This window comes from Kitasatospora sp. NPDC058170, assembly GCF_042883905.1.
Lineage (GTDB): Bacteria > Actinomycetota > Actinomycetes > Streptomycetales > Streptomycetaceae > Kitasatospora.
The window spans coordinates 283605-339486 of sequence record NZ_JBHVUV010000003.1 but is presented as its reverse complement, the minus strand read 5'-3'; the positions used below and the strand labels follow the sequence as shown (position 1 = coordinate 339486).

49 protein-coding genes, 2 tRNA genes and 1 pseudogene (2 of these 52 only partly in view) are annotated in these 55882 nt (G+C 72.9%); 23 read left to right on the top strand and 29 right to left on the bottom strand.

The features are described 5' to 3' along the window. Both ACFVVX_RS06045 and ACFVVX_RS06040 read right to left on the bottom strand, forming a co-directional pair. Window positions 1-241, bottom strand: the beginning of a protein-coding gene (locus ACFVVX_RS06045) for a cellulase family glycosylhydrolase (protein ID WP_387941875.1). Its footprint begins 1214 nt before the window's first position; 241 of the gene's 1455 nt are visible here — the first part of the coding sequence; its start codon is at window positions 239-241; its stop codon lies beyond the left edge, outside the window. A gap of 74 nt (window positions 242-315) precedes the next feature. Then, window positions 316-966, bottom strand: a complete 651-nt coding sequence (locus ACFVVX_RS06040; protein WP_387941873.1) for a TetR family transcriptional regulator — start codon at window positions 964-966, stop codon at window positions 316-318. Window positions 967-1120: 154 nt separating this feature from the next. On the opposite strand from ACFVVX_RS06040, the gene ACFVVX_RS06035 reads away from it, so the two are divergent. Next, window positions 1121-2344, top strand: a complete 1224-nt coding sequence (locus tag ACFVVX_RS06035) for an acyl-CoA dehydrogenase family protein (protein ID WP_387941871.1) — start codon at window positions 1121-1123, stop codon at window positions 2342-2344. A gap of 25 nt (window positions 2345-2369) precedes the next feature. Here the strand turns inward: ACFVVX_RS06035 and ACFVVX_RS06030 are convergent, their stop codons facing one another. The 4 genes from ACFVVX_RS06030 to ACFVVX_RS06015 form a co-directional block, all read right to left on the bottom strand. Then, complete coding sequence (locus ACFVVX_RS06030) at window positions 2370-3068, bottom strand: hypothetical protein (protein ID WP_387941869.1); 699 nt, start codon at window positions 3066-3068, stop codon at window positions 2370-2372. A gap of 67 nt (window positions 3069-3135) precedes the next feature. Further along, the gene (locus tag ACFVVX_RS06025; RefSeq protein WP_387941867.1) at window positions 3136-3945 is read right to left on the bottom strand and encodes an enoyl-CoA hydratase/isomerase family protein; all 810 of its coding nucleotides are present in this window, start codon (window positions 3943-3945) and stop codon (window positions 3136-3138) included. A 36-nt stretch (window positions 3946-3981) separates the two neighbouring features. After that, window positions 3982-4164, bottom strand: a complete 183-nt coding sequence (locus tag ACFVVX_RS06020; protein WP_387941865.1) for a hypothetical protein — start codon at window positions 4162-4164, stop codon at window positions 3982-3984. Between the two features lie 176 nt (window positions 4165-4340). Continuing rightward, on the bottom strand, window positions 4341-4892 hold the full coding sequence (locus tag ACFVVX_RS06015; RefSeq protein ID WP_387941863.1) for a GNAT family N-acetyltransferase: 552 nt from the start codon (window positions 4890-4892) through the stop codon (window positions 4341-4343). An 85-nt stretch (window positions 4893-4977) separates the two neighbouring features. Here ACFVVX_RS06015 and ACFVVX_RS06010 point away from each other — a divergent pair, with 85 nt between their 5' ends. Next, window positions 4978-5613 carry a TetR/AcrR family transcriptional regulator gene (locus tag ACFVVX_RS06010; RefSeq protein ID WP_387941861.1) on the top strand — a complete coding sequence of 212 codons (636 nt, stop codon included), beginning with the start codon at window positions 4978-4980 and terminating at the stop codon, window positions 5611-5613. Window positions 5614-5923: 310 nt separating this feature from the next. On the opposite strand, the gene ACFVVX_RS06005 is transcribed toward ACFVVX_RS06010, so the two are convergent. Then, a tRNA-Arg gene (locus ACFVVX_RS06005) sits at window positions 5924-5999 on the bottom strand. A 635-nt stretch (window positions 6000-6634) separates the two neighbouring features. Between ACFVVX_RS06005 and ACFVVX_RS06000 the strand changes: the two genes are divergently transcribed. The 5 genes from ACFVVX_RS06000 (at window position 6635) to ACFVVX_RS05980 (ending at window position 12356) form a co-directional block, all read left to right on the top strand. Further along, window positions 6635-7222 (top strand): single-stranded DNA-binding protein, encoded by a 588-nt coding sequence (locus ACFVVX_RS06000; protein WP_387941859.1) that lies wholly within the window; start codon window positions 6635-6637, stop codon window positions 7220-7222. Window positions 7223-7570: 348 nt separating this feature from the next. Then, a complete protein-coding gene (locus ACFVVX_RS05995; RefSeq protein ID WP_387941857.1) occupies window positions 7571-9040 on the top strand; it encodes a Cys-Gln thioester bond-forming surface protein in 1470 nt (489 codons plus the stop codon). 325 nt (window positions 9041-9365) lie between these two features. After that, on the top strand, window positions 9366-11030 hold the full coding sequence (gene ettA, locus ACFVVX_RS05990; RefSeq protein WP_387941855.1) for an energy-dependent translational throttle protein EttA: 1665 nt from the start codon (window positions 9366-9368) through the stop codon (window positions 11028-11030). Window positions 11031-11166: 136 nt separating this feature from the next. Further along, a complete protein-coding gene (locus ACFVVX_RS05985) occupies window positions 11167-11625 on the top strand; it encodes an acyl-CoA thioesterase (RefSeq protein WP_387941853.1) in 459 nt (152 codons plus the stop codon). A gap of 38 nt (window positions 11626-11663) precedes the next feature. Continuing rightward, window positions 11664-12356: a hypothetical protein gene (locus ACFVVX_RS05980; RefSeq protein ID WP_387941851.1), complete on the top strand. Its 693-nt coding sequence runs from the start codon at window positions 11664-11666 to the stop codon at window positions 12354-12356. Between the two features lie 46 nt (window positions 12357-12402). Here the strand turns inward: ACFVVX_RS05980 and ACFVVX_RS05975 are convergent, their stop codons facing one another. The 10 genes from ACFVVX_RS05975 to ACFVVX_RS05930 all read right to left on the bottom strand — a co-directional run bounded on the left by ACFVVX_RS05975 (window position 12403) and on the right by ACFVVX_RS05930 (window position 25932). Further along, the gene (locus ACFVVX_RS05975) at window positions 12403-12807 is read right to left on the bottom strand and encodes a globin (protein WP_387941849.1); all 405 of its coding nucleotides are present in this window, start codon (window positions 12805-12807) and stop codon (window positions 12403-12405) included. A 141-nt stretch (window positions 12808-12948) separates the two neighbouring features. Next, window positions 12949-14112 carry an ABC transporter permease gene (locus tag ACFVVX_RS05970; protein WP_387941847.1) on the bottom strand — a complete coding sequence of 388 codons (1164 nt, stop codon included), beginning with the start codon at window positions 14110-14112 and terminating at the stop codon, window positions 12949-12951. Then, the gene (locus tag ACFVVX_RS05965; RefSeq protein WP_387941845.1) at window positions 14109-15026 is read right to left on the bottom strand and encodes an ABC transporter ATP-binding protein; all 918 of its coding nucleotides are present in this window, start codon (window positions 15024-15026) and stop codon (window positions 14109-14111) included. The genes ACFVVX_RS05970 and ACFVVX_RS05965 overlap by 4 nt, the downstream gene beginning before the upstream one ends. A gap of 140 nt (window positions 15027-15166) precedes the next feature. Further along, window positions 15167-16438, bottom strand: coding sequence for an FHA domain-containing protein (locus tag ACFVVX_RS05960; RefSeq protein ID WP_387941843.1), 1272 nt, complete (start codon window positions 16436-16438; stop codon window positions 15167-15169). A 70-nt stretch (window positions 16439-16508) separates the two neighbouring features. Continuing rightward, entirely contained in the window at window positions 16509-17864 is a 1356-nt protein-coding gene (locus ACFVVX_RS05955) for a VWA domain-containing protein (protein ID WP_387941841.1), read from the bottom strand. A gap of 154 nt (window positions 17865-18018) precedes the next feature. Beyond that, complete coding sequence (locus ACFVVX_RS05950) at window positions 18019-19365, bottom strand: PP2C family protein-serine/threonine phosphatase (protein ID WP_387941839.1); 1347 nt, start codon at window positions 19363-19365, stop codon at window positions 18019-18021. A 2-nt stretch (window positions 19366-19367) separates the two neighbouring features. Beyond that, complete coding sequence (locus tag ACFVVX_RS05945; RefSeq protein WP_387941837.1) at window positions 19368-21968, bottom strand: tetratricopeptide repeat protein; 2601 nt, start codon at window positions 21966-21968, stop codon at window positions 19368-19370. Window positions 21969-21973: 5 nt separating this feature from the next. Continuing rightward, complete coding sequence (locus ACFVVX_RS05940; RefSeq protein WP_387941835.1) at window positions 21974-23329, bottom strand: hypothetical protein; 1356 nt, start codon at window positions 23327-23329, stop codon at window positions 21974-21976. Window positions 23330-23543: 214 nt separating this feature from the next. After that, window positions 23544-24497: a glutamate ABC transporter substrate-binding protein gene (locus ACFVVX_RS05935; protein ID WP_387941833.1), complete on the bottom strand. Its 954-nt coding sequence runs from the start codon at window positions 24495-24497 to the stop codon at window positions 23544-23546. 13 nt (window positions 24498-24510) lie between these two features. Then, entirely contained in the window at window positions 24511-25932 is a 1422-nt protein-coding gene (locus tag ACFVVX_RS05930) for a hypothetical protein (RefSeq protein WP_387941831.1), read from the bottom strand. A gap of 433 nt (window positions 25933-26365) precedes the next feature. On the opposite strand from ACFVVX_RS05930, the gene ACFVVX_RS05925 reads away from it, so the two are divergent. The 4 genes from ACFVVX_RS05925 (at window position 26366) to ACFVVX_RS05910 (ending at window position 29943) form a co-directional block, all read left to right on the top strand. Beyond that, a complete protein-coding gene (locus tag ACFVVX_RS05925; protein ID WP_387941829.1) occupies window positions 26366-26941 on the top strand; it encodes a nucleosidase in 576 nt (191 codons plus the stop codon). 127 nt (window positions 26942-27068) lie between these two features. Then, window positions 27069-27587, top strand: a complete 519-nt coding sequence (locus ACFVVX_RS05920; protein WP_387941827.1) for a DinB family protein — start codon at window positions 27069-27071, stop codon at window positions 27585-27587. Between the two features lie 109 nt (window positions 27588-27696). Further along, window positions 27697-29091 (top strand): hypothetical protein, encoded by a 1395-nt coding sequence (locus ACFVVX_RS05915; RefSeq protein WP_387941825.1) that lies wholly within the window; start codon window positions 27697-27699, stop codon window positions 29089-29091. A gap of 252 nt (window positions 29092-29343) precedes the next feature. Further along, window positions 29344-29943 carry a TetR/AcrR family transcriptional regulator gene (locus tag ACFVVX_RS05910; protein WP_387941823.1) on the top strand — a complete coding sequence of 200 codons (600 nt, stop codon included), beginning with the start codon at window positions 29344-29346 and terminating at the stop codon, window positions 29941-29943. A gap of 50 nt (window positions 29944-29993) precedes the next feature. On the opposite strand, the gene ACFVVX_RS05905 is transcribed toward ACFVVX_RS05910, so the two are convergent. Continuing rightward, window positions 29994-30617 carry a cysteine hydrolase family protein gene (locus ACFVVX_RS05905; protein ID WP_387941821.1) on the bottom strand — a complete coding sequence of 208 codons (624 nt, stop codon included), beginning with the start codon at window positions 30615-30617 and terminating at the stop codon, window positions 29994-29996. 71 nt (window positions 30618-30688) lie between these two features. On the opposite strand from ACFVVX_RS05905, the gene ACFVVX_RS05900 reads away from it, so the two are divergent. Further along, window positions 30689-31657 (top strand): GlxA family transcriptional regulator, encoded by a 969-nt coding sequence (locus ACFVVX_RS05900; protein ID WP_387941819.1) that lies wholly within the window; start codon window positions 30689-30691, stop codon window positions 31655-31657. 14 nt (window positions 31658-31671) lie between these two features. Here ACFVVX_RS05900 and ACFVVX_RS05895 read toward each other — a convergent pair. Beyond that, window positions 31672-33146 (bottom strand): annotated as a pseudogene (locus tag ACFVVX_RS05895) (dolichyl-phosphate-mannose--protein mannosyltransferase). Window positions 33147-33345: 199 nt separating this feature from the next. On the opposite strand from ACFVVX_RS05895, the gene ACFVVX_RS05890 reads away from it, so the two are divergent. Further along, window positions 33346-34299: a hypothetical protein gene (locus tag ACFVVX_RS05890; RefSeq protein ID WP_387941817.1), complete on the top strand. Its 954-nt coding sequence runs from the start codon at window positions 33346-33348 to the stop codon at window positions 34297-34299. A gap of 114 nt (window positions 34300-34413) precedes the next feature. Here ACFVVX_RS05890 and ACFVVX_RS05885 read toward each other — a convergent pair whose 3' ends face one another. The 3 genes from ACFVVX_RS05885 to ACFVVX_RS05875 form a co-directional block, all read right to left on the bottom strand. Then, window positions 34414-34920 (bottom strand): hypothetical protein, encoded by a 507-nt coding sequence (locus ACFVVX_RS05885; RefSeq protein WP_387941815.1) that lies wholly within the window; start codon window positions 34918-34920, stop codon window positions 34414-34416. A 113-nt stretch (window positions 34921-35033) separates the two neighbouring features. Continuing rightward, complete coding sequence (locus tag ACFVVX_RS05880; RefSeq protein WP_387941813.1) at window positions 35034-36821, bottom strand: amidohydrolase; 1788 nt, start codon at window positions 36819-36821, stop codon at window positions 35034-35036. Between the two features lie 141 nt (window positions 36822-36962). Then, entirely contained in the window at window positions 36963-37481 is a 519-nt protein-coding gene (locus ACFVVX_RS05875; protein WP_387941811.1) for an ATP-binding protein, read from the bottom strand. A gap of 179 nt (window positions 37482-37660) precedes the next feature. Here ACFVVX_RS05875 and ACFVVX_RS05870 point away from each other — a divergent pair, with 179 nt between their 5' ends. The 4 genes from ACFVVX_RS05870 to ACFVVX_RS05855 all read left to right on the top strand — a co-directional run bounded on the left by ACFVVX_RS05870 (window position 37661) and on the right by ACFVVX_RS05855 (window position 40337). Next, window positions 37661-38611: a Scr1 family TA system antitoxin-like transcriptional regulator gene (locus tag ACFVVX_RS05870; RefSeq protein ID WP_387941809.1), complete on the top strand. Its 951-nt coding sequence runs from the start codon at window positions 37661-37663 to the stop codon at window positions 38609-38611. Further along, on the top strand, window positions 38574-38705 hold the full coding sequence (locus ACFVVX_RS05865; RefSeq protein WP_387941807.1) for a DUF397 domain-containing protein: 132 nt from the start codon (window positions 38574-38576) through the stop codon (window positions 38703-38705). Before ACFVVX_RS05870 ends, ACFVVX_RS05865 begins: the two co-directional genes overlap by 38 nt. A gap of 147 nt (window positions 38706-38852) precedes the next feature. After that, window positions 38853-40181, top strand: a complete 1329-nt coding sequence (locus ACFVVX_RS05860; RefSeq protein WP_387941805.1) for a hypothetical protein — start codon at window positions 38853-38855, stop codon at window positions 40179-40181. 72 nt (window positions 40182-40253) lie between these two features. Beyond that, window positions 40254-40337: transfer RNA gene (locus ACFVVX_RS05855), tRNA-Leu, on the top strand. A gap of 105 nt (window positions 40338-40442) precedes the next feature. On the opposite strand, the gene ACFVVX_RS05850 is transcribed toward ACFVVX_RS05855, so the two are convergent. Beyond that, on the bottom strand, window positions 40443-41489 hold the full coding sequence (locus tag ACFVVX_RS05850; RefSeq protein WP_387941803.1) for an SGNH/GDSL hydrolase family protein: 1047 nt from the start codon (window positions 41487-41489) through the stop codon (window positions 40443-40445). A gap of 170 nt (window positions 41490-41659) precedes the next feature. Then, window positions 41660-42109, bottom strand: coding sequence for an anthrone oxygenase family protein (locus ACFVVX_RS05845; RefSeq protein ID WP_387941801.1), 450 nt, complete (start codon window positions 42107-42109; stop codon window positions 41660-41662). A gap of 92 nt (window positions 42110-42201) precedes the next feature. Between ACFVVX_RS05845 and ACFVVX_RS05840 the strand changes: the two genes are divergently transcribed. Further along, window positions 42202-42780 (top strand): TetR/AcrR family transcriptional regulator, encoded by a 579-nt coding sequence (locus ACFVVX_RS05840; RefSeq protein ID WP_387941799.1) that lies wholly within the window; start codon window positions 42202-42204, stop codon window positions 42778-42780. 114 nt (window positions 42781-42894) lie between these two features. Here ACFVVX_RS05840 and ACFVVX_RS05835 read toward each other — a convergent pair whose 3' ends face one another. Beyond that, window positions 42895-44142, bottom strand: coding sequence for a Cys-Gln thioester bond-forming surface protein (locus ACFVVX_RS05835; protein WP_387941797.1), 1248 nt, complete (start codon window positions 44140-44142; stop codon window positions 42895-42897). Window positions 44143-44820: 678 nt separating this feature from the next. On the opposite strand from ACFVVX_RS05835, the gene ACFVVX_RS05830 reads away from it, so the two are divergent. Beyond that, window positions 44821-45672, top strand: a complete 852-nt coding sequence (locus ACFVVX_RS05830; RefSeq protein WP_387941795.1) for a helix-turn-helix transcriptional regulator — start codon at window positions 44821-44823, stop codon at window positions 45670-45672. Window positions 45673-45700: 28 nt separating this feature from the next. Here ACFVVX_RS05830 and ACFVVX_RS05825 read toward each other — a convergent pair whose 3' ends face one another. Together ACFVVX_RS05825 and ACFVVX_RS05820 are read right to left on the bottom strand one after the other, a co-directional pair. Further along, window positions 45701-46027 (bottom strand): nuclear transport factor 2 family protein, encoded by a 327-nt coding sequence (locus tag ACFVVX_RS05825; protein WP_387941793.1) that lies wholly within the window; start codon window positions 46025-46027, stop codon window positions 45701-45703. A gap of 32 nt (window positions 46028-46059) precedes the next feature. After that, entirely contained in the window at window positions 46060-47244 is a 1185-nt protein-coding gene (locus tag ACFVVX_RS05820; protein ID WP_387941791.1) for a M20 family metallopeptidase, read from the bottom strand. Window positions 47245-47394: 150 nt separating this feature from the next. Here ACFVVX_RS05820 and ACFVVX_RS05815 point away from each other — a divergent pair, with 150 nt between their 5' ends. The 4 genes from ACFVVX_RS05815 (at window position 47395) to ACFVVX_RS05800 (ending at window position 54724) form a co-directional block, all read left to right on the top strand. Continuing rightward, window positions 47395-48441 carry an Lrp/AsnC ligand binding domain-containing protein gene (locus ACFVVX_RS05815; protein ID WP_387941789.1) on the top strand — a complete coding sequence of 349 codons (1047 nt, stop codon included), beginning with the start codon at window positions 47395-47397 and terminating at the stop codon, window positions 48439-48441. A gap of 234 nt (window positions 48442-48675) precedes the next feature. After that, window positions 48676-49845 (top strand): serine hydrolase domain-containing protein, encoded by a 1170-nt coding sequence (locus ACFVVX_RS05810; protein WP_387941787.1) that lies wholly within the window; start codon window positions 48676-48678, stop codon window positions 49843-49845. Window positions 49846-49927: 82 nt separating this feature from the next. Then, the gene (locus ACFVVX_RS05805) at window positions 49928-53296 is read left to right on the top strand and encodes an SdrD B-like domain-containing protein (protein WP_387941785.1); all 3369 of its coding nucleotides are present in this window, start codon (window positions 49928-49930) and stop codon (window positions 53294-53296) included. A gap of 324 nt (window positions 53297-53620) precedes the next feature. Next, a complete protein-coding gene (locus ACFVVX_RS05800; protein WP_387941783.1) occupies window positions 53621-54724 on the top strand; it encodes a substrate-binding domain-containing protein in 1104 nt (367 codons plus the stop codon). Window positions 54725-54816: 92 nt separating this feature from the next. On the opposite strand, the gene ACFVVX_RS05795 is transcribed toward ACFVVX_RS05800, so the two are convergent. Continuing rightward, the gene (locus ACFVVX_RS05795; RefSeq protein WP_387941781.1) at window positions 54817-55830 is read right to left on the bottom strand and encodes a hypothetical protein; all 1014 of its coding nucleotides are present in this window, start codon (window positions 55828-55830) and stop codon (window positions 54817-54819) included. Beyond that, window positions 55827-55882, bottom strand: the final stretch of a protein-coding gene (locus ACFVVX_RS05790; RefSeq protein WP_387941779.1) for a PadR family transcriptional regulator. It continues 313 nt past the right edge of the window; only the last 56 of its 369 coding nucleotides appear in the window; its start codon lies beyond the right edge, outside the window; it ends in the stop codon at window positions 55827-55829. Before ACFVVX_RS05790 ends, ACFVVX_RS05795 begins: the two co-directional genes overlap by 4 nt.

Here is a 55882-nt window from a genome sequence, read left to right as displayed (position 1 = left end):
CCTGGGCGGCCAGTGACCTGATGTCCGCCTCGGTGGCCTCGGCGTACTTGTCGAGGTTGAAGCCGCGCAGTCCGAGCAGTCGGCCGTCGGCGTCGGCGAGGCCGGTGCGGCCGTCCGCGGCGGTGGCCGCGGCGACGGGGAACCCGGCCCGGGGGGAGTCGGGCCGGGCTTCGGCCGGGGTGGTGGCCAGGGCTGCTGCGGCGGCGATCAGGAGGGCAACGGCGGTGCGGTGCAAGCGCATCGGGACCTCGCGGGATCTCGCGGAGGGAGGGTGGGGCCCGATGATGCCGGGCCTGGCATGCCCCGCACAAGGGTTCAGTCGGTCGCCGGTGCCTCGGCGGGGATGGTCGGCAGGGCGGCGGTGGGCAGGTCGGCGGCGGCGGCCAGCCGGCCCCAGAGCAGGTCGGCGAGGGCCTGGACCATCCGGGTGCGCGAGCAGGGTCTGCTCTCCAGCCACCAGTCGCCGGCCGCCAGCACCATGCCGGTGATGCCCCGGCCCCAGGCCTCGGCGAGCAGCTCCCGTTCGGCGCCGAGGTCGACCTGGTTCTGTACGGCCCGGGTGATCTCCTCCGCGATCTGCCGCAGGGCGGGGGCGAGCGCGTTGCCCGCGCCGCTCGGGTCGCCCGGCTCGGGGTGGGTGAGCAGCCGGTAGACCTGCGGGCGGGCCTCGATGCCGGCCAGGTAGGTGTCCAGGACGTGTTCGACGCGGTCGCGGCGCTCCAGCGGCTCGCTGAGCGCGGCCCGCACGGCGGCGAGCAGGCCGCTGGTGTGGCGTTCGGTCAGCGCGCCGATCAGGCCGTTCCGGTCGCCGAAGTGGCGGTAGAGGATCGGCTTGGTGATGCCCGCCTCGGCGGCGATGGCGTTCATGCTGGCGCCCGGTCCGTCCCGCTGGACCACCCGGTCGGCGGCGTTGAGCAGTTGCTCGCGGCGCGGCTCGCCGGGGCTGCTTGGTGCGGCGGGAGGCATGGGGTGGCTCCTCCTGGCTGGTCCGGCCGGTGGGGCTCAGGCCAGAGGGCGGGCGTTGACATTTCCTACCTATGAGTAGCAGACTCCCGACGATGTTACCGCCGGTAACACCTGTCCGACACCGGCCCCCCGCCCCACTTCGACCGGAGGCATCATGAGCACGTTCTCGCTGGACCCGGGCGCGGACCAGCTCGCCGTACGCGACTGGCTGCACGGCTTCGCCGCCGACGTGATGCGTCCCGCCGCCGCCGAGTGGGACGAGCGCGAGGAGACCCCCTGGCCGGTCATCCAGGAGGCCGCCAAACTCGGCATCTACTCACCGGACTTCTACGCCCAGCAGTACTTCGACCCCTCCGGCGTGGGCATCCCGATCGCCATGGAGGAGCTGTTCTGGGGCGACGCCGGCATCGGCCTGGCCATCGTCGGCACCACGCTGGCCGCCGTCGCGGTGCTCGCCAACGGCACCGACGAGCAGATCGGCACCTGGGCGCCGCAGATGTTCGGCACCCCGGACGACGTCAAGGTCGCCGCGTTCTGCTCCTCCGAGCCGGACGCCGGCTCCGACGTCTCCGCGCTGCGCACCCGGGCCGTCTACGACGGGGCCAAGGACGAGTGGGTGCTGAACGGCACCAAGACCTGGGCCACCAACGGCGGGATCGCCGCCGTCCACGTGGTGGTGGCCACCGTCGACTCGGCGCTCGGCGCGCGCGGGCAGGCCTCCTTCGTGGTGCCGCCGGGTACGCCCGGGCTGAGCCAGGGCCAGAAGTTCAAGAAGCACGGCATCCGCGCCTCGCACACCGCCGAGGTCGTCCTGGACGGCGTCCGGGTGCCCGGCCACTGCCTGCTCGGCGGCAAGGAGAAGCTGGACGAGCGGCTGGCCCGGGCCCGCGAGGGGGCCAAGCGCACCGGGGGGAAGGGCAACGCCGCGATGGCGACCTTCGAGGCCTCGCGCCCGGCCGTCGGCGCGCAGGCGATCGGCATCGCGCGGGCCGCGTACGAGGTGGCGCTGGACTACGCGAGGACCCGGGTGCAGTTCGGCCGCCCGATCATCGACAACCAGGGCGTGGCCTTCCAGCTGGCCGACATGAAGACCCGGATCGACGCCTCCCGGCTGCTGGTCTGGCGGGCCTCCTGGATGGCCGCCAACAACCTGCCGTTCACCTCGGCCGAGGGCTCGATGTCCAAGCTGTACGCGGGCGAGACGGCGAAGTGGGTCACCGCGCAGGCGATGCAGATCCTCGGCGGCAACGGCTTCACCCGGGAGTACCCGGTGGAGCGGATGCACCGGGACAGCGCGATCTACTCGATCTTCGAGGGCACCAGCGAGATCCAGCGGCTGGTGATCGCCCGGGCGATCTCGGGGATGCCGATCCGGTAGGGGTCCCGAGGACGGACCCAGGGGCCTATCGGGCGGACCAGAAGGTCAGCCCGGCGGCGAGGGCGCCCACCGCCGCGCCGACCACGGTCTGCGCGGCGGTGTGGTCCCGCAGCACCACGCGGGACCAGCCGATCACCGCGACCAGCGGGCCCAGCAGCAGCCACCACGGGCCGAGCGCGACGGCCAGGCAGACCACGGCGCCGCCGGCGACGGCGGTGTGGACGGAGACCTTCCACCAGACGGTGATCACCAGGATCGGGACCAGCGAGGCGAACATGGCCAGCACCATCGCGGTCATGTCGGCCGGGGCGTCCAGCCGGAGCATGACCGCGAGGCTGGTCAGCACCGAGAGCATCACGAACGGGAGCACCACCAGCCGCCGCTGCCGCCGGCCGACGTGGCGGTCCTCCCAGCTGCCCCGGCGGACCCCGCGCCGGATGAACCAGGTCGGGACGACGGCCGCGAACAGCGCGGCGAAGGCCGCCCAGCCCAGGCCCTGCCAGCCGTAGCGCAGCCCGCCCAGCAGCGGCAGCACCGTGATGATCACGTTCTTCGGCTCGACGCCGTCGGTGACCCGCCGGGCCCAGGCGGTGGTGGTCGACACCTCGCGGCCGGTGGGCGGTTCGGTACCGGTGGGCGGCCCGGTGTCGGTGGTCGGCCTGCTGCCGGTGGTCGGCGCGGCCGGTGAGCCGGTGGTGGTCGGCGCGGTGGTCGGCTCGGCCATCGGGTGGGTGCTCCAGGCGGGTCGGTCGGTGCTGGCCGGATGATCGTATTGGCCGGGTGCGGGCTTCTCAGAACCGCGGTTCGCGGCCCTCCAGGAAGGCGGCCAGACCCTCACGGACGTCCGGGGCCTCGCGGGAGCGGCGCTCCCAGGGCGCCAGGGCGGCGGCCGCCTCCTCCGGCGGGACGGCCAGCGCGGCCTTGACGGCGCCGATGGTCTGCGGCGACCGCCGGGTCAGCAGGCGGGCGAACTCCAGCGCCGTCCCGTCCAGCTGGTCCCCCGGCACGACCCGGTCGGCGAGGCCGATCACGCTGTTGCGCAGGCCCGTCACCAACTCGCCTGAGAACAGCAGGTACTTGGCCTGGGCGGGACCCACCAGTCGGGCCAGCCGCAGGGTGGGCACGGCCGGGTAGACCACGCCGAGCTTGGCCGGGGTGATGCCCATCCGCGCGTCGTCCGCGATGAACCGCAGGTCGCAGGCGACGGCCAACTGGCAGCCGCCGCCGACGCAGGCGCCGTGCACCACCGCGATGGTCGGGTGCGGGAAGTCCGCCAGCGCCTCCTCGGCGGCGACGTTGACGGCGTGGTAGTCGTCGGCGCGGTCCGGGTCCCCGTAGACCTCGGCCAGTTCGGCGATGTCCGCCCCCGCGCTGAAGGTGCCGCCGGCCCCGGTGACCAGCAGGGCGCGGACGCCCGGCTGTTCGGCGATCCGGGCCAGGACCTTGGGCAGCGCCTGCCAGATCGCCAGCGTGATGGCGTTGCGCCGGTGCGGCCGGGCGAACTCCAGCACCGCGACGCCGTCCTCGCCGACGTGGGCGTGCAGGCCGTCGACGTGGGTGGGCAGCGGGGAGCGGTCCTGTGTGAGCAGCGGCTGGGCCATGCGCACCTCCGGGGTCTCGTGGGTGCGGCCACTCTCTCAGGAGGCGGCGGCGGGGTAGTCGCCGAGCCCCCGTTCGACCGGCGCGAACGCCTGGCGGGCGTTGTCGAGGGCCTCGGGCAGCACGGCAGCGGCCTGCTCGCCGGCCAGCATCCGGCGCTGGTCGTGACGCTCCACCTCCAGGTCGGCCGCGGGGTCGCCGCGACCTCGGCCAGCCTCCACCTGATCCCGATGGCGGCCGGGATGACGGGGAGGACCGATCGCGCGGAGCCCGGCGGTGTGCCGACCGGGCTCCGCGCGGCGGTGCGTCAGGCAGGGGTGGGTCAGGCGGTGGTGGGTCAGGCGGTGGTGGGTCAGACTGCGGTGCGTCGGGCAGAGGTGCGTCGGGCAGGGGTGGGTCAGGCTGCGGTGGGCTTCCACTCGTGGGACAGCAGCGACCAGACCTCCATGTCCTGGCGGACGCCGTTGTGCAGGGAGTACTCCCGCAGGGTGCCGTCCAGGGTCATGCCCATCCGCTGGGCGACGGCCCGGCTGCGGGTGTGGCCCGCGGCGTTGTACCACTCGATGCGGTGCAGGCCGCGGGTGGTGAAGGCGTAGTCGATCAGGTGCCGGACGGCGGCGCTGATCAGACCCCGGCCCTCGCCCGCGGGTTCGGTCCAGACGCCGAGCTCGCAGTTGTCGGCGGTCGTGCTGAACTGCACGAACATCACACCGCCGACCAGGGTGCCGTCCAGCCAGATCCCGTACAGCCGGCCGGCGTCGGCGGCCTGCTTGTCGGCGTAGCCCTGGAGGGTGGCGCGGGCCGACTCCAGGTCGGTGGAGCGGGTGGCCCAGGGGATCCAGACACCGGTGTGCTCGCGGGCGCGGTCGATGTGGGCCAGGAACTCGGGGGCCTGCCAGGGTTCGAGCGGACGCAGCTCGGCATTGTCGGCGAGCGGGACGGCGTACATGGGCGGGCCTTTCGGGGAGCCTCGGAGAGCCGGCGATGGTGTTCGCAGTCATACATAACAAACGTTGGGTATGTACGATAGCCCCATGACGCCGGCCCGTGGAGACCATGACGCCCGACGCGTGGCGGTCTCCGAGGCGGTCTGGCGGGTGCTCTCGGCCCGTGGCTTCGGAGGGCTGACGCTCCGGGCGGTGGCCGCCGAGATGAGCGCCTCCACCGGGCTGTTGACGCACTACTTCCCCAGCAAGCGGGCCCTGGTGGCGTACGCGCTGGACGTTCTGGACCGGCGCTCCAACGAGCGGCCGCGGCGGACCGCGCCGGCGGACGGCAGTCCGCCGCCCGCCGCGGGGCTGGCCCGGCTGCGGGCCGCGCTGCTGGACATCCTCCCGCTGGACGAGGCGAGTGCCGCGGGCAACCGGATCTGGGTCGGCTCCTGGGACGTGGCGCTGGCCGATCCCGAGCTGGCGGCCGCGCACGCCGGTCGGTACGGGCGGGCGCGGGAGGCGTTGACGGGGCACGTCGCGGACGCGCAGCGGCTCGGCGAGCTGCCGGACGCGGTGGCGGCCGGGCAGCTGGCGGCGGGGGCGCAGGCCTTCGTCCTCGGGCTGGTGGTGCAGGCGCTGTTCGCCCCGGAGGAGTTTCCGCCCGAGCGGCAGACCGTGCTCGTGGACGCGTATCTGGCGGGATTGGCGGCGTCGCCGCCGGTCCCGGCCGGGGGCTGACGGGCTCGCGGTCCGACGGGTGGGATCCGTGGCCCGCGGGGGCGGCGGGCGGGCTGGGATGGCGGATGCCGGGGTGGCGGGTGATTCGCCGGTGGTTTCCGGTCGACCTGTTCGGCGCGCGTGGTCGCGTCGGCCCGTTCGGCGAGTTCGGCCCGGGCGGTCCGTTCGTGCCGGTGTTTCCCGCGCGGCCGTTTCCGACCCGGTCATGACACGCATTGTCACGGGTTATGCGCGGTCGGTGCCCGGGCATATTCGGGCGGGTGGGTGGCTCAAAGGCCCCGCCGCCGTTCTGGCCTGCGGGAATTGGGCGTGGCGCCCCCAGCAGGATTCGAACCTGCGACCTACCGCTTAGAAGGCGGGTGCTCTATCCGCTGAGCTATGGGGGCGGGACGGACGGCGCCCGGGTGGGCGTGACCGTTGCCGGGATCGGGTGACGGGCGCGTGCGGCGCCCGCTGCCCGTCCCCGTACCTGAGGGTGGGGGTGGGGGTTGGCGGACCCTCGCCCTGTCGGGGACAGGATAAGGGTGTCCAGTTCCTCGGCCGGGTGTTACAACACCGTCGCGGGTGTGTCGGCCTCGGTGGAGCGGTCCGATAATCGCAGGTGAAGGCCGTGAGTGCAGCGGTCTGGCGGTCTTCGGCGCCGGACGTTGTGCAGTCGTTACGGGGCTGCCGCCTCACCCGTTATGGATTCGGCACGGAGAAAGTGCCGTCCCCGACGCGGGTGGGGGGCCGTATTCGGGTTCGTTCGGTCGGATGACGTGGGCGGACGGCCGGGCGGCCACCCCCGGGGGTGCGGGGGCGCGGTGGGAAGCGGTCCGATTGTTGTCATGGCCTCGCAGAGTTGGGCGCAAAGTAGGCGTGAAAGGGCTGAAATTCACCCCTGTGAGTGACGTCGGTTTTCCACAAGCCGGACTTGTCCACAGGATTTCGGATCTGCCTGGTGCGGATTTCCCGGGAAGTCCACTCTCAACTCACACCGGTTGATTCCGTACGGTGCATCGGAGAGAACGGAGAGTGTTCTGTGAACGAGACCGCGGTGACGATGATCGGCAATGTCGCGACGGAGGTGAGCTACTCGGAGACGACCGGCGGGGTGCCGATGGCGAGCTTCCGGCTGGCCTCGACGGAGCGCCGCTACGACCGGGCCGCGGGCGGGTGGGTCGAGGGCGACACCCACTGGGTCTCGGTGACGGCCTGGCGGGCGCTGGCGGTCCATGTGATCGGTTCGCTGGGCAAGGGCGACCCGGTCATGGTGAGCGGCCGGCTCAAGGTGCGGGAGTGGGTCGACGGGGAGGTCCGGCGGTGCAGGGTCGAGATCGACGCCCGATCGGTCGGACACGATCTCAGTCGTGGCACCACGACCTTCAGGCGGGCGTCCCCGGGGGCGGGGGAGCCTGCGGGGGAGCCTGCGGGGGAGGTCGCGGGGTCGGCCGTGGGGTCGGTCGGAGGCGCCGTGCCGGGGTGGATCGTGGACGCCCTGGCGGTGCGCAAGGCCGTTGCGGCGGCCGCGAAGCCGGAGGCGGGGGTGTCCGGCGGAGGGGTTGACGGAGTGCCCGGCGGGGTGTCCGAGGGGGTGGGTCGAGGTGACGAACAGGGGGTCCTGATCTGACCGGCAGGTGATCTCAACTGTCGACAAATATGTTGATCGAGACGGTTGTTGTGTCCGAACGCGCAATCCCGAAACGGTTATGTGAAAGATCTGGAGTTTCTGGCTGATCGTCAGCTTGTGTGGATGATGGGAGGGTTGATAACGATACAGATACGGAATCGTCCTGATTCAGCATGGGGGTTTGCGTGCCTCTGTGGCTCAATAGGATTCGTCTGGTTCACACACGTGCAGCGGCGCCACAGGGGGCGCGCGCAATGCAAGGCGGGCTGCCATCGGCAGGGCCCGGCCCCGGAGGGATCACAGATGTTCCAGACGCAGGCGCGGAGTCTCCCCCGCATAACCACTGTCATGCTCACGACCAGCCTGGTGCTGGGCGGGAGCCTGCTCGCAGCCGGTGCGGCGGCTGCAGCTGACCAGCCGGGTGCGGGCGTCACGGCGGTGATCCAGCCGACCATGCAGAGCGAGGAGATCTCCATCGAGGGCGGTCACTCCGTCCAGGGCGGCCTGTTCACCCTCAAGACGAAGAACGGCGAGCTCCGGACGTACTGCATCGACATCGACCACCCGGTCAACATCGAGAGCGGTGTCGAGTACCAGGAGTCGGACTGGAAGTCGAGCTCGCTCGGCCGCAAGGAGAAGGCCGAGGACGCCGCCAAGATCCGCTGGATCCTGGAGAACTCCTACCCGCAGGTCACCGACCTCACGAAGCTGGCAGCCGCGGCCGGCGTCAAGGGCGAGCTCACCGCCGACGACGCCGCCGCCGGCACCCAGGCCGCGATCTGGAAGTTCTCGGACGGCAAGAACGCCACCCCGAAGGACGCCGAGGCCAAGCAGCTGCGGGACTACCTGGTCAGCGACAAGAACAAGGGCATCGCCGCCGAGCCCAAGCCCTCGCTGAGCATGACCCCGGACTCGGTGTCGGGTAAGTCGGGCGCCAAGCTCGGCCCGTTCACCGTCAACTCCAGCGCCTCCGAGGTGAAGCTGGCGGTCGCCGGCGACTCCGCCGACAAGGTGAAGCTGGTCGACAAGGACGGCAAGCCGGTCACCGGCCTGACCGGCCCGGTCGCCAAGGACACCCAGCTGTTCCTGGACGTGCCGGCCGGCACCGCGGACGGCGCCGCCACCGTGACGGCCTCGGCCGAGACCGTCGTGCCCAGCGGCCGGGTCTTCCTGAGCAAGGGCTACACCCCCGAGAAGCACAGCCAGACCATGATCCTGGCCGGCTCGACCAAGCTCAGCGTGGTCGACGAGGCCAAGGCCACCTGGAAGCAGGGCAAGGGCGCGCTGCTGGACAGCAACGCCCAGGTCGAGTGCGACGCCAACGGCGTCCGGGTCAACGTCGCCAACGGCGGCGACGAGGCGGCCAACGTCACGGTGAAGCCGGGCAAGACGGTCACCGTCCAGCCGGGCAAGATCGAGACCCTCGTGGTGCCGGTCGCCGAGGACACCGCCTACGACATCACCGTCACCGGCCCGAACGGCTTCAGCAAGGAGTTCAAGGGCATCCTGGACTGCAAGGTCACCAGCGTGACCACGCCGACCACCAGCCCGTCGGCGACCACCCCGGCCCCGACCCGCACCCCGTCGGCCTCGCCGACCGTCACGGCCACGCCGTCCGCGACCGCCACCACCACGGCCGCCCACCCGGCTCCGGTCGCGAGCAGCCCGGCCCCGGGCGCCACGGGCGGCCTGGCCGCCACCGGTGGTAACGACGCCACCCCGATGATCGCCGCCGTCGCCGGTGGCCTGGTCGTGGCCGGTGGCGCCGCGGTCTTCGTCCTGCGCCGCCGCGGCCGCCACGGTCGCACCACCGCCTGAGGCCCACGGGCCTGAAGCAGTGAGGTCCTGAAGCACCGCCGGCCCGGCTCCCCGCATCCGCTGCGGGGAGCCGGGCCGTTGCACGTCCTGGCGGCTCCGACCCCGCTGCCGCCTGTCCCGCCGCCCTGCCCACCGCCTTGCCCTGCCGCCCCGATCCGCCGCCCGTGCCGCCCGGGCGGCGGGCCCGGCGGCTCGGCCGCCCGCCGCCGCGGCCCGGCCGGATACCCCGCTGGGGCAACCGCACCGTTCGGGACTCATGGCCGGGTGCGGCACAATGGAAGGCTGCAAGCCGAATTACTCCCCGACGACGCCGGAGCGATCTCACGTGGCGGAATACATCTACACGATGCGCAAGGTGCGCAAGGCGCATGGCGACAAGGTCATCCTTGACGACGTGACGCTCAGCTTCCTTCCCGGAGCGAAGATCGGCGTCCTCGGTCCCAACGGCGCCGGTAAGTCGACTGTGCTCAAGATGATGGCCGGTCTGGAGCAGCCCTCCAACGGCGACGCCTTCCTCTCGCCCGGTTACACCGTCGGCATGCTGCTCCAGGAGCCGCCGCTCGACGAGACCAAGACCGTCCTGGAGAACGTCGAGGACGGCGTCCGGGAGGTCAAGGGGAAGCTCGACCGCTTCAACGAGATCGCCGAGCTGATGGCCACCGACTACTCGGACGCCCTGCTGGACGAGATGGGCAAGCTCCAGGAGGAGCTGGACCACGCGAACGCCTGGGACCTCGAGGCGCAGCTGGAGCAGGCCATGGACGCCCTGGGCTGCCCGCCCGGCGACTGGGCCGTGACCAAGCTCTCCGGTGGCGAGAAGCGCCGCGTGGCGCTCTGCAAGCTGCTGCTGGAGGCCCCCGACCTGCTGCTGCTCGACGAGCCCACCAACCACCTGGACGCCGAGTCGGTGAACTGGCTGGAGCAGCACCTGGCCAAGTACGCCGGCACCGTCGTCGCCGTCACCCACGACCGGTACTTCCTGGACAACGTGGCCGGCTGGATCCTGGAGCTCGACCGCGGCCGCGCCATCGGCTACGAGGGCAACTACTCCACGTACCTGGAGAGCAAGCAGTCGCGCCTCAAGGTCGAGGGCCAGAAGGACGCCAAGCGCGCCAAGCGGCTCCGCGAGGAGCTGGAGTGGGTCCGCTCCAACGCCAAGGGCCGGCAGGTGAAGTCCAAGGCACGTCTCGCCCGTTACGAGGAGATGGCGGCCGAGGCCGACAAGATGCGGAAGCTGGACTTCGAGGAGATCCAGATCCCGCCGGGCCCGCGTCTGGGCAGCATCGTCGTCGAGGTGGAGAACCTCAACAAGGCCTTCGGCGAGAAGGTCCTGATCGACGACCTGAGCTTCACCCTGCCGCGCAACGGCATCGTCGGCATCATCGGCCCCAACGGCGCCGGCAAGACCACCCTGTTCAAGATGCTCCAGGACATGGAGACGCCGGACTCGGGCAAGGTCAAGATCGGCGAGACGGTCAAGATCAGCTACGTCGACCAGAGCCGCGCCAACATCGACCCGAAGAAGACGCTCTGGGAGGTCGTCTCCGACGGGCTGGACTGGATCAACGTCGGCCAGGTCGAGATGCCGTCCCGCGCCTACGTGTCCGCCTTCGGCTTCAAGGGCCCGGACCAGCAGAAGCCGGCCGGCGTGCTCTCCGGCGGTGAGCGCAACCGCCTGAACCTGGCGCTCACCCTCAAGCAGGGCGGCAACCTGCTGCTCCTCGACGAGCCGACCAACGACCTCGACGTCGAGACCCTCTCCTCGCTGGAGAACGCGCTGCTGGAGTTCCCCGGCTGCGCCGTGGTCATCTCCCACGACCGCTGGTTCCTGGACCGGGTGGCCACCCACATCCTCGCCTACGAGGGCGAGAGCAAGTGGTTCTGGTTCGAGGGCAACTTCGAGTCGTACGAGAAGAACAAGATCGAGCGGCTGGGCGCGGACGCCGCCCGTCCGCACCGGGCCACCTACAAGAAGCTGACCCGGGGCTGAGCATCGGTCGGCCCGCCGCGCCCGGGACACCCGGGCGTAACAACGGCCCGGCAGACTGCCCTCCGGGGCGGTCTGCCGGGCCGCGGCCCGTCGCCCGTAGGCTACTGACGGGTCAACAAGGTTGAGGAGAACACCCGTGGCACGCCACATCTACGCCTGCCCGCTGCGCTGGTCCGACATGGACGCGTTCGGACACGTCAACAACGTGGTCTTCCTGCGCTACCTGGAGGAGGCCCGGATTGACTTCATGTTCACCCAGGCCGCCGCCGCCGGGGCGGGGGAGTTCGCGGGTGGCTCGGTGGTGGCCCGCCACGAGATCGACTACAAGCGCCCGCTGGTGCACCGGCCCGAGCCGGTCACCATCGAGACCTGGGTGACCAGGATCGGCGGAGCCTCGCTGACGGTCTCGTACGAGATCAAGGACACCGCCGAGGACGGCACCGAGACGGTGTACGTCCGGGCGTCCACCGTGGTCGTCCCCTATGACCTCGCCGAGGGCCGGCCGCGCCGGATCAGCCCGGTGGAGCGGGACTTCCTCAGCCGCTTCATGGACGGGCACAGCCTCGACCAGGAGCCGGCCGTAGCCGTCGCCTGAACCCTGACAGTCCCACGGATGCGAGCTGAAGCGCGTTGATGACGAGTACCGCCCCCCTCGCCCTTGCCGACGCCGGGGAGGCCGACGACCTGGCCGCCTTCCTGGTGCGCCTGCTGCGCTTCGACCGGGCGGCCGCGGTGCGGCTGCAGGCCGTTCCCGCGGAGCAGGGGGCCGGGGTGCTGGCGGTCTTCGGACGGCTGCCGCTGGGCGGTTCGGGCGCGCTGGCGGTCCGCACCGTGCGGCTGGCCGGGCTCGACGCCGCGGCCGACCTCACCGTCTCGGCGGGCCAGCTCCTCGACGGCGTCGACGCCGCGGCCGACACCGTCACCCTGCCCGCGCCGGTGACCGGCCCGGCCTGGGCCGGGCTGCTGCCGCCGCGGACCGGCTGGCGGCTGCTCGGCGAACCGCCCGTCCTCCAGGTCTACCCCGAACTGATGGCCGGGGTGGGGGAGTTCCGCGAGCGCAGCGAGGCCGTCCCGGAGCACCACCGCACCCGCGCCGTGCTGGACGCGCTCGCCGACGAGATCTGGTCCCGGCCGCTGACGGCCATGCCCGAACTGCCGCTGCGCGCCGCGCACGCCGCGTACGTGATCGGCTTCCTCAAGCCGGGCGCGCCGCTGACCGTGCACAAGGTGGGCGGCTGGCTGCGGTTGAGCGCCCCGGCCGGTTCGGTCGCCGTCCGGACGGCGGCGGCGCCCGGCGCGGGGCTGGGGCTCAGCCCGATCCGCTAGGCCGCGCTGATCCGCCAAGATCGACCGGACAGGACCTGGGCCGTGATCAGCCCTCGGTGTTGACCATCGAGGCGGCGGCGTACGTCAGGTAGTCCCAGAGCTGGCGCTCGGCGTCGGCCGGCAGGGCCAGCTCGTCCACCCCCGCGCGCATGTGCTTCAGCCAGGCGTCGTGCGCCGCGCGGTCCACCTTGAACGGCACGTGCCGCATCCGCAGCCGCGGGTGGCCGCGCTGCTCGCTGTAGGTGCGCGGGCCGCCCCAGTACTGCATCAGGAACAGCACGAGGCGCTCCTCGGCGGGCCCGAGGTCCTCCTCCGGGTACATCGGCCGCAGCAACTCGTCCTCGGCCACGCCCTGGTAGAACCGGTGCACCAGCCGCCGGAAGGTCGGCTCCCCGCCGACCTGGTCGAAGAAGGTCTCCTCGCTGAGCGTGCCACGCCGGATCTCTTTCACCCGACCATGGTCGCAGACGCCGACGGGGCCGTACACCGGGACTTCCGGTGTACGACCCCGTGCGGGTTCAGGCGGTGCCGGCCGCTACGCGGCAGGCGGTGGAGACGGTGGAGGCGGTGGCGCGACGGGCGGTGCCGACGGCTACGCGTCCTCCCAGCGGAAGAACCGCCAGGAGATCGCGGTGATCACGGCGGCGAAGCCCAGCAGCACGCCCATGGCCGGCAGCGCGTCCGTCACGCCGCCGCCCCGGGAGAGGACCGACTGGGCGGCGGTCACCAGGTGCTTCAGCGGCAGCACCTCGGAGAAGGCCTTCAGCCAGCCGGGCATGCCGTCGGACGGGAAGAACGCGCCGGACAGGAACGACATCGGCAGCACGATGATCTGCGAGATGCCGTTGGCCGCCTCCTCGGTCTTGGCCAGCGACCCGGCCAGCAGGCCGATCGACATGAAGGCGATGGTCGCGCAGATCACCAACGGGATGATCAGCCACCAGTCGCCGCTGAGTTTCAGGCCGAAGAACGGCAGGGTGGCGACCGAGAGGAAGACGGCCGTCTGGACCAGCGCCGTCAGGACCGAGACGGCGATCCGCGAGGCCACGATCGACCCGGCGCTGACCGGGGCCAGCCGCAGCCGCCGCAGCACCTTCTTCTGCCGCCAGGAGACCAGGGTCAGCGAGGCGCTGAACACCGCGCCGGTGGCCACCGCCCAGCCGAGCAGGCCGGGGGTGAGGAACTGGATCGGCTTGAGCGAGTTGTCCTCGACCTGGGCGGAGTCCAGCACGAAGGCCGGGGGCTTGCTGCTGGCGGTCTGGTTGGCCTGCTGGACCACCGAGTTGACGATGCCCTGGACGGAGCCGGCCCGGACCTGGTCGGCGGCGCTGAAGCGCAGCTCCACCTTGCCGTCCGGGCCCTCCTTGATCATCGCGTCCAGGTCGCCCTTGCGGACCTTCTCCAGCGCGGCGGCCTCGTCGTCGCCCTTGCTGATGGTCAGGACCTTCTCCAGCTGGGCCCGGCCGTCGCCCTGCACCGAGTCCAGGATCTGGACCGCGCCGACCTGGGCGACCTTGGCGTGCGGGCTGGTGGCGCCCTTGAGCAGGGTGCCCAGCAGCAGCAGGAACATCAGCGGGAAGAGGAGGACGAAGAAGACGGCGGCGCGGTCGCGGATGAAGGCGACGATCATCACCCGGGAGAGGCTCGCGAAGGCGCTGACCCGCTCGTGCTCCGGCTGCCCGTCGGGCGCGGCGGGGGTGTTCGGCTTGCGCTGGGCCGGAACGGCCGGGGCCTGCTGGGTGCGCTCGGCGGTCATGCGCGGTACTCCCGTCCGGTGAGCTGGAGGAAGACGTCCTCCAGGGTGGCGCCGCGCACTTCGAGCCCGCGCAGCGCGTTGTGCTCGGCCAGTACGGAGAGCACGGGGGCCGGGAGCCGGGTGGAGACGGAGAGCGAGACACCGTCGTCCTCGATCGAGGCGAGCTCGGCGCCGGCCGCGGTGAGCAGCTCGCGGGCGCGGTCGAGGGTCAGCAGGCCGGACTCCACGCTGACCCGGACGGTGTCGTCGATCTCCCGGACGAGTGCGGCCGGGGCGCCGGTCCGCAGGATCCGGCCGTGGTCCATCACCGAGACGCGGTCGCAGAGCACCTCCGCCTCGTCCAGGTAATGGGTGGTCAGGACGACCGTGCGGCCCTCGGAGTTGATGTCCCGCAGCAGGTCCCAGAGGTTGCGGCGGGCCTGCGGGTCGAGGCCGGTGGTGGGCTCGTCCAGGAAGACGAGCTCCGGGTCGTGGGCCAGGGCGCAGGCGATGGACAGGCGCTGGGCCTGACCGCCCGACATCTTGTCGGTCATCACGCCGGCCGACTCGGCCAGGCCGACCCGGTCCAGCATCGCGTCGGCGCGCTTGGCGCCGACGCCGTAGAAGGAGGCGAAGGTGCGGATGGTCTCGCGCGCCGTCAGCTTGTTGAAGAAGGCCGAGGCCTGGAACTGGACGCCGATGCGCGGCAGCAGCTTCGCGTTGCGCGGCCAGGGAGCCATCCCCAGCAGCTCGATGTGGCCCTCGTCCGGCTTGCGGATCCCTTCCAGGATCTCCAGTGTGGTGGTCTTCCCGGCGCCGTTGGGCCCCAGGATCCCGTAAAATTCGCCGGCCTCGACGGTCAGTGACACCCCGTCGACGGCCTGCACGTCCCCGTACCGCTGACGGATTCCGTCGGCGGATATAGCTGCAGTCATGTGCCCTGAGCGTACGGGTCCGCCGAGCTCACCGGCAGCCTCGGTGCATATCTTTTGAAGATCATTTTACTTCGGAGCGGGAACAGCGGAGGAGCCGAAGGGGCCGGGCTGGCGGCCCCCTCGACTCCTCGCGGTCCGGCTCAGGCGCGGTGCAGGGTGATGGTGGTCCACGCGCCGACGTGGATCCGGTCACCGTCGTTCAGCGGGATCGCGGTGTGCGGGGTGATCGGCTCGGCGCCGCCGTTCACCGTGGTGCCGTTGGTGGAGTCCTGGTCGACCAGCACCCAGCTGCCGTCGGCCTGTTCGGCGAGCAGTGCGTGCTGGTGCGAGGCGCCCGGGTCCTCCGGTGCCACCGACAGGTCGATCTCCGGCACGGTGCCCCGGTGCTGGCTGCGCCGGCCGATCCGCAGCTGGCCGCGCCCGGTGATCGGGATGCGCCGCTCGGGGCAGTACGGCGGGAAGAACAGGCCCGCCGCCTCCGGGCCGCTGCGGGCCATCATGTCGGTGAAGTAGTCGCGGTCGGCCGCGATCACCGCGATCCAGTTGGTCCGGACCGGCTCCGGCGGGGCCTGGTGGCCCTGCTGGTGGCCCGGTTGCTGGACCTGCTGGTGGGCGGCCTGGTGTCCGGGCTGGTGTCCGGGCTGCGGGACCGGCGGGGCCAGGTTGAAGGAGGTGCCGAACTCCTCACCGCGCCCGGTCGGACCGGGCTGGGCGTAGACCGGGCCGGAGTCCTCGCGCGGCGGCTGCTCCTGGTACGGCGGGCCGGGTGCCGGGGCCGGCGCGGGCGGCGGGTAGCCGTAGCCGGACGGCGCGCCGCCGGGGCCGGCCTGCGCCTGCTGCGGGTGCGGCTGCTGCGCGGCCTGCGGGTGGCCCTGTTGCGTCTGCGGGTGGGCCTGCGGCGGGGCCGACTGGGGGCCGCCGTACGCCGCCGGGATGTTGAGCGGTGCCGGCGCCTGCGGCTGCGCGTGGCCGGCCGCGGGGGCCGCGTGCTGGCGGCGCGAGGGCGCGGACAGCTCGTAGTCGTACCCGCACTCCTCGCAGAACCGGCCGGTCTGCGGGCTGCGGCAGATCGGGCAGACGACCAGGCCCTCGGTGAGGTCCGGGAAGCCCTGCGGCGCCTGCGGGGCGGCACCGGGCGCGCCCGGCCCGCCGAACGGGTCGCCGCCGTGCCCGGGGTGGCCGTGCTGCCCGGGGTACCCGGGCTGGCCGCCGAGCCCCTCGGGCGCACCGGGCGTGCCGTACGCCCCCGGGGCGCCGGGAGCGCCGTGGGCACCGGGCCCGCCGTGGCCGCCCGGAACCCCCGGGAGCGTGCCGGGAGGCGGCGGGATCGGCGACGGCGGTGTCATCGGGAAGCCGCAGAAGTCGCACCAGTCCTCGGCCTGCGACTCATGGCCCCTCGGGCAGATCGGCATCAGGTCCCCCCTCTATTCCAGCCAGCTTGGGGCAGCGTCCGGCCGGGCACGGCAGTTGTCCGGGGCCCGGTCACTTCTTCACACGTACGGTCTTGGTCGACCGGGTCTCGAGGGTCATCGAGTCGGCCTCGCTCACGTTCCTACGGAACCGAACCGTACCCTCCTTCGGGTCGACGACGTCGACCACCTTCTGCAGCAGCTTGAACGTGCCGTCGTTGCCGGTCGCGTGGGCGATCCGGACGGCGGCGCCGAGCTTCGCGGTGGCGCGGTCCACGTCCCCCGCCCGGTGCGCCTCCAGGCCCTCCTGGATGGACGAGGCCAGCTCCGCCTGCCCGGTGTAGTGGGCGACCTGCGGGCTGATCCGGGTGGAGGAGGCCAGGTCGTCCGTCCAGACCGCCTTGACCAGGCCCTGGGTCAGCACCTCGGGTGCCCCCGCGGCGGTGGTGGCGGGCAGCACCAGGCTGATCCGGGCGGCGAGCATCTCGTTGCCGACGGCGGCGGCCGGGACCTCCACGCAGACGTGGTAGTCGCGGCTCTCGTCGCCCCAGGAGCCGGTGGGGTAGTCGCCGGCCCGCGGACCGGCCTCGGCGCGGCGGCCGGTGAGGTCCTCCACCGCGGGGGCGACCTGCTTGACGAACTTGACCACCGCGTTGGCCGGCGTCCAGATCCGCAGCGCGACGTCGGCGACCTGCTTGCCCATCGCGTCGGCCATCATCGAACGGAAGTCCTCGGCCAGGCCGGACGGTTCGGCGACGATGTCGACGGTGCCGAGCAGCGCGGAGGAGATCTTCCGCAGCTCGTCCACCCGCCAGTCGGTGCCGACACCGCGGCAGTCGGCGGTGAAGTGGCCGGAGGCCCGCTCGATGGCGCGGTCCAGGTCGGCCGCGTTCTCGTGCTCGTTGTTGCCGTCGGTGAGCAGGATGGCGTGCCGGATGGCGATGTCGCGGCGGGTCAGGAAGAGCTTGTCGGCCTTGGCCAGCCAGGTGCCCATGGCGGTGCCGCCGGCCGCGCTGAGGCGGCGCAGCGACTCCTTGGCCTGGGCGCGGGTGGCGTCCGAGGCGACCGCGAGGGTGCCGTCGCCGGGGTAGATGTCCCGGGCCTCGTGGGTGCCGGCCACCACGGCGAAGGCGACCCCGTCGCGGACGGTGTCGATCGCGGCGGCGGTGGCCTCCCGGGCGCCGCGCATCTTGCTGGCCGGGTAGTCCATCGAGCCGGAGCAGTCGACCATGATCACCACGGCGGCGTCCTGGGCGCCCGCGTCCTGCGCGGAGTCGGACACCCCCAGCGGACGGCCGCCGGAGGTGCCGCCGCCGGTCGCGGTGACGGTGACGATGGCGTTCACCTCGCGGGCGCCGTCCGCGAGGAACTCGTTCTGGAAGATGTCCACGTCGAACCTGGGCAGGTTCGGCTTCGCCAGTGTTGCCATGGGCCGGTGGCTCCCGTCGGGTGGTCGGTAGGTACGAGCGGTCGGTGGGCGGCGCGCTTCGGTCGGCGGTCGGCCGGGCGGCCGGTCGGTCAGGTCTGCGGTTCGGCGGATCGGCTCTGTGGATCGGGGCGGCGGTTCGGCGGCGGCGGTTCGGTCAGCGGGCCGGCGGCTGCGGGGGCCGCGGGGGCACCGGGGGCGCCGGGGGCGCCGCGGGCGGGGCCGGGGGCAGCGGCGCGGCGGCCGAGCCGATCACCGGCAGGTCCGGCAGGGTCGGCGCGTGGTCCTCGTCCTCGTCCTGGTACCCGGCGGCCCCGAGCACCGGGAGGTCGAGCGCGGTCGCGGTCCGGGCGTCGTCGGCCCCGTCCGCCCCGCCCGGCGCGGCCGGCGGGTCGATCGGCAGCACGGCGACGGTGATGTTGTCGTGCCCGCCGGCCGCGACCGCGAACTTCACCAGGGTCTGCGCCGCCGCGAGCGGTTCGGTCCGGGCGTCGGCCCGCACGTAGTACGCCAGGTCGGTGGCGGCCTCGGCGTAGTTCCACAGGCCGTCGGTGCAGACCAGCAGGACCCCGGGGACGTGCGGGGTGAAGTCCAGGGTGTGCGGGACGACCTCCTCGGCGTCCGCGCCGAGCCAGCCGGTGATGGCGTGGGCGCGCGGGTCCGCGTACGCCTCGGCCTCGCCCATCAGTCCGGCCTCGACCATCCGGGCGGCCCAGGAGTCGTCCTGGGTGAGCCGGAACGGCTCGGCGGACACCCGGTCGTCCGGGATCCAGTACGCCCGGGTGTCGCCGACCCAGCCGATGGTGACCCGGCCGCCGGAAGCTATCGCGCTGACGAAGGTGCAGGCGGGCGCGTTGAGGTCGGGCCGGGAGGGCCCGGCGCCGGTGCCGGCCAGCCGGGCCACCGCGAGGGCGGCGTCGGCCACCGCCTGACGCATCGCCGGCTCGGGGTCGCGGCCCGCCTCCAGGGCGGACAGCAGCGACTCGGACGCGGCGTCGACCGCGGTCTCGGAGGCCTGGTCGGGCCGGTCCGAGGAGGAGACCCCGTCGCAGACCACGGCCACCACGACCGGCTCGCCGCCGGGCAGCGAGGTGGCGGCGACGGTGAAGGAGTCCTCGTTGCGGTGGTGGCGAACACCGCGGTCGCTGACCCCGGCGACGCCCGCCAGGGACTTCTCCATGTGGTCGCGGGGCCGCGGCTGCGCGTGACCGCAGGCCTCGCAGTAGCCGTCGGCGGTGACCAGCTGCACCCCGCAGTGGACGCAGGCGGGTCCGCCCGGCGCCCCGGCGGACTGGGCGGGGACGGTCGCCGGGTGGCCCGCGCCGGAGCCGGCGGGGCCCCGGGCCGCGGAGCCCTGGCCGGCCGGCCCCTGGGCGGCGGACCAGCTCGCGGGCATCGCGCCCGGGGCCGGGCGGCCGTCCCGGCTCGACCCGCAGAAGCCGCAGTACACGTCCTCCGGGTCCAGCGGCTTGGAACAGCTCGGGCACACGGTCTGCTGCGGCATTGCTACACCCACGTCCTGGGGCGGGCACGGTTGGCCCGCTCCACCATCTCGATCCTGGTCTCGGCCCGGTCGGCCAACCGGGCGAGTACCCGGTAGGACTGCTCCAACGCGAGCCGTAGTTCCCGCTCGACGGCGGGCCGTCCGAGCACGCTGACCACGCCGGTCGTGCGGGCCAGGCCGGTCTCGCCGGGCGAACCGGCCGTCACCCAGCCGAGCGCCGCGCCGAGCACCTCGACGGAGAGCTCCTCGCGGCGGCGGTCGTCCAGGCGCAGCGTGGTGAGCTGCTCGGAGCCGGCGCCGAGGTCGGCGCCGAGCGGGTCGGTGGAGGGCCGTTCGCGCAGCCTGGCCCGGATGGCGGCGATCCGGGCGGCGGTGAACTGGCTGGAGGTGGCGGGCACCGACTCCAGGACCCGGACGGCGCCGGACCGGTCGCCGTCGGCGAGGAGCACCCGGGCCAGGCCGAAGGCGGCGCTGAGGTAGGCCTGGTCGGTGGTCCACACCAGGCGGTAGAGCTCGGTCGCGTCGGCGCCGTCGCCGAGCAGCTCGGCGCAGATGGCGAGGGCGAGCTTCGGGGCGCTCTCGCCGGGGAAGGCGTCGTAGACGGCGTCGAACGCCTCGGCGGCGGCGCGCAGCTTCTCCTCGGCGGGGTCGCCGCCCTGCGGCTTGGCGGGCGCGTCGACCAGGGCGGCGAGGCCGCGGTACCAGACCACCCGCCAGTCGTCCGGGTGGTCCTTCTCCAGCGCGGTCAGGGTCCGGTCGGCGTCGGCCCGGGCGCGGAGTTCGAGGTGGGCGCGCAGTTCGCGCAGCCGGCGCTCGACGGAGTCGGCCGGTGCGCCGGCCAGCGCGGCGAGGGCCTCCGCCGGGTCGGCGGCGAGCAGGGTGGCCAGGAAGCCCGCGTTCGGGTCGGCCGGGTCGACCCGGGGGACGGGCAGGGCCAGGGCGGCGGCCACCGGGTCCAGGCCGGCCACCCGCAGCGTGCCGCGCTGGGTCGTCGGGAGGACCAGTTCGGTGTCGACGACGCGCAGTTCCGGGCCGAAGAGGGTGGAGAGGGCGGGCCGGGGCTGCCGGTCCTGGAGCGCCAGCACCTCGCGCAGCACGCCGGTGAGCTGGTCGGCCATCTCCTCGGCGGAGCCGAAGCGGCGGGCCGGGTCCGGGTCGGTGGCGCGGACCAGGAAGCGGTAGTACGACTCGAACTCGGCGAAGGCCGGGACCGACTCCGGCCCGGGCAGGGTGTCGCGGTAGGTGGTGCTGTAGCCCTGGAAGTCGAAGGTCAGCACCGCCAGGGTGCGGGCCACGGTGTAGAGGTCGGAGGCGGGGGAGGGGCCGTCGGTGGCGATCTCCGGGGCCTGGTAGCCGATGGTGCCGTAGATCGGCCCGTCGTCGTCGAGGTGGCGGACGGCGCCCATGTCGATGACCTTGAGCGTGTCCCCGCTCTGGATCACGTTGTCGATCTTGAAGTCGCAGTAGATCAGGCCCCGGCTGTGCAGGTACCCGAGGGCGGGCAGCGCCTCCAGCGCGTACGCGATCGCCTGCTCGACCGGCAGCGGCTCGCGCCGGCCGTCCGGGGTGCGGCGCTCGTTGGCGATGTCCTTGAGCGACTTGCCGCCGACGTACTCCATCACGATGTAGCCGTCGGTGGCGCCGGTGCGCAGGTCCGGGTGCTCGGCGAAGTTGATGATGCGGACGATGTTCGGGTGGTCCACCTCGGCGAGGAAGCGGCGCTCGGCGACGGCGACCGCGAGCGCGTCCTCGTCCCCGGTGTCCAGCAGGCCCTTCAGCACCACCCACTTGTCGTTGACCCGCCGGTCCACCGCCAGGTAGATCCAGCCGAGCCCGCCGTGCGCCAGGCAGCCCACCACCTCGTACTGCCCGCCGACCAGGTCCCCCCGGCGCAGCTTGGGCGTGAACGAGTACGGCGTACCGCACTTGGTGCAGAAGCCGTCCGGGCGCCCGGGGGTGTCGTTCTTCGACCGGCCCACCGGGGCTTCGCACTTGGAGCAGTACCGCTTGCGCTCCGGCACCTCCGGGTTGGCCAGGACGGCCGCCGCCGGGTCCGCCGCGGGGACGGTCGGGACGGTCACCAGGCCGGCGCCGATGCGGTTGCGGGTGCCCGCGGTGGCGCTGCCCCGGCTGCTGCGCACGGACACCGAACGGCCGCTGCCGGTCCGGGTGGAGCGGTGCGAGCGGGAGCGGCCGGACATCGTGCGGGCGGAGCCGGTGCGGGTCGAGCGCGCCGAGTCCGGGGAGACCCGGGCGGAGGGCACCCACGGCTGGGTGATGCCGGTGTCGCCGCCGGGCGCGGTGAGGCCGCACTCGTCGCAGTAGCCGTCCGCGTCGATCGTGCCGGTGCAGTCGCGCGGACACGGCGAGCCGGGGGCCACCGCGACCGCGGCGGCCTTGGCCTTCCCCGACGCCGACGCCGACGCCTTGCCCGACGCCGAAGTCCCGCCCGAGGTGGTGGCCTTGCCCGAGGTGGTGGCCTCGGCGGATGTGGTGCTGCCGGCGGGCGCCGAGCCCGCCGGTGCCAGTCCGCAGTCGGTGCAGTAGCCGTCCGCGTCGATCGTCCCGCCGGTGCAGTCCGGCTGTACGCATGCCTCGCCCATGGTCCTCAGCCCCCCAGTCCGTGTTCCAGTGCCTGTCCGTCCACCGGCCCGCCGCCGGACGGCCCGCTCTGCGCGGGCCGCAGCGACTGCTGGAAGCGGGCCACCGCGCCGGCCGCCGCCCGCAGGTCGCAGGGCGCGCTCCAGAGCAGCCAGCGGGCCTTCTCGTACCGTTCGAGTACTTCCGGGTCCTCGGCGACCCGCAGCCGGGCGGCCATCGCCTTGTACGCGTCCAGCCGCCCGCGCAGTTCGGCCCGGACGGCCAGCGGCTGGGTCACCTCGGTCAGCGCCTGCCGGGCCCGGGCCAGCTCCTTGGCGGCCGCGTCCTCCAGCGCGTCCAGCAGCGGCGCCAGCCGGTACCACTGGCCGCTCTGGCGCAACTCCAGGGCCACCACGATCCGTTCGCGCAGTGCCGAGGCGGGTCCTGGCACCGCAGGCACCTCGGTCGCGGCTATCTTCGCCAGCACCTCGCCGCGCGCCCGGCGGGCCTCCGCCAGGGTGGCGTCGGCCCGTTGCAGCAGGTCGCCGACGCCCTGCAGCCGCTCCTCGGCGTCGTCGCGCAGCCGCAGCATGCTCTCCAGCTCCAGCCGGATGCCGTCCAGCGCCCGCCCGGCCCGGTTGAAGCGCTCGGTGTCGACCACCCCGGAGGGCGTGGCCAGCGCGGTGCCGTCCGGTCGGGTGCCGCGCTGGGCGGGCACCCTGGCCGGGCGCCAGAGGGCCAGCGGGTCGCTGCGCACCTCGTCGCGCAGCTCGTTGAGGTCGGTGTCCAGCCCGACCAGGTCGTCGCCGAGCGGGTGGGCGCCCTCGCGCACGCCCAGCGAGGCGGCCAGGGTCCGGACCCGGTGCAGCTCGGCCAGCAGCAGGTCGATCCGGGCGGGCAGCGCCGACCAGACGGCGTCGGCGGCGCTCACCACCTCCAGCACGGTGGCGTACCAGGCGTTCATCCGGGTCATCAGGTCGTCCAGGCTGACCCGTTCGACCAGTTTGGCGGGCGCGCCGAGCAGCTGCGGGCCGTCCGGCAGGGCGCCGCCGGGCACGGTGACGGCGGGGCCGGTCAGCAGCTCGCTCAGCTCGGCGAGTTCGGGGCCGCCGGGCTTGGCCTTGCGGGCGCGTACGGCCCGGGCCGAGGCCAGCGCCTCCGAGTAGCGGTCGAACAGCGCCCAGAGCAGCGGCAGGCCCTGCCCGGCGACGGTCCAGCGCTCCTCGGTGCGGCCGGTCAGTCCGGCGCCGTCGAGCAGCCGCAGCCCGGGGTGGTCCTGGAGCGAGAGCAGCGCGGACTCGACCGCGTCGCGCTCCGCGCCGAGGCGCGCCAACGCGCGGTCCACCTCCTCCCGGCTCAGTACCGGGCCAGCAGATGCCGCCAACGCCGTCTCCCCTTCTCTGTCCTGCCGCTTTTGCCGTCGTCCTGCTGTCGTCCTGCCGTCGTCCTGCGTCGACTGCCGCGGTCCGGGTCGACCCGGACCGACCCTAGCGGGTGCCCGACAGCCCGGACCGGCCCGGCCGTCACAGGCCCGTCACAGGTCCGTCAGGGGCGCGCGCCCGTCGGGGCGCGCACCGCGGCGTCCGCCGGCCGGCCGGTCAGGGCTGCACCGGCCAGTAGTGGTCGGCGTCGTTCAGCATGTACGGCTTGAGCCAGCGGTCGTAGCCCGCCCGCCAGGCGCCGCTCGCGTAGTAGTCGGCGAGCACCTTGTTCACCCGGGCCGTCAGATCGGTGTCGTTCTTGCGCATCGCGATGCCGATGACGGCCGGTCGGACCTCGCCGTCCACCACCCGGACGGTCTGGTCCTGGGCCGCCTGGCTGGCCGCGAGCCCGTCGTCGGTCATGGTCGCGTCGATCTTGCCGAGCTGCATCAGCACCAGGCAGTCCAAATGGTTCTCCACCGTGACGATCTTCCCGACCTTCGGCCGGATCTTCAGCTCGTCCTCCGCCGAGGAGCTCGACGCGGCGCAGACGGTCTTGCCGTCCACCGCCTCGTCGATGGTCCTGGCGGGGGAGGACCTGGGCACCACGACCCGCTGGCTGGTGGTGAAGTACGGCTTGGAGAAGGCGACCTGCTCCAGCCGGGCGCAGGTGATGGTCATGGTCCGGACGATCAGGTCGACCCGGCCCTCCTGGATGAACTTGATCCGCTCGGCGGTCGGCACCGCCTTGAGGGTCACCTTCTCCGGGTCGCCCATGATCGCGGTGCCGATCGCCTTGGCGACGTCGATGTCGAAGCCCTCGATGGCGCCGGTGTTCGGGTTGCGCGCCCCCCAGCGGAAGCTGTTCTGGTCGACGCCGATCACCAGGCTGCGCTTGGCCTTGATCGCCTTGACGGCCGGGCCGTCCTCGGTGCCCGGCGGCACGCTCCGGTAGACGTCGCAGTCGGCCTGTTCCTGGCGCGGTGCCTGAAGTGCCTGTGCCGCCTGTCCGGGCGCGGCCGCGGGCAGGGCGGCGCCCTGCGGGCTGCCGGCGCCGAGCACCGCCGCGCAGGACGCCAGCAGTGCCACGGCGGCCGCCGAACGGGCCCGTACGGTTCCCTTGCGCATCATGCTTCCTCCCCCTCTACCGGTACTCGGCCAGGCGCCGGCCGAGGCCGCGCACCGCCGCGGCGGCGGCCACCAGGGCCAGCACCGCGACCGCCGCGGCGGCGGTGCGCAGGTCCCCGTCGGTGCCCTTCGCCGCGTCCTGGAACTTCTTCAGCTCGATGTCGGCGGCCGTCGCCAGCTGCCGGTCCGTCGCGTCGAAGGAGGCGTCGGCGGTCTTCGGCACGTCCGCCCCCCTGACCGTCACGGTGGCGTCCAGCGCGCCCTGGTAGTCCGCGTCGACGTTCTCCAGCTTGCTCGCGGCCTGGTGCCGGTCGCGCCACTCCTGGTACCGCCGCTGGGCTTCCTCGATCCGGGGCCGCGCCTCGGGCGGCGCCAGCAGCAGCGCCTGCGGCAGCGTGCCGCCGGGTGCGCGGCCGGCCGGAGCGTCGGTGACGGACAGGTGCTCGGTGGTCTTCGCCCACAGGTCCGCGTACTTGGTGCTGGACCCGCGCGCGACGAAGTGCAGGTTCTCCGCGAGACGGGCGGTCAGGACGTCCACCCGGGCCTGGTTGAGCGCCCGCAGCGGGGCCGCGCCCCGGCTCTCGCTGTCCTGCAGCGCGCCGCGCGCGCCGAGCCCGGCCACCGTCAGCCAGAGCACCCCGGCCAGCACGGCGGCCGTCGCGCCCAGCAGTCCGATGTTGAACACCCGGTTGGTGCGCCGGAACAGCCCCAGCTGCACCCAGACCAGCGCGGCCAGCGTCAGCACGCCCAGCCCGTAGGCCGCCCACGGCACCGCCTCGGCCGCGGCGTAGTCGTCCGCCAGCGCCTGGTTCTCGGCGGCGGTCAGCTGCGCGGCGGCCGGCAGCAGCACGGTGCGCATCTGCTCGGAGGCGTACCGCAGGTAGGCGCCGCCGAGCGGGTAGCCCTGCCGATTGTCCGCCCGCGCGCCCTCCACCAGCCCGGCGTAGACCGGTACCTGCTGGTTGAGGGTCGCGAGCCAGCCCTGGGCGGGGGAGGAGGCGGTGGTGCGCGCCGCCGCCTCGGCGATCAGCCGGGAGGCCGTCGCGAGGTCCGTCTCGTACCGCTGCCGGACCTCCTTCGGCTCGGCGCCCGCGAGCAGGAAGCCGGTGGCCGCGGTGGTGTCCGCGTCGGCGAGGGAGCGGTGGATGTCGGCGGCCGCCTGGCTCAGCGGCTGGCTGTACTCGACCACCTGCTGAGCCGCCTGCGCCCGGGAGTTGACCTGCCAGGCGGTGAGCGTGCCGAATGCCACGGTGAGCACCGCGAGCAGCGCCCCGGCCAGCCGCAGCCGCCCTGGCGCGGTCCGTCCGGCCCGGGTCAGGCGGGCGCGCAGTCCGGCCGCCCCGGTGACCGCCGCGCCGCCGTGCCGGACCGCGGCCGGGCCGCCGCGCCGTGCCGGCACCGCCGTGCCCGACCCCTCCGTACGTACTGGTGTCGCCACCCGCCTCACCCTCCCCTGTGGCCGTCCCGTCATCCGGGCCCGGCCGTTGCCAGCAGTATGGCCGTCACTCCCTGCGGCCACACCCGAGTTGCGCCGATCTTGAGCATTCGTGAGCGGGGCCAGCCGCCGTCCCGTGCCGTACCGGGCCGTCCCCCGCCGTCCCCGCCGTGCAGTGCCGTGCCGTGTCGCGCTGTTCCGTGCCGTGCTGAGCCGTTCTACGGTGCCGTGCGGTGTCGCGCTGTTCCGTGCCGCGCCGTCCCTGTGCCGAGCGGTCCCGCCGGCCGCCGTCGCGGTCCGCCGCCCGGCCGGGCGCGCGGGCGACGACCGGGTCGACGCGGATTGCACCCTATGCGGTTCCCCCGACAGGTCGGAGCCGCGGGGTCCGCTTGTGTGCATCCCGGGCATCCGGGGTGTGCTCCGTACCATGGGCGGTATGCGACTGCTTGGAACGATCTCCGCCGACCGCCCGCTGCTCGTCGTCGCCGTCCGGGAGGAGGCGGCGTACCTCGGCGAGGAACTGCCGGTCCTGCTCACCGGCATCGGCAAGATCAACGCGGCGGCCGCACTGGCCACCGTCCTGGCAGGCGACCGGCACCCGTCCGAGGTGGTCAACCTCGGTACCGCCGGCGCGCTGCGCCCGGGCTGGGCCGGCACCCACACCGTCACCCAGGTGATCCAGCACGACATCGACACCCCCGCGCTGTTCGAGCTCACCGGACGCACGTACGGCGCGCCGTTGGTCGTCGGCAAGGGTGACGGCCCGGTGCTGGCCACCGGTGACCTCTTCGTCTCCGACGCGGCCGCCCGCGACCGCCTCGCCGAGCACGCCGACCTGGTCGACATGGAGGGCTACGCCGTCGCCGCCGTCGCCCACCGGGCCGGGCTGCCCGTCCGCCTGGTCAAGCACGTCAGCGACGAGGCCGGTGACGGCGCCGGGCACACCTGGCGCGAGTCGGTCGACGACTGTGCCCGCCACCTCGCCGACTGGCTCCGCGACCAGAAGTGGTGACGCGCCGCCAGATGTCGGCGGCCTGACCGGTTCCGCCGCGCTCCGGGGGCGGTCAGAACCGCAGGCGCACAGGCGCACAGGCGCAAAGCCGTGCAGGCCGTCGGACGCACGGCCTAGGCTGGCACGCATGACCGACAGCACCGAAGCGCGCAGGCGCAGCGACGTCCGCCCGCCCGGGATCAACGCCGACGAGCAGACCACGCTGCTGACCTTCCTCGACTACCTGCGCGAGGCCGTCATCGGCAAGCTCGCCGACCTCTCCGACGAGGAGGCCGGGCGGCCGGGCGTCGCGTCCGGCACCAGCCTGCTCTGGCTGGTCCGGCATCTCACCGCCGTCGAACTGAACTGGTTCCTCTGGGCCTACCAGGGCGAGGACGTCGACCTGTGGGACGACGACGCGCCCTCGACCGGCGGCGAGACGGTCCGGGAGTCGGTCACCGCCTACCGCGCGGCGATCGCCCGCGCCAACGAGGTCGCCGCCGCCGCGGCCGGCGCTCTCGACCGCCCGGGTGTCCGCTCGCTGCGCCCCAACGCCGAAGCGCCGTCGATGCGTTGGCTGCTGGTCCACATGATCGAGGAGACCGGCCGGCACGCCGGCCACGCCGACATCATCCGTGAGCAGCTGGACGGTGCCGTCGGCCGTTAGCGGGCCCTGCCGGACAGGCCGCTGACGGTGGATGGAATACTCCCCCGCGCAGAACCCGAGCCGTCACGACGGAGTCGGGCGTTCATTTCACAGGGGGAACCAAACGTTCATGTCTACGTCGCGTAGAACCAAGCGCCGTGCCCGCGCCGTCCTCGGGGCGTCCGCGCTCGCGCTGACCGTGCTCGCCACCACTTCGGCCTGCGGGCCGGACAACAGCTCGGCCGACACCGCCAACGCCGTCGGCGCCGCGGCCGCCGCCCTGCCGACCAACCTCGACGACCTGAAGAAGTGGAGCTTCGAGGACTGGGAGAAGTGGGCGAAGGACTACGCCATCCCGGCCGCCGCCAAGGGCTACTGGGACCTGGAGAAGCTCCTCAGCGCCAAGCCGGTCGAGGTCGCCGCGCCGCCGCAGAAGCCGGGCGGCCAGCCGCCGGCGACCCAGGCCCCGGGCACCCAGGCCCCGGCGAGCAAGCCGCCGGCCGGGCAGCCGTCGGCGCCCGTCAAGCCGTCGAACACCCAGCAGCCGGCCTCCCAGGCGCCGTCCCAGGCGCCCTCGCAGAAGCCGTCGCAGGCTCCGGCCTCCCAGCCGCCCGCCACCCAGCCGCCCGCCACCCAGGCCCCGGCGAGCCAGGCCCCGGCCACGCAGGCCCCGGCGACCCCGGCTCCCAAGCAGCCCGGTGACAACGGCAACGACCCGCTGCCCAGCACCATCAACGCGCAGGCCGTGCCGCACCCGTACACCAAGTTCGGGTGGGAGGGGAAGCTCTTCTTCGACGACCCGGGCACCCAGCCCGGCAAGACCGGCGGCTCGCGCCACGTGTGCTCCGGCACGGTCGTGTCCGACCCCGCGCACCCCGGTAAGAGCAACCTGGTCTGGACGGCCGGCCACTGCGTCCACCAGGGCAAGGGCGGCGCCTTCTACGCCAACTTCGAGTTCATCCCGAACTTCAACAGCAACGGCTCCGTGAGCGGCCGCAAGCAGGCCGAGCAGTCGCAGTACGCGCCGTTCGGCCAGTGGAACGGCGTGCAGGCCTTCACCTCCCCGGTGTGGAAGGCCGAGGGCGGCGAGACGGGCTCGCCCGCCACGCACTACGACTTCGCCCTGCTGCGGGTGAAGCCGGAGACCGACGGCGGCAAGTCGCTGGAGGAGACGGTCGGCGGCGCGATCCAGCCCTGGTTCAACGCCCCGCGCGAGCAGCTGAGCATCACCGAGTACGGCTACCCGGCGGCGCCCCCGTTCGACGGCATGGAGCTGAACCGCTGCGAGAGCGGCAAGCCGACCCGGCTCTCCTTCGAGCCGAGCCGTCCGTCGATGCTCGCCATCGGCTGCACCATGACGGGCGGTTCCAGCGGCGGCGGCTGGCTGACCACCAAGGACGGCAAGCCCGCGCTGGTCAGCAACGTCTCGATCGGCCAGCACGACCAGGAGCCGCGCTTCCAGGCCGGTCCGTACCTGGACGACGTGGCGGCCGGCATGTACAACTTCGCCACCAAGAAGGGCTGACCGCCCCTCGCCCGACGGCGGCCCCGCACCTGCTCGCAGGGTGCGGGGCCGCCGCGTTGTCGGCGCGACTCCCGAACGGCTCCGGGCGCCTCCGGGCATCCCTGATCATCAGTCACCGACTCAACCGGGCAGCAGGGTTGAATCCGGGTGCGCCGCCGGTCTTGTCCGATGTGGTGCCACTTTCTAGAATAGATTTTCAGTTACCGGTACCGCTACGATCTGCCGCCATGACGTCGACGAAGCGACCCGGCCATGGCCGCTAAACAGCAGCGGGGCGAAGTCACCGTGGAGCGCCTGCTGACCGGCGCACTGCAGGTGTACGCCGAATCGGGCCGGCAGGGGTTCACCGTCAGCGCGGTCGCCACGGCCAGCGGGGTCAGCCTCGGCAGCCTGTACCACCACTTCGGCAGCTTCGACGGCCTCGCCGCCGCCCTCTACACCCGGTGCCTGGAGCGGCTCTTCGACGAGATGATCGCCTCGGTGCGCCGGACCAGGACCGCCCGCACCGCCGTGCGCGCCCTGGTCCAGGCCTACCTGCGCTTCACCCGGGAGCACCCCGACGCCGCGCTCTTCCTGCACGCCTCCGCCAACTCCGGCTACCTCGCCGCCCACACCGAGGAGATCCGGGACGCCAGGGCGGCCAAACTGGGCAGTCTGGCGGCCCTGCTGCGTCCGCGAATCGAGTCCGGGGAGATCGCACCCGTCCCCGAGCCGCTGCTGGAGGTCCTGCTGCTCGGACCGGTCGCCGAGACGGCCCGCCGCTGGCTGTCCGGCGGGTACGACATCGACCTCGCCGAGGCCTCCCGGGTGCTGCCCGAGCGGATCTGGCGGGCCCTGCGCCCGGAGGGGTGACCGGGCCGGGGCACGCCGGAGCCGATCGGCTGCCCGGTCCGGCGGTCCGTTCAGGACGCGCCGACCACCGCGGGCCGGTCGGCCCGGGCCGCGGCCAGCACGTCCCCGGTGGTGACCACCTTGGCGAACCGCATCGCGTGCAGCACCGTGCCCGTGGCCCGGGCGAGTTCGGCCGCCGGCACGGTCACCCCGTCGGGGCCGGTCATGTCGAAGGTGTGCATCGCGTCGGTGGGGAACACCGTGTCGTACCCGAGGTTGCCCGCCATCCGCGCGGTGGTCTCGTTGCACACGTTTGTCATGATCCCGATAATCACCACCTGCCGCGCACCCCGCTGCTGCAGCCAGGCGTGCAGGTCGGGCGTGCCGTAGAAGGCGCTGTTCACCGGCTTGGTGATGTGCAGGTCCGCGGCGACGCCGGCCACCGCGTCCTTCAGCTCGTACCCCGGCGTCCCCGGCACCAGCGGCCCGGCCTGGGAGGCGTGCTGCACCACCACGATCGGGCGGCCGGTGGCCTGCCAGGCGTCGGTCAGCTCGGCGATCCGCAGCTCGGCCTCGGGGTTGTCCCGGGTGCCCCAGAACGCGTAGTCCTCGAAGCCCTTCTGGACGTCGATCACGACGAGGACGGCGTCGGCGTCGATGGTCAGCGGGGCGTCGAATGCACTGGTGTTGGTCATGGCTCCATCCTGTGGCGCACGGCGGGCCGCCCGTGATGGGTCCCGGCGCCACCCATCGATAGATTTCCGCCATGCGGATTGTGGGGTGCCTGATCTTCGACGGGGTACGGCCGTTCGACTACGCCGTGATCGGCGAGGTGTGGGCGGACCGGGTCACCCGGGTCGGCGTGCCGCCGTTCGAGCTGCGGATCTGCGGGCCGGAGGGCTCCCGGGTACGGCTCGGCGGCGGGCTGGAGCGGACGCCGGACTTCGGACTGGACGGACTGTCGGAGTGCGACCTGATCGTCGTCCCGGGCGTGGAGGACCCCGGCGCACCGCGCGATCCGGCGGTGCTGGCGGCGCTGCGGGCCGCGCACGGGCAGGGGGTGCCGATCGCCTCGCTCTGCGCGGGCGCGTTCGTCCTCGCCGAGGCGGGGCTGCTGGACGGCCGGACGGCCACCACCCACTGGGCGCTCGCGGCGGAACTCGCCCGCCGCTTCCCGGCGGTGGACGTCCACCCGGAGGTGCTGTTCACCGGCGGGGGCGACCTCTGGACCTCCGCCGGGGTGGCCGCCGGGATCGACCTCTGCCTGCACCTGGTGCGCCTCGCCCACGGCCAGCACGCGGCCGCCACGATCGCCCGCGCCATGGTCACCGCGCCCTTCCGGGCCGGCGGCCAGGCCCAGTTCATCCCGTCCCCCGTCCCGGAGGACACCGGCGGCGGGGACGACCCGTTGGCCCGCGCCCGCGCCGGGATCCTGGCCGCCCTGGACACCCCGTGGACGGTCCGCCGGATGGCCGGTCTGGCCCTGATGTCCGAGCGCTCCTTCGCCCGGCGCTTCGCCGCCGCCACCGGCACCACGCCGCTGCGCTGGCTGTTGGAGCAGCGCGTCCTCGCCGCCCAGCGGCTGCTGGAGGAGACCGACCTCCCGGTCGATGCCGTCGCCGTCCGCTGCGGCTTCGGCTCGGCGGTCTCGCTGCGCCCCGCCTTCACGGCCCGGGTGGGCGTGGCCCCGCGCGAGTACCGCCGGACCTTCCGGGGCCGGGAGTCGCGGCACTAGGCCCTCACGGGGCCTCAGAACCTGGTGCCGATCCACAGCCTGGCGCGCCAGTCGGCGTACGGGATGGTCTGCCCGGTGTAGATCGGGTAGAAGTGGGCGAAGTTCCAGCCGATCAGCAGGCCGACCACCACAGGAGCGGGGTCCCCAGGGCGAGGATCGTCTGCGCGCAGGGGGCCGTGGTGTGGCAGCCGGCCGTGCCGGGCTCCGCCTGCGTGTAGTGGAACAGCACGGGACGGCCGAGGACCAGCCAGCTCCACGGGTTCGACTCGTACGAGTGGGGCGACCGCAGCCCCACGTTGAACTGGTACACCCCGTACTCGTAGTGCCAGAGGCTGCGCAGCGGCGCCGGAATCCACGACCACGTGCCGCCGCGGCCGTCCGCCCAGTTCCGGCCGTACGCCTGGTCGGACAGGAACCAGCCGGCCCAGATGGCCAGATACGTCAGGGCGGCGACCGCGGCGAGGGCCAGTGCCGACCAACCGTCCCTGCGCAGGACCGCGCGGTAGGGGCGGTGAGCCCCCGCGGTGCGGCGGGCGCCGGCGTCCCACAGCAGGGTGAGCACGAGGAAGAAGGCCAGGAAGTACAGGCCGTTCCACTTGACCGAGGCCGACAGCCCGAGGAAGAGCCCGGCCGCGAGCCGCCAGGGCCGCAGACCCGTCCCGGCGCGGTCGCCGGGGTGCCCGCCCGGGTGGGCACCCCGTCCGGCCCCGTCAGCCCCGTCGACCGGCAGGGCGGCCGCGAGTCGGGCCCGGGTACGGTCCCGGTCGAGGAGCAGGGAGCCGAACGCGGCCAGCGCGAAGACCATCACGAAGAGGTCGAGCAGCGCGGTGCGGCTCATCACGAAGTGCAGGCCGTCCACCGCCGTCAGCGCCCCGGCCAGGCAGCCCAGCAGGGTGGAGCGGAACAGGCGGCGCCCGATGCGGCACAGCATCAGCACCGACAGGGTGCCCAGCGCCGCCGTCATGAAGCGCCAGCCGAACGGGGTGAGGCCGAATATCCACTCGCCGAGGGCGATCACCCACTTGCCGGTCGGCGGGTGCGCGACGAAGGCCCCGGTGTCGGACAGCGGGACCACCTGGGGGCTGCCGAGGATCTGCGGGTCGGCGACCAGGTGGTCCGGCCAGTTGCCCTCGTAGCCGAGCCGCAGCATCGACCAGGCGTCCTTGGCGTAGTACGTCTCGTCGAACACGACCGCCCGCGGGCTGCCCAGCTGCCGGAAGCGCAGCAGCCCGGCGAGGAGGGTGACCAGCAGCGGCCCGCCCCAGCCGGACCAGCGCGCCAGCCGGTGCACCACCGCGGGGGACAGGCCGAAGGTGCACCGCAGCCGCGAGCCGGGTGCGGGGAACGGTGCCACCAGAAGCTCGCGCACGGAGGGCTGCGGGCGCGCGGCGTACCCGGCGCGCTGCAGCTGCCGCGCCCAGGGGGTCGGCCGCGGGTCGGCCTCCTTCGACGGCGGGCAGGCGGTGGCGGTCGGGTTCTCCGGTATCACGAAGGGGCCCAGCACCTCCGCGACCTGCCCCTCGGGCAGGTCCTGGTAGTAGCGCAGCACCACCGCGGCGGGCTCGGGACTGTCTGATCCGACAGCGGCACAACGGCCCATCGTTCGAATGGTGTTGACGGATTATCGGCATGTCCGCCGGGCGCGCGGAGTATCGTCGCGACTCCTTCGCCACAGGTGGGAGACCAGGATGTACCAAGAACCCCGCAGACCCGACCGTGCCGTCCAGCTCGCCAAGAGCCTGGACGCCGTCCTCCGCGGCCTGACCGCCGAACAGCGCGCCTTCGCGCAGCGCCCGAAGCACGTGGGGCCCGCGCCGGTCCTGGACGACGACCAGAGCCGTGCCGAGCTGCTGCTCATCTCCGGGCTCGCCGAACGCGCGATCGTCGAGCTCCAGCAGGGGAACCCGCTCAACGACGACGACCTCCCCGACCGCCAGCGCGTCGCCCTCACGGCCCTGGTCGCGGAGATCCGCCGACTGACCACCGGGCACGAAGGCCGGAACGGCCGGGACGCCATGCGGCTCGTCCTCGCCTGGCTCGGCGGTGAAGGCGGCGAATCGGGGGAGGCGCTCCGCGACCTGCGCGACCGGCTGCGGGCCCGACTCAAGGAGCAGGCCTCGGCCGACGTCGCCGCCCAACCGGCCCCGGCGCAGCAGCAGGCACAGGCACCCGCCACCAACCAGGAGGTGCTCAGCGGGCTCCTGCGCGACATCATCGGGCATCAGGCCCCCGGCGGTGACCAGGCGAAGGTCAAGTCGATCCTGGTGATCGACGGCGTGGCCTACCGGGGCAAGAACGGCGGGGCGGTGTCGGCCGTCACCGACGCTCTCATCAGGAGGCTGGTGACGTCGGTGGAGGACTGGACCCTCACCGGCTGCGCCGAGGTCCACGCCCTGGACGCCTTCGTGACGAGCCGGAACTACGCCTCCGCGAGCGACGTGGTGAAGGACTTCACCGGGGTGATCCGCGTCACCGTCCCGCCGGCCCCCGCGCAGCAGATGGTCAGGGGCGCGGTGATCGCCGCGATGGACGCGCGCGGCTACCCGACCCGGTCCTGGGAGAAGCGGCTGCCCTGCGAGCACTGCCGGCAGTGGCTCGCCACGCTGCGCATCACCGCCGACACCAGGGGGGTCCTCAGCTAGGCCCTGTCCGGCCCTTTCCTCGGTGCCGGGAGCCGGACCGTCGTCATCGTCGCGGCCCTGGTCTGCACCGCACTGCTGGTCGGGGTCGGCCTGCTGATGGTGTGACCGGCAGCTTCAGTAGTCGGTCGGCGGCCGGAGGACGAGGTCGGCAACCACGGGCCAAAGGGCGTCCGTGGTGGCGATGGTCAGGAAGCCGCTGCCGCAGGGGATCTGGGCGCCGACGCAGCCGTCCGAGGTGATCGCCTCGACGGTGGTGACGGCCCCGGCCACGGAGATGTCGACGCTGCGGTGGCCGGGCGTGAAGGTGTCCCGGAATGGATCCGGGTCCCGGCGGCCCGAGTTGGAGAGGAAGACGCGGAGCTCGGCCTCGGCGCTGGAGGAGACCTGCAGGTAGTGGCTCTCCGGCACGGGCCGGGAGGTCTGCACGACGGCGACGAGCTCCCGGTCGGCGTGGTAGTTGAGGTCGAGGCAGCGCAGGAACCCGTCCGAGCGCTGCTGTCCGAACAGGGTGAGCCACTGCGCCGGCGCGTCCCGCACCTCGGCGATCGGCTCCCCGTACTCCTCGGCCAGCTCCCGCGGGGTGGGGATCCTGAACTCGCGCCGGTCGTTGCTGCGAAACATGCTGCCCCCAAGTGTCGCTCGTACGAACGGTCTTGGTGCAGTACATCACGGCCTCACCGGCCGGCGGCGGGGCAGCAGGGCCGGTGGGGACCGCTGCCGCCCCGGGGCGTGGATCAGCAGCTGCAGTGCCACTGGTAGTCGGCCGGCGGGGTCGGTCCGGCCAGGTGGGCGGCGGTGCGGACGCCGATCGCGGGGTGGACCGTCCGGCCGGCCTTGATGGTCTCGGCGACCTTGATGTGCTGGATCTCCTCCGGGTCGTCGAGCGTCACCGGGTTGGCGCTGAGGATCACCAGGTCGGCCAGTTTGCCGACCTCGATGCTGCCCTTGCGGTCCTGCTCGAAGTACTGGTGGGCGGCGTTGATGGTGATCGAGCGGACGGCGTCCAGCGCGGACACGCACTGCTCCGGCCCGAGGACGACCTTGTCCGTGCGGGTGCGGCGGGTGACCTGGCTGGACAGGATGGCGATCGAGTTGGGCAGCGCCACCGGGGCGTCGTGGTGCGAGGTGTAGGCCATTCGCCGGTCGAGCGCCCAGCGCGCCGGGGAGATGTTCGCGGCCCGCTCCTCGCCGAGGACGGTCTTCCGGTACCAGTCGCCCCAGTAGAAGGTGTGCATGGAGAAGAAGGACGGGATGATCCGGAGCAGCGCGAAGTCGTTGATCTGGTCCTCGCGGGCGGTCTGCGCGTGGATCGCGACCGTCCTGCGGTCCCCGGGCCCGGCCTCCGCGGTGGCGGCGGTCACCGCGCCGATGAACTGGTCGATCGAGGCGTCCCCGTTGACGTGGGCGAGCACCTGCCAGCCCTGCTCGTAGGCCGTGCGGACCTGCCGCAGGACGACCTCGTCGTGCGGGATGGTCGGGTAGCCGCAGTAGTCGTCCGGCTTGCCCGCCGGCGGCTTCTCGTACGGCTTGGTCAGCCAGGCCGTCCGGCCCTGCGGGGAGCCGTCGAGGTACATCTTCACGCCCGCCGCCCGCACGCCGTTCACGTACTCCGGGCTCGCCCCGACCGGATCCCCGTCCGCGTCCCGGTCCAGCACCGCCGCGGTGGCCTGGTCGGCGCGCGCGTAGGCGACGACGTCGATCTCGAAGGGCAGGGCGGCGGCGATCTCCCGCAGCGCGGCGAGGTTGGCCAGGGTGGCGCCGCCCTCCTGGACGGTGGTGAAGCCGAAGGAGGCCGCCGACTGCGCGCCCTTGGCGAACAGCCCGATCTGCGCGGCCTGCGGCAGGCCTCCCATGCCCGCGGCGGAGGCGGGGTTGAAGGCCGTCTCCTCCAGGACCCCGTCCGGCTCGCCGTGCGGCTCGGCGACGACGTCCTCCCGGCGGCGGATGACGCCGCCCTCGGGGTCGTCGGTGTCCGAGCTGTAGCCCAGCGCCGCGAGCCCCAGGGTGTTCACCGCGCCCAGGTGGAAGGACTGGTGGATCGCCAGCACCGGCCGGGTGGTGGACACCTCGTCCAGGTCGTCCCGGGTGGGGTGGCGCCTCTCGTCGAGGATCGCGTCGTCGTAGCCGAACCCGATGATCCACTCCGACTCCCGCCCGACCTCCGTCTCCGCCCAGGCCCGCAGCTTCTGCTGGATCGAGGCGATGTCGGTGACGTCGCCGTCCGGCGCGGCCAGCAGGTTGGCGATGGTGGCCTGGAGCCCGATGCCGCCGAGGTGGCCGTGCGCATCGATGAACCCCGGGAGCAGGGCCCGGCCTTCGAGGTCGCGCACGGTCGTCCGGGGGCCGTGCCAGCAGCCGAGCGCCTCGGAGTGGCTGCCGACGAAGACGATGACGCCGTCCTTGACCGCGACCGCCTCCGGCCGTTCGGAGGCGCCGGCCGCGACCGTCTCGATCTCGCCGCCGTGGAAGATGAGGTCGGCCTCCTCGTACGGCTCCGGTACGGCCTGCTGCTGATCGCCCATGGGGTTTCCTCACATCGCCACTGGATACGTTCGGTGCGGCGGGAGTTACCCAAGGTGACTTCGTTCTGAACCTCGGCGAGGGGTGAACGTGGGCGGGCCTCCGGGGCAGTGCCGCCGGTTGCCGCCCCCGACGCTCCGCGCTCAGACCGCGAGCAGGTCCTCGGCCCGGCCGAAGGAGAGCTCGGTGTAGCCCGGGGCGGGGGCGATCACCACCCAGACGAACTTGCCGATCCCGCCCGCCCGCGGGCAGCAACCCCAGCGCTCGGCGAGCTCGTTGACGAGGAAGAGGCCGCGTCCGCGCTCCTCCTCGTCCGAGGCGGCGTGGACGGAGGGCCGCCCGCTGCCCGCGTCGTGGACCTCGATGCGGAGGCGGTCGCCGACGAGCATGAAGCGGATCTCCACCAGCCGGTCCGGCGGGGTGTCGGCGTGCTGGACGGCGTTCGCGAACAGCTCGCCCAGCAGCAGCTCGCCGATGTCCGAGTAGCGCTCGCCGCGCGGCAGCCCGGTGAGGTAGGCCCGCAGCATCAGCCGGGCCAGCGGCGTGGACTCGCACCGCCGGTCGAGCCGGGCGGCGAACACCCGGGGCCGCCGGGTCGGGCGGGAGGGAAGGGGAGGTCGGGAGGGTCGGGAGGGGAGCGGGTTGGCGCAGTTCTCGGACATGGCGGGGCGACCTCCGGGGCGGATGGGATGCGGGGGAGTGGAAACGGCTCACGAAAGGGCGCGCGGCCTCACGCAGTGCAAGTAATTGACTGCGTTCCGGTATCAATGATCGAGGGGGCGGAGGTACGGTGACGACCGATTCGGAGTGACGGGGGGTCCCGCCACGAGAGGGGGCGGGGATGTCACATCGCAAGGGGCGCTCGGGTCCGACCGCCAGTTCGGCCGAACTGTTCGGTGAGGAGCTGCGGTTCGCGCGAGAGGCCGCAGGGCTCACGCAGGAGGAGCTGGGCAGACTCCTGCACTGCGACCGGACGGTGATCACGAAGTCCGAGGGCGGCAAGCGCAAGTTCCCGGTCGAGCTGCTGGAGGACGCGGACAAGGCTCTGCGGACCGGGGGGTTGCTTGCCCGGCTGTACGAGCGGATCGACTGGCATGCGGACGTCGAGCATCCCGACTGGTTCCAGAAGTATGCGGACCTGGAGGCGGAGGCCTCTGCAGTAAGGGTCTTCCAATACGTCCGAATCAACGGGCTGTTGCAGTGTGAGGCCTATGCCCGTGCGTTGTTCTCGATCGGCGACGCACGGGACAATCCTGCGCTGATCGAGGAGCGTGTAGCGGCCCGGCTAAGTCGGCAGCAGCGTTTCCTTGAGCCGGATGGGCCGCTGCTGCTTGCGGTCCTGCACGAAAGTGCCATTCGCTCGGTTGTCGGTAGCCCGCGAGACATGAGGATTCAGATGCAGCATCTGCTCTCCATGGGCGCGCGATCCAATGTCGCCATCCAGATTGCTCCCTTCAAGCGTGCTGCTGCGAGGCGGCCCGGAACGTCCATGACGATGTTGTCCATGCCTGATGGGAGTGAATGGGTCTACTCGGAGAGCCTGGATCGCGGTCACTTCAGCGACGATCCGTCAATCGTTGCTGCACACCGGCGCACCTATGATGTGCTGCGGGCGGACCTGCTCTCATCGAGCGAGTCTCTGGCGCTGATCAGCGATGTGATGGAGGAGTGCCGGGATGACGAGTACCAGGATCGACTCAGCCACCTGGCGCAAGAGCAGCTACAGCGGGGACAACGGCGGCGAGTGCATCGAGGTGGCCCCCGGATTCCCCGGTCTCGTACCGGTGCGTGACTCCAAGGACCCCGACGGCCCGGCGCTCGTCTTCCCCGCTTCCGCCTGGCGGGCCTTCGTCGACGCCGTCCGGGCCGGCGACTTCCCCGCCTGACCAGTCTGTCGATTCCGGTCACCCCTCGATCCCGGCTGAACAGTTTCGATCACGCTGCGTGTTTCGCTGGTGCGCTACGTAACCGAACGGTTACGGTCACCAACTGTGCGCACATGATCCCTGTTCGACTAGACCGAGGCGGTAGTCATGGCACAGGAACCCCGGATCGACGTAGCGCTGACCCTCAAGGAGGGCCAGGCGGAGCCCAGTTCGGCGGAGAAGGCGGAGCTCGCCGCCACGCTGGCGCCCGAGGTGTGGTTCACCTCCGCACTGGAGCGTGCGGGCGCGGGCGGGCGGCAGGCCGATGTGGTCTGGGATCTGACCGGCGCCGAGTACAAGGGCCAGGTCGCGACGGGCCAGGCGGCCGTCTACTACGCCAACTCGAAGTTCGGCCTCCGGCGGCCGTTCATCTTCGCGGACGGCTTCAACTACGGCCGAAGTGACCTCCCCGGGCTGTTCGCCTACTTCAACCAGCCCTATGACGGCAATCCCGGTCTCTTCGACCAGCTGCTCGGTCAGGGCTTCGACATCGTGCTGGTCGGCTTCGAGGAGCGGCACACCCACATCCAGGCGAACGCCGAGGTCGCGATCGCCGCGATCTTCCGGGCGATCGAGGAGCGGGTCGGCAAAGCGATGCTGACCGTCGGCGGGGTGAGCATGGGCGGGATGATCACCCGCTTCGCGCTCGCCAAGCTGGAGACCATGAAGATGGACCACGAGACGGAGACGTACCTCTCCTACGACACGCCGCACAACGGCGCGTGGATCCCGCTCGTCCTCCAGCAGATGGCCTACTTCTTCGAGGACTTCACCCCTGCCGGGCCCGACGGCGTCAAGCAGGCCGACCTGATCCGCAGTGCCGCCGCGCAGCAGCTGCTCTGGGCCTGGGTGGAGAACTCCAAGTACTCGGGGCCGGTGGCCACCTCCAGCCCGCTGCGCAAGGAGTTCCTGGCGGACCTCCAGCGCTTCGGCAACTTCCCGGCGATCCCGCGCAAGCTCGGTGTCTCCAACGGCCGGCGCGACGGTGTCGGCCGTCCGCTGCCGGCGGGCGAGATCGCCTTCGACTGGCAGGCCCTGATCGCCAGCGCCACGGCCCGCTTCCAGCCGGAGAAGGGCGAGCAGCAGAAGATCGGCGGCATGCACCTCGGCCTGGAGCTGCGCCGCAGCTCCACCACCGAGGTCCCGGCGCTGGACGGGGCGCCCGGCGGCACCCTGGACTCCTTCGGCAAGGTCGCGGACGCGCTGAAGGCGAAGATCATCGAGGACTACCGCAGCGGCGCCTTCGTGCCGTCCGTCAGTGCGGCGGCCCTGGACTTCGACCCGGTGCAGTGGAACGTCAACGTGAACCTCTCCATCACCGACGCCGATCTCGAACAGGGACACCTGGACGACGTCGCCTTCGACGACGACAACACCGAGCACAGTCACATCTCCGGCAAGCTGATCGACTGGATCGTCGGGCAGATCGCCCGCTGACCTCGGCGGCCTCGGCGTAACTGGTTCGGAGCACCCGCGCGGATGGGCTACGATTTACCTCATCACCCAGATGCGCGGGTGGCGGAATAGGCAGACGCGCTGGATTCAGGTTCCAGTGCCCGAAAGGGCGTGGGGGTTCAACTCCCCCCTCGCGCACACAGAGAACGGCCGGTCGGATCCTCGGATCCGACCGGCCGTTCTGGTTTTCGGACCTGCGGGTCGCCCCTCACTGTGCCGTGCGGGCGGAGCGGTGGGAGGCCGTCAGCCTTCGAGGAGGGCGTCGCGTACGGCGCGTTCGACGAGGGGGGCGGCGTTGGCGTGTTCCCTGGCGTTGGGGTGCAGGAGTGTGGCGCGTTTGCCGATGGCGGCGCAGTCGAACGGCAGGCCGCCGGGCACTGCGGCCGGCCAGAAGGGCTCGGCGTCGCCGCAGATGCCCTCGATCCACTGGGTGTCCTCGGGTGCGCAGACGTCATGGCCCACGCTGGAGGTGTAGAGGTCGACGTACCGGTCGCCGCGCTTCGCCGTCTCCGTTCGAATGATCGTGTTCATGGCCTTCAGCGCGTCCTCGCGGAGCCAGTCGATGTCGGCGGGGCTGATCGGGCCGAGCTGCGTGGGGCCGCCGCCGCAGGCGCTGCCCCGCTCCGGCAGGATGGCCGGGTAGCCGACCGTGACGACCCTGGCGTGCGGTGCGGCGCGGTGGATCGCGCCGAGCATCCGGCCGTACGCGTCGCGGATCCTGGCGAGTTTCGCGTCGAGGCCCTCCACGCCTGCGGGTGGATTCGCGTAGTACTCCGCGCACGACAGGTGGGCGAGGCTGAGGTCGAGGCACTCGCCGAAGGGCAGGCTGATCGCGCCGATGCCGACGGTGACGACGTCGGTGCGGTCACCGAGCCGGGCCCGCCGGAGCTGCGGATCCACCACGGGCCACCCGGCTGGGTCCCCGTCAGGGGGCTGCACCTGGCTGGTCGGCTGCTGACTCTCGCGGGTGATGTTGCCGATGGCGGCGTTGTCGCAGCTGACGTCGGTCAGGTGCACGGGCCTGTCCGGCGGGCGGGCGGCCAGCGCCCGCTCCACGAGGTCGGGATAGGCGCCGGCGCTCCGATCGCACCCGTCCCGCGCGGGGCTGCCCAGCGGGGGCCGCGGGTCGCCGATGAAGAGGCCGGCGGTGTAGGAGTCGCCCAGCGCGGCCCACTCGTAGCGGTCGCTGCCGCCCCCGGCCGCGACCGAGGGCAGCAGCACGGTCATCGCCAGCACGGACAGTCCCACCAGCGGCACTCGCGTGCGCAGACGGGTCGCGGGGTGGCGCATGGTTCCTCCGTGGTGTGGGGGTGAGGCCGGGCCGGCACTCGGGTGCGTGTACGAACGTTCCGCGCACCGCAGTACCCATCCCCGCACAGCCGGGCCGCTCCCGCCGACCGGGTCGACCGATCGGAGTCATCGGGGAGTGCGGGCCGGCCGCGCGGTCCCGTCCTGCGGGCTCAGGCGAGGGCGGCGGCGGCCAGCAGGGTGAAGGCGGCGATCAGGACCGCGACGCGGGCGTAGTGGTAGCGGTCCCAGCGGTCGCTCTGCTCCTTCCAGTCCGCAGGCCGGTTCTCGGGGGTCCACGTCTTGCTGCGGTTGTTGATCGGGACGAGCAGCAGGACCGACATGACCACGCTCAGGACCAGCAGCCCGGCGCCGGTGACGACCAGTCCGGTGCCGGGGTGCTGCCACCTCGCGACGGCCCAGGCGGCGGCGAGGACGAGCGAGCCGATGTACCAGAACGGCATCAGGGCGCCGAGCATCCGGCCCCCGTGGGCGCGGCCGAGCTGGTTGCTGTCCTCGGGCAGTGCGCCGAGGATCCGGTTGATGACGAAGGCGACCGAGAACTCCACCCCCACCAGCATTCCGACGATCACGATGGTGACGACCTTGAGTGCGTCGAGCATGATGACCCCTCCTGGGATCTAGCGCCGCTAGGTGATGAGATGACGCTAGCTCTTCTGTCGCTCATTTGTCTAGCGGTGCTAGAATTCGGGTCATGTCGGTACAGGAACGCAAGGAACGCGAACGGGCGGCCCGCGAGCGCCTCATCGTGGCGACGGCCCGCGAACTCGCCGAGCAGCAGGGCTGGGACGCCGTCACCACCCGTCGGCTCGCCGAGCGCATCGAGTACAGCCAGCCCGTCCTCTACAGCCACTTCCGCGGCAAGCGCGAGATCATCGGCGCCGTCGCCCTGGAGGGCGCCGCCGAGATGGCCGTGGCGCTGCGGACCGCGACCTCCGCCGCAGACGGCCCGCGCGCCCGGGTCACCGCCCTCGCCCGCAGCTACCTCGACTTCGCCGAAGGCAACCCGGCGGTCTACGACGCCATCTTCCAGCTCGACGGCGGCCTCGCGTACGCGCAGGAGGACACCCCGGAACCCCTCAAGGACGCGTTCGCCGCCCTGATGGAGACCCTCGCCGGGGTCGCCGGGCCGGGGGTCCACCCGGGACTGTTCACCGAGACCTTCTGGGCCGCTCTGCACGGACTGGCCACCCTGACCCGGACGGGACGGTTGCCACCGGCCGAAGCCGAGCAGCGGGTGGAGCTGCTGGTGGACCGGCTCGCCGTGCTCTGACCCACCGTCCGGACGTGCGCCCGGACGTGCGCCCGGCCCCTCACGGGATCGGGATCGTGAGGGGCCGGTGGTGGTTCTGCTTGACGCGTCCGGGTGCCCGGCGGCGCTGTCCGTTCAGCGCGTGGTGCGCCCGCGGCGACGCCGGCGGCTCCGCGTGCACAGGATTCCGCCGACCAGGATGAGGACCACGGCCACGCCGACGATCGGCCCGAACGGGGCACCGGCCCCGGTGGCGGCGAGGGCGCCCCCGGCGGTCGTGGGTGCGGTCGCGGCTGCAGCAGCGGCGACGGACTGATCCGAGGTCGGGCTCGGGGTCGGATCCGCAGGAAGGCTCGGGGTGCTCGGCGCCGTCGTCGGGGCCGGAGAGGCACCCGGGGCCGGCGTCCGACTCGGAGTCGGGCTCGGAGTCGGGCTCGGAGACGCCGTACCGCTCGGGGGGACGACGGGCGGAACGACGGCCGGGGCCCAGTCGACCTTCGCGTCCGCGGTGACGCCGACCGTGCTGCTGTCCGCGACGATCAGGGACTGGCTGCCCGGGCTGACGAAGGCCCGGCCCACCGGGACCTTGAGCGAGGCGGCTGCCGAGATCGTCGCGCTGCCCGGTTTCGCGCCGTCCGGCGACTTCACGTACAGCAGGTCGCCGTCCTTCGCGGGGCGGGTCAGTTTGCCGCCGGCGTCGGAGACCACCGCGCCGTCCTTGTCGGTGAGGGCCGTGCCCGCCGAGACGGCCGCCGTGTCGAGGGAGACGTCCACCGAATCGGCGGCGGACGTGACCTTGATCGGGCCGAGCACCGCCCCGCTGTCACCGGTCACCGTGGACGGGGCGAGGGTGAGCGAGGGGCCGGGCTCCGTGACCTCGCCGGCATGCGACACGAGGTATTCGGTGAGCCTCGCCGCGACCGGGGCCTCCGGGACCGCCGCGACGCCCTCGGAGAAGTGCCAGACCGCGGCCTGGGTGGCGGCGGCCGCCTGGTACGCCGCGATGCTGCCGCCTACCAGCTTACTGAGATCGCTCGGGGGGACGCTCGGATATGAGTGCCGCAGGATCCAGTTGACCTTCTCCATGTTCGCGGTGTCCTTCAGGCGGGGCACGTCGGACCAGCGGGTCTCCTTGTAGACCGAGCCCGTCTTCGGCTCGGCGCCGAGATCGAGGGCGTAGGCGAAAAGGCCGCCGTCACCGTCACCTACCCCCAGTTCGGACAGTTCCCCGGTGACCTCGCCGCCGTTGACCCTGATGACACCACCGAAGAAATGAGGCTGTTCGACCACGGCGGTCACCGCGCCGGTGCTGCTGCGGGAGTCCGCCGGGACCGCGTGCGCGGTGGCGAACCCGCTGCCCGCCGTGGCGCCCGCCGCCAGCACGGCACAGGCCAGCCGGTGCGCCCCACGGCGTCGTGTCCGGCGCGACGGGGTTTCCCTCGACCGTCCGGCGGGCCCGAGGCGAGGGAGCCGGCGCCCGGGGGACGCCGGACCCGGTGTGGCGGCCGGGGCGGGGCGCGTCGTCCGCTTCAGGTTCACTGGTGCTTCTCCTCTGGGGTGGAAGGTTTCCGGGCCCGGTCGGCCCGGCCCGCCGACCGGGCCGACCGGGCCCTCGAACCGCTCGATCGCCTGCGTGCCCGCTGCCCGTTCCACTCGGGAAGGGGGGATTGCAATGTTTTGGCGAGCGCCACGGAAAGCTCGACTCAGGAAGCCGCCATTTCCGTTGCGGCCCGAACGAACCTATCGACTCCCGAATGCCATCGGAGCTATGGCTCGGGCGCACTTCCTGCAAATTCGGTGTGCAGGTTCCTGCAGCAGCGGGGCCCCGGTGTCGGCGTGGACGAGGCGGGACGCCTGGTCCGTCGCGCAGCGACCCGACCCGTCGCCTCCAGTCGCACTGGGGTACTGTTTCGGCCTGAGAATTCTTCCGGGGACGTGATGGAATTGGTGGAACGAGCCACACTGGCGGTCCTCGGTGTGGGCGCGCAGGAGGAATCGGTCTACCGAACGGTCCTGCGGTCACCGGGAATCGGGGCTGTCGAAATATCCCTCGCACGCGGAATGCGCCGGGAGGACACCGAGGCCGTCCTCGTCCGCCTCCAGGAGCTGGGCATGGTGACCACGGCCGGTGGACGTGCGTACAGTGCCGCCGACCCGGAGTCGGTGGTGGAGCGACTGGCGCGGCTCCGGATCCAGGGCCTCCAGGGCGAGATCCGGCAGGTCGCCTCCTCGCGTCATCTGGTGGACGACCTGCTGGAGGACCGGTGGGCGGGGCGGCAGCGATCGGTCCGCGAACTGGAACGCGTCGAGGGAATCGACCAGGTGCTGGCGTGCGTCGACGAACTGTCCTTCTTCACCCGCGAGGAGCGGCTGACCACGCACCCGGGGCCGATCCTCATCGCCGCGTTCGAGGAGGTCAGGAGCTCCGACCTCAAGTACCTGCGGCGCGGGCTGCGCATGCGGACCATCCTGCACGCCCGCGCGCTCGACTGCCCGAGGGTCGACCACTTCGCGGCGGAGCTGGAGCAGGAGGGAGCCAGGGTGCGCGGCACGGCCGGTGTGCTGGAACGCATGGTGATCTTCGACCGCCGGACCGCCGTGGTGGCGACCGACCCGCGCGACATCACCAGAGGTGCGCTGATCGTCCGTGAACCGGGCCTCGTGTCGACTCTGCTGGCCCTCTTCGAACGCCGCTGGTCGCAGTCCTGCGGAGTCGAGGAGGAACTCCCGAACGAAGCCGAGCGGCAGGTGCTGCACACCATGGCGTGTGTCGACAAGGACGAGACCGGCGCGCGCGAACTCGGCATGTCGCTCCGGACCTACCGGAGCCACGTCTCGGCGCTGATGCGCCGCCTGGGAACGGCGAACCGTTTCCAGGCGGCTCTGGCGGCCCGTGAACGCAGCTGGATCTGACGCGGCGACGACCCGAGGCCGAACCTGTTCAGCCGAGGAAGTCGACGCGGTCGATGAGGCCTCCGCGCACGCGGTAGGCCACCAGGACACGGACCGGCTCGGGGGCCAGGCCGTGGGCGACCTCGTGGTCGACCACCCAGTCGCCCTCGCCGAGCCGCCCGACGATCTCCGCCCGGCAGCGGCCTTCGGCGAACTGTCCGGCGTACCGGTCACGCAGCGCCTGCCGGCCCTGCAACCGGCTGCCGTCGGCCCGGTGGACGGTGACGTCCTCGGCGTAGGTGGCGACGAAGGCGTCGATGTCGTGGCTGTTGTAGGCGGCGAGCTGCCGCTCGACCACCTCGCGCGGTTCGGTCATGTCCTCGGTCGGTCCTTCCTCGATGTGCGGGTTCAGGCGGCGAGGCGGCGGGTGGCGAGTTCGGCGAGGAGCGCGGCCCCGTCGGGGAGCACCGCGTCGTCGAACTCCGCGTAGGGCGAGTGGTTGAGCGGCAGGTCGTCGGGGTCGCTCCCCTTCGGGGCGGCGCCGAGCCACACGAACGATCCGGGAACGGCCTCGAGTACCCGGGAGAAGTCCTCCGCCCCGGTCATCGGGTTCGGCATCGTCCGGAAGCGCTCCTCGCCGAAGACCTCCCGGACGGTGTCCGCCAGGAAGTCGGTCTCCGCCCGGTCGGTCACCGTGACCGGGTACCCGGGAAGGTACTCGACCTCCGCCCGCAGGCCGTGGGCGGCCGCGAGGGAGTCGACCAGCTCCGCCACGGTGTCGGCGATCCTGGACCGCGCCTCGGGGGAGAAGGTGCGCACGGTCGCCTCGAAGCGGGCGGTCTCGGGGATGATGTTGCGCTGGGTGCCGGCCTGGAGGAGCCCGACGGTTATCACCACCGGATCGAACACGTCGAAGCGGCGGGTCACCATGGTCTGCAGGGCGGTGACCATCTCGCAGGCCGCCGGGATGGGGTCCTTGGCCCGGTGCGGCGCCGAGCCGTGGCCGCCCGCACCGTGGACGGTGACGTTCAGCGAGTCGGAGGCGGCCAGGATCGGCCCGCGCCGGGAGCTGAACTCCCCGTGCGGCATGGACGATGCCACGTGCAGGGCGTAGGCGGCGACCGGGCGCCTGCCCGCCGCGTCCAGCACGCCCTCGGCCAGCATGGCTCCGGCGCCGTCCCAGCCCTCCTCGCCGGGCTGGAACATGAAGACCACGTCGCCCCGGAGCTGCTCCCGCCGCGCGGCCAGCAGGTGCGCGGCGCCCGCGAGCATGGCGGTGTGCAGGTCGTGGCCGCAGGCGTGCATCGCGCCGTTGCCGGCGGCGAACGGCAGCGGGGCCTTCTCGACGACCGGCAGACCGTCCATGTCCGCGCGCAGCAGCACGGCCGGCCCCGGCCGCCCGCCGCGCAGCACCGCGGTCACCGAACTCAGCGCGGAGCCCTGACTCACCTCCAGCGGCAGTCCGTCGAGGGCCCGCAGCACCCGCTCCTGGGTGCGCGGGAGGTCGAGGCCCAGCTCGGGGAACCGGTGGAGGTCGTGGCGGAGCCGGACCAGGTCCGGGGCCAGGCCGAGAGCATCGTCGTGCAGGGACACAGGTACCTCCGTCGAGCCCGCGTGCGGCGGGAGCTTGTGCAGAGCGATCTTGTTCCGTGATTCTGGGTCCGGCGTCGGGAGATTCCCGCGATTTCGCAGGATCACGCCATGAGGAGGCCCTCCGATGAACGAATCCACCGGAACCCGGCCGTGACCGGCGCCGGTGCGACGGTCGACGAGCTGGACCTCGCCCTGGTGAACGCGCTGCAGCTGCGGCCCCGGGCGCCCTGGTCGCTGCTCGGCCAGACCCTCGGGATCAGCCCGGTCACCGCCGCCCGCCGCTGGCGCCGGCTCTCGGAGGCCGGGATCGCCTGGGTGACCGCCTACGGTCTGCCGCACCCCGAGGACCGCGGCTGCGTCGCCCACCTCGACCTCGACTGCGCTCCCGACCGGCTCCGGCAGATCGCCGACGAGCTGGCCGAGGACCCGCACGTGATGAGCATCGAGCACTTCTCCCAGGGCTGCGACCTCGTCGTCACCGCGGCCTTCACCGACCTGGCGACGGTCTCCCGGTACACCGCCGAACGGCTCGGCCGGCTCCCCGGGGTCGAGGCCGTCCGGGTCCACCTGGCGACCGGCTTCTACGCCGAGGGGATCCGCTGGCGACTGGACTCGCTGGACCAGGCCCAGCGGGTGGAGCTGCACGACGACCACCCGGCGGGCAACGGGCCGGCGTCCGGAGTACGGGCCGAAGTCCGTGAGGAGGACCGGGAGCTGCTCATCAGACTGGGCGTCGACGGCCGCCTCGACCAGGCGGAGCTGGCCGCCGCCACCGGGCTCAGCCCGTCCACGCTGCGCCGCCGCCTCGACCGGCTGGCCGCCTCCGACGCGATCCGCTTCCGCTGCGAGATCGCCGCCCGCGACGCCGGCCGTCCGGTCCTGGCGACCTTCCGGGCCGACCTCCCCCCGGACCGGCTCGACGAGGTCGGCCCCCAGCTGGCCCGGCTCCCCGAGGTCCGGTTGTGCGTGTCCGTCACCGGCGAGCACAACCTCCTCCTCTCCGTCTGGCAGCGCTCCCTCGCCGACGTCCAGCGGCTGGAGACCTCCCTCGCCCGCAGGTTCCCCGACCTGCGGGTGGCCGAGCGCCGGGTGTCGCTGCGCACCGTGAAGCGGATGGGCCGGATCCTTGACGCGGACGGGCGCGCCGTCCGCGCCGTTCCGATGGACATCTGGCGCGACCCGGTCCCGGTCTCCTGACGGCCGTTCGGGCCGGCCTCCCCTGATCGGGGGAGCCCGATCTCCCGCCTTCCCGTGATGTGCGGCGCAGCCCCCGGAAGCCAGGATCGTGCCCGGAGCAGTTGACCGGTAGCCGGTAGCCGGTAGCCGGCAGCCGAGTCGGCCGGGCCGCGGTGCGCCGCCGAGGCGCCGGACCCGTCGACGCCCGGCACCCGCCGCTCCAGTCTCCCGACGCGATTCCCCAGGAGTTGACCCATGCGTGAGCAGGAATACCCGAAGCCTCGTTCCTCCGGCCGGCCGCAGGGCGGTCGGCGACGAGCGGTGGCGGTCGCGGCCGCGCTGGCCGTGGGCGTCATGACGATGGGCGTCCTGGCACCGACGGCGGCATCCGCCGCAGGTCCGGACGCCGTCCAGCAGGGTCTGAACACCCTGGTGAGCGAGGACGGCATGCCCGCCGCGCTGGCGAGCGTCCAGGACCGCGCGGGCCGTACCCGGACCTACACCGCGGGGGTCGGCGACCTGGCCACCGGTTCGAAGGTGCCCGACGACGGGCAGGTGCGGATCGGCAGCAACACCAAGGCGTTCACCGCGGTGGTCGTGCTGCAGCTGGTCGCCGAACGGAGGATCCGCCTCGACGCCTTCGTCGACACCTACCTGCCGGGCCTCGTCCGCGGGGACGGGATCGACGGACGCCGCATCACCGTCCGCCAGCTCCTCCAGCACACCAGCGGACTCCCCAACTACAGCGACCACCTCGGCGAGGACGTGCGGTACTTCGCGCCCCGCGAGCTCGTCGGCATCGCCCTCCGGCACAAGGCCGCCTTCGACCCCGGGACGAGCTGGGCGTACAGCAACACGAACTACGTGCTGGCCGGCCTGATCGTCCAGAAGGTCACCCGCCGCCCTCTCGCCGAGGAGATCGACCAGCGCATCGTCAAGCGCCTCGGGCTGCGCCACACCTACTTCCCCGCCCCCCGGGACGCGACCATCCGCGAGCCCCACCCCCGGGGCTACTACCGGGACTCGGCGGCCGCGCCGCTGCTCGACGTCACGGAGACCGACCCCTCCTGGGGCTGGGCGGCAGGTCAGCTGGTCTCCACCGACTCCGACCTCAACCGGTTCTTCACCGCGCTGCTGGCCGGCCGGCTCCTCCCGGCGGCCCAGCTCGCCCAGATGCGCACCACCGTCCCCGCCGAAGACACCTTCGGCCCGGGCGCCCGCTACGGACTGGGGCTCGTCAGCAGGCCGCTGCCGTGCGGTCGCGGCCTCCTCTGGGGGCACGGCGGCAGCTTCCCCGGGTACGAGACCCGGGGCGGGGCCACCGACGACGGCCGCGCCGTCAACGTCGCGGTGACCGTCCAGCTGACCGACCAGGCATCCAGGCAGCGCGTCGACGAGGTCGTGGACACGGCCCTCTGCCGCTGAACCGCGGCTGAACAGGTGAATTGCCGTCACCCCGCCTTGTGCCGCGATCACTCCGGTCGAACGGTCGGATGAACTTCTCAACATGCGCATTCACTTCCGGACCGGGCGGATCGCCTCGGTTCTGGCCCTACTGACCGGCTCGCTGCTCAGCAGCAGCGTGCTGGCACCACCGGCCCAGGCCGCGATCTCTTTCACCAAATCCGTCGACAAAGCGACCGTCTCGCCGGGGGAGAACGTCACCTACACCCTCCGGTACACCTGCTCCATCACCGAGTGCACCAACGGGCAGATCCTCGACACCCTGCCGGCCAACATGCAGTTCGTCGGTTGGACGCCCGACCCCTCCTCGGTGGACCAGGCCGCCTCAACCGTGCCCGCCGCGGGAGCGATGGGCGGCACGATGGACATCAAGCTCAAGAGCCTCAGCCCGGGCACCACCGCCACCATCACGGTGACGATGAAGTACCCGAACTTCACCACCCCCAACGGGGCGGCCTCCACCAACTCGGCCACCATGTCGGCCACCGGCGAGACCTCCCAGACCGCCACGGCCGACACCAAGGCCCAGGTGGAGCCGCAGTACACGGTGACCAAGGGCATCCAGACCTCCAGTAGCGACGGGCGCACCGTCACCTACCAGTTCAGCGCCTGCGCCACCGACAACGTGCCGAACGTCGACCTGGACACCAGCCGCCTGCTCGACACCCTGCCGCCGGGCGCCGTGGTGGACACCGGCCGCTCACCCGGGTGGAGCCAGGTCGCGCCCGGCCCCAACACCTGGGGCTACGACATCGGGGAGTTCCGCTCCGGCAACGGCCACGGCGGCTGCCGCCTGCCGGGCGTGCTGGTGGTCAACTACCCGGAGGCCGCCTTCCCGAACGGCACGACCTCCAACAACACCGTGGACCTGCACGGCGACCCGCTCGGCCCGGACCCCGAGCGCACGCTGGACACCGCCGCCACCACCACCGGCCAGTTCCAGCCCCCGGCCACCGGCGTGGTGGTGACCGCCAGCAAGGTGTGGCGCGACAGCGTCACCTCCGGCGACCTCAACTCCTTCAGCCTGTCGGCCACCAACACCTCCGGCCCGGCCACCAGCCTGACCATGACCGACCCCGGCGGCGGCACCACCGACGGCCTGTACAACTGGATCTTCCCGCAGTCCCTCCAGCTCGAACCGTGGAACCCGACCAGCATCGGGCTCACCCTCCAGTACCGCCTCAACGGCGATCCGACCTGGCTGACCTTCACCCCGGGCAGTGCGCTGAACGGCTCCGGCAACCGCCGGATCACCTTCGTGCCGGGCGCCGGCGACCCGGCCAACGACGTGCTGGGCATCCCGGCCGGCCGCTGGCTCGACGGCCTCAGGTTCACCTGGACCGGTCCCATCCCGACCGGCTGGAGCCCGGGCAACGCGGTGCAGCTGGTCACCCAGGTCGTCACCCCCGGCCACGACGGCCGCCCCGCGCCCGTCCCGCTGACCAACTGCCTGGACACCACGGCCACCGACGGCACCAACGCCTCCGCCGCCAACGCCTGCGCCAACACCACCGTCACCGCCGCGACCAACCTCGGCGCGGCCAAGACCACCGTCGCCGGCGAGCTGTCCGCGCCCGGCGGCACGGCGACCTTCCAGGTGATCCCGTACAACCGCAGCGGACGCGACCTGGACCGCCCGCTCGTGCTGTACGACCTGCTCCCGGCCGGCGTCGTCTACGTCGAGGGCTCGGCCCGGCCCGACCCGAACTACCCGGACGCCAAGGCCCCCCAGTCGATCACCGTCACCCCCGGCCCCGACGGCCGGCAGATCGTCCGGATGGAGTGGCCGGCCGGCGCGCCCGACATGATGTACCTGCACGACCCGCTGGCCTACCGGATGCTCTTCGACGTCCAGGTCGCCAGCAGCATCCGCTCCGGTGAGCTGACCAACGACGTCTACGTCACCGTCGACAAGCCCACCGCGCCGGTCGCCTGCATGTTCTCCGGCTCCGACAGCGGCGTCCCGGACCTGCTGGACCTCAACGGCAACGGCGACACCTCCGAGACCCTGTGCCACGCCTCCTCCAAGGTGCAGGTGGACGTGCCGAGCGTGCTGCGGTCGTACAAGGAGGTCAAGGGCGACCTGGACGCCGACTACGTCAGCATCGGCACCTCCACCCCCGGTGGCCGGATCTCCTACCGGATGACGGTCCGCAACGACTCGCCCGACCCGGTCACCGAGTTCATCGCCTACGACCGGCTCCCCGCCCCGGGCGACAACTACGTCCTCACCCAGGACGCGGCGCGCGGCAGCACCTGGACCCCGTCGCTGAGCCAGCCGATCACCAGCAGCGACCCGACCGTGGTGATCGAGTACACCACCGACCCCAACCCGTGCGTCGACCCCGTCCTGGTCACCCGGGCGGGCTGCAACACCGGCGCCACCTGGAGCAGCACCTTCCCCGGTCCGGGCACGGCCACCTGGTTCCGGATCCGCCGCCCCGGCAGCCTGGGCTCCGGCGAGTCCTTCACGCTGACCTGGCCGATGGTCGCCGCGGTCGACGCCCCCGACGGGGAGTACGCGTGGAACAGCTTCGCCTTCACGGCCACCGACGCCAGCGGCCGCCAGCTGCTGCCCGCCGAGCCGGCCAAGGTGGGCGTCGCGGTCAAGCAGCTCGCGCCGTCCGACAACGCGCTCGGCGACTTCGTCTGGCAGGACAAGGACGGCTCGGGCATCCAGAAGCCCGGTGACACCGGCATCCCCGGCGTCACGGTGAACCTGCTCGACGGCAACGGCCAGGCCGTCCGCGACAAGAACGGCAACCCGGTCACCACGGTGACCGACCAGAACGGCTACTACCTGTTCGACAACCTGCCCGACGGCAGCTACGCGGTCCGGTTCGACCTGTCGACCCTGCCCAAGGGGGCCACCGTCACCAAGCGGGGCGCCGGCACCGATCCGACCAAGGACTCGGACGCCGACCCGGCCACCGGTCTCACCCAGACCGTCGCCCTGAGCGGGGGCCAGCGCTACCTCGACCTCGACATGGGCGTGATCCTGCAGACCACCTCCCCGTCGCCGTCGCCGTCGCCGTCGCCGTCGCCGTCCCCGACCTCGTCCCCCTCCCCGACGGCGTCCCCGTCCCCGACGGCCTCGCCGTCGCCGACCACCTCGCCCTCGCCCACCTCGTCCCCGTCGCCGACCGCCCCGCCGACCTCGGCGTCGCCGACCCACTCCACGTGGTCGCCGTCCCCGACGCACTCCGGCAGCGCGACCCGGACCCATCGCCCGACCCACAGCCCGACGCACCACCCGACCCACGGCGGGAGCTCGTCGGCGAGCGGCGGGGCGCTGCCCGACACCGGCAACTCCTCCCCGGACGCGCTGATCGCAGGCCTCGGCGCGCTCGCCGTCCTGGGCGGCCTGGGGCTGTGCGCGGTGGCCTACCGCCGACCCGGACGACACAGCTGACCCGACGCTGAACAACCGGACACCGTCCCGACACCAGTGGCGCCGCCCATCAGCGGCGCCACTGGCATGTCGGCCCCGGCGAGGGTCAGGCGTCGTTGCGCGACCCGGCGTTGCCGCGGGGCCGGGCGTCGCCGCAGGAGCGGTGGAGGGGGTGTGGACGGGGGGCCACCGGTGGAAGAACATCCGGCGGTGCGGGCGGGCCGCGGCACGGCTGAGCTGGGCGGACGCGGGCCTCCCAGAAGTCTGGGATCTTCCGGTGGGCGCGGCGGGCTGGCCATGATCCCGGTGGCCTGCCCGCCTCTCACCGAACGGGAGTTCCGCCTCATGCTCCGCCTTGCCGCCCGGGTCGCCCCGGTCCTCGCCCTGGCCTCCGCGCTGGCCCTCGCCGCCGCCGTGCCCGCCCTCGCCGACCCGCCCGTGCCCATCCCCGTGCCGCCGCCCGCCGCGACCGACCTGGTCGGCGTGGGGGCGCAGGTGACGGACCCGCTGTTCAACCAGTTCTCCACCGACTACAACGCCACGCTGGCCGCCGCCGGGGACACCACCTCGCCCCGGCTGTACAGCTGGGACGCCATCGGGCCGACCACCATCACCCCCAAGACCGGGGCCAGCCCGATCTACCGCCCCTACAACTCCGACGCGGGCATCATCGCGCTGAACGCCACCGGCACCACCACGACCGACTTCGCCCGCAGCGCCAGGCTCCCGAAGACCGGGGACCCGGCGAGCACGCTGTTCGTCGCCATGGCCAAGGACGCCGTCAGCTGGGCCGCCCCGGCCGGTGGCAACGCCCCGGCCAACCTCACCACCGCCCAGCTGCGCGGGATCTACACCTGCACGATCACCAACTGGCGGCAGATCAGCTCCGCGCTGCCCGACGCCACCATCCGGCCGGTCCTCACCGGTCACCTGATCGTGGACCGCCTCGGCGCGGACGGGCCGGCGACGGACTCCTCGGGCTTCTTCCTTCAGGCCATCAACTACTACCCCACGATCTGGGGGGACAGGTGGACCGACCACTCGTGCGTCAGCGTCGTCGAGCGCGAGAACCAGGGCACGGACGCCCTCCTGCACGACCCCAACGCGATCGTCCCCTACTCCGTCGGCCGCTACATCGGCCAGGTCTACGGCGGCCACACCCGGCCGGGCGACGAGCCGGGCGCCCTGACCGTGCGCAACCTCAACTCGGTGGCACCGGTGAACAGCATCCAGCAGATCAGCGGCCCGTTCGCGGCCTCGCCGTACGGGCGGGTCCTCTTCAACACCGTCCGCGAGGCGGAGTGGACCGGTGTGGACGCCCATGCCGTCGCCCTGCGCGCGGTGTTCGGCCGGGACGGGTGGATCTGCCGCAGCGGCCTCCCGCAGATCCGCAGCCACGGGTTCCTGCCGCTCCCCTCGGCCGCCTGCGGGTCGTCGACGCACAGCTGACGGGTCGTTCCGGACCGGTACAAGCAGCGGCGCCGGTCTCCGAGGACAGGCCTCGGAGACCGGCGCCGCCCTCCGGCCCACCGGACCTCAGGTCAGAGCGGCTCGACCGTTTCGGCCGGCTCCGCGGAGGGCGCCAGGGCGCGGCGGAGCGCGGCGAGACCGACGGCGACCGCCAGGAAGGCGGCCACCACCGCGGCGTTGCGGCCGAGTTCGGCGAGGTCGCCCGGCGGCCGCAGGTAGTACGGCGCGGGGAGCATGACCGCCCAGGGGACGACGGCCACGGCCACACCGGCGGAGCGCAGCCGGTCCGGGCGCCGGGCGGCGAGGTGGACCAGGAAGGCGACGGCCATGACCAGGGCGGGCCAGGCCGAGGAGGCGTCGAGGAGCCGCTGGACATCGGTCGGGAAGACGGGCTCGGAGTAGTCGTCCGCGCTGCGCCACGGCCAGAGGAGGACGAGGGCGCTCATCGGCAGGGCGAGGGCGATCGCGGCGATCGCCGTCTCGGCGCGGCCGCGGGCGGACCGGTCGACGGCGTCCGGCGGGGCGAGCAGCATCGGCACCGCGAGCAGGAGCCAGAGCGGGAGCAGGAAGAGGTACTGGGCGAACGCCCAGGCCGGGTGGACGAAGAAGCCGACGACGGCGCCGATCCGGGCGAGGGTGCCGGCCAGCACCAGGAGGCGGGCGAGGCCCCAGCGCCCGAGGGCGGCGCAGAGCAGCGCGAGGATCCAGGGGACGGTCTGCACCGCGCCCACCGCGGCCGTGGCGGTGGTGTTCGAGTTGCCCGGGTCGAAGCGGGCCACCGTGACGAAGAGGCCGATCAGCAGCTGGACGGCGGCCAGACCCGCCCCGCCGGCCAGCAGGAACGGCGCGGCGCCGGCGAGGATCCGGCCGGCGGGGTCGCGCGAGCTGAGCCGGGTGCGCAGCCGGACGGCGTGCGCGGCGAGGGCCGCCCACTCGCGCAGCACGGTGGTGCGGTCGGTGCCCTCGACGGACTCGGCGAAGACGGCGGCGATCTCCTCGCCGTGCGAGGCCCGGTAGGCGGCGGGGTAGAGACCGATCAGCGGGAGCCGGCCGGACAGGCCCGCGCTCTGCGAGGACGCGCTCATGCCGTGCCCCCGATGATCAGCCGGGGCGTGCCGAGACCCGGACCGCGTCCGA

What these genes read in the sequence shown, in the direction of transcription:
- ACFVVX_RS06040 (WP_387941873.1), bottom strand. Translation starts at nt 966, where the DNA reads ATGCCTCCCGCCGCACCAAGCAGCCCCGGCGAGCCGCGCCGCGAGCAA.
- ACFVVX_RS06035 (WP_387941871.1), top strand. Translation starts at nt 1,121, where the DNA reads ATGAGCACGTTCTCGCTGGACCCGGGCGCGGACCAGCTCGCCGTACGC.
- ACFVVX_RS06030 (WP_387941869.1), bottom strand. Translation starts at nt 3,068, where the DNA reads ATGGCCGAGCCGACCACCGCGCCGACCACCACCGGCTCACCGGCCGCG.
- ACFVVX_RS06025 (WP_387941867.1), bottom strand. Translation starts at nt 3,945, where the DNA reads ATGGCCCAGCCGCTGCTCACACAGGACCGCTCCCCGCTGCCCACCCAC.
- ACFVVX_RS06015 (WP_387941863.1), bottom strand. Translation starts at nt 4,892, where the DNA reads ATGTACGCCGTCCCGCTCGCCGACAATGCCGAGCTGCGTCCGCTCGAA.
- ACFVVX_RS06010 (WP_387941861.1), top strand. Translation starts at nt 4,978, where the DNA reads ATGACGCCGGCCCGTGGAGACCATGACGCCCGACGCGTGGCGGTCTCC.
- ACFVVX_RS05995 (WP_387941857.1), top strand. Translation starts at nt 7,571, where the DNA reads ATGCTCACGACCAGCCTGGTGCTGGGCGGGAGCCTGCTCGCAGCCGGT.
- ACFVVX_RS05980 (WP_387941851.1), top strand. Translation starts at nt 11,664, where the DNA reads ATGACGAGTACCGCCCCCCTCGCCCTTGCCGACGCCGGGGAGGCCGAC.
- ACFVVX_RS05970 (WP_387941847.1), bottom strand. Translation starts at nt 14,112, where the DNA reads ATGACCGCCGAGCGCACCCAGCAGGCCCCGGCCGTTCCGGCCCAGCGC.
- ACFVVX_RS05965 (WP_387941845.1), bottom strand. Translation starts at nt 15,026, where the DNA reads ATGACTGCAGCTATATCCGCCGACGGAATCCGTCAGCGGTACGGGGAC.
- ACFVVX_RS05960 (WP_387941843.1), bottom strand. Translation starts at nt 16,438, where the DNA reads ATGCCGATCTGCCCGAGGGGCCATGAGTCGCAGGCCGAGGACTGGTGC.
- ACFVVX_RS05955 (WP_387941841.1), bottom strand. Translation starts at nt 17,864, where the DNA reads ATGGCAACACTGGCGAAGCCGAACCTGCCCAGGTTCGACGTGGACATC.
- ACFVVX_RS05950 (WP_387941839.1), bottom strand. Translation starts at nt 19,365, where the DNA reads ATGCCGCAGCAGACCGTGTGCCCGAGCTGTTCCAAGCCGCTGGACCCG.
- ACFVVX_RS05945 (WP_387941837.1), bottom strand. Translation starts at nt 21,968, where the DNA reads ATGGGCGAGGCATGCGTACAGCCGGACTGCACCGGCGGGACGATCGAC.
- ACFVVX_RS05935 (WP_387941833.1), bottom strand. Translation starts at nt 24,497, where the DNA reads ATGATGCGCAAGGGAACCGTACGGGCCCGTTCGGCGGCCGCCGTGGCA.
- ACFVVX_RS05925 (WP_387941829.1), top strand. Translation starts at nt 26,366, where the DNA reads ATGCGACTGCTTGGAACGATCTCCGCCGACCGCCCGCTGCTCGTCGTC.
- ACFVVX_RS05920 (WP_387941827.1), top strand. Translation starts at nt 27,069, where the DNA reads ATGACCGACAGCACCGAAGCGCGCAGGCGCAGCGACGTCCGCCCGCCC.
- ACFVVX_RS05915 (WP_387941825.1), top strand. Translation starts at nt 27,697, where the DNA reads ATGTCTACGTCGCGTAGAACCAAGCGCCGTGCCCGCGCCGTCCTCGGG.
- ACFVVX_RS05910 (WP_387941823.1), top strand. Translation starts at nt 29,344, where the DNA reads ATGGCCGCTAAACAGCAGCGGGGCGAAGTCACCGTGGAGCGCCTGCTG.
- ACFVVX_RS05905 (WP_387941821.1), bottom strand. Translation starts at nt 30,617, where the DNA reads ATGACCAACACCAGTGCATTCGACGCCCCGCTGACCATCGACGCCGAC.
- ACFVVX_RS05900 (WP_387941819.1), top strand. Translation starts at nt 30,689, where the DNA reads ATGCGGATTGTGGGGTGCCTGATCTTCGACGGGGTACGGCCGTTCGAC.
- ACFVVX_RS05890 (WP_387941817.1), top strand. Translation starts at nt 33,346, where the DNA reads ATGTACCAAGAACCCCGCAGACCCGACCGTGCCGTCCAGCTCGCCAAG.
- ACFVVX_RS05885 (WP_387941815.1), bottom strand. Translation starts at nt 34,920, where the DNA reads ATGTTTCGCAGCAACGACCGGCGCGAGTTCAGGATCCCCACCCCGCGG.
- ACFVVX_RS05880 (WP_387941813.1), bottom strand. Translation starts at nt 36,821, where the DNA reads ATGGGCGATCAGCAGCAGGCCGTACCGGAGCCGTACGAGGAGGCCGAC.
- ACFVVX_RS05875 (WP_387941811.1), bottom strand. Translation starts at nt 37,481, where the DNA reads ATGTCCGAGAACTGCGCCAACCCGCTCCCCTCCCGACCCTCCCGACCT.
- ACFVVX_RS05870 (WP_387941809.1), top strand. Translation starts at nt 37,661, where the DNA reads ATGTCACATCGCAAGGGGCGCTCGGGTCCGACCGCCAGTTCGGCCGAA.
- ACFVVX_RS05860 (WP_387941805.1), top strand. Translation starts at nt 38,853, where the DNA reads ATGGCACAGGAACCCCGGATCGACGTAGCGCTGACCCTCAAGGAGGGC.
- ACFVVX_RS05850 (WP_387941803.1), bottom strand. Translation starts at nt 41,489, where the DNA reads ATGCGCCACCCCGCGACCCGTCTGCGCACGCGAGTGCCGCTGGTGGGA.
- ACFVVX_RS05845 (WP_387941801.1), bottom strand. Translation starts at nt 42,109, where the DNA reads ATGCTCGACGCACTCAAGGTCGTCACCATCGTGATCGTCGGAATGCTG.
- ACFVVX_RS05840 (WP_387941799.1), top strand. Translation starts at nt 42,202, where the DNA reads ATGTCGGTACAGGAACGCAAGGAACGCGAACGGGCGGCCCGCGAGCGC.
- ACFVVX_RS05830 (WP_387941795.1), top strand. Translation starts at nt 44,821, where the DNA reads ATGCGCCGGGAGGACACCGAGGCCGTCCTCGTCCGCCTCCAGGAGCTG.
- ACFVVX_RS05825 (WP_387941793.1), bottom strand. Translation starts at nt 46,027, where the DNA reads ATGACCGAACCGCGCGAGGTGGTCGAGCGGCAGCTCGCCGCCTACAAC.
- ACFVVX_RS05810 (WP_387941787.1), top strand. Translation starts at nt 48,676, where the DNA reads ATGCGTGAGCAGGAATACCCGAAGCCTCGTTCCTCCGGCCGGCCGCAG.
- ACFVVX_RS05805 (WP_387941785.1), top strand. Translation starts at nt 49,928, where the DNA reads ATGCGCATTCACTTCCGGACCGGGCGGATCGCCTCGGTTCTGGCCCTA.
- ACFVVX_RS05800 (WP_387941783.1), top strand. Translation starts at nt 53,621, where the DNA reads ATGCTCCGCCTTGCCGCCCGGGTCGCCCCGGTCCTCGCCCTGGCCTCC.
- ACFVVX_RS05795 (WP_387941781.1), bottom strand. Translation starts at nt 55,830, where the DNA reads ATGAGCGCGTCCTCGCAGAGCGCGGGCCTGTCCGGCCGGCTCCCGCTG.